This window comes from Megasphaera vaginalis (ex Srinivasan et al. 2021) (genome assembly GCF_000478965.1).
Taxonomy (GTDB): Bacteria; Bacillota; Negativicutes; order Veillonellales; family Megasphaeraceae; genus Megasphaera; species Megasphaera vaginalis.
This window is the reverse complement of sequence record NZ_AWXA01000034.1, coordinates 1-51,461: the sequence shown is the minus strand read 5'-3', so window position 1 is coordinate 51,461 and position 51,461 is coordinate 1. Positions and strand designations below refer to the sequence as shown.

56 protein-coding genes, 1 tRNA gene and 1 other annotated feature are annotated in these 51,461 nt (G+C 48.6%); of the genes, 18 read left to right on the top strand and 39 right to left on the bottom strand.

Annotated features, from left to right (window positions below; translation table 11 throughout):
• Positions 1-354: 354 nt before the first annotated feature.
• From HMPREF1250_RS05830 to HMPREF1250_RS11630, 3 genes are all read right to left on the bottom strand, one after another.
• A complete protein-coding gene (locus HMPREF1250_RS05830; RefSeq protein WP_023053706.1) occupies positions 355-537 on the bottom strand; it encodes a hypothetical protein in 183 nt (60 codons plus the stop codon).
• Positions 538-639: 102 nt separating this feature from the next.
• Entirely contained in the window at positions 640-840 is a 201-nt protein-coding gene (locus HMPREF1250_RS05825) for a hypothetical protein (RefSeq protein ID WP_036242834.1), read from the bottom strand.
• Positions 841-866: 26 nt separating this feature from the next.
• Positions 867-1,037, bottom strand: a complete 171-nt coding sequence (locus tag HMPREF1250_RS11630) for a toxin-antitoxin system HicB family antitoxin (protein WP_268802366.1) — start codon at positions 1,035-1,037, stop codon at positions 867-869.
• A 132-nt stretch (positions 1,038-1,169) separates the two neighbouring features.
• Between HMPREF1250_RS11630 and HMPREF1250_RS12295 the strand changes: the two genes are divergently transcribed.
• The gene (locus HMPREF1250_RS12295) at positions 1,170-1,334 is read left to right on the top strand and encodes an Arc family DNA-binding protein (protein WP_023053695.1); all 165 of its coding nucleotides are present in this window, start codon (positions 1,170-1,172) and stop codon (positions 1,332-1,334) included.
• Here HMPREF1250_RS12295 and HMPREF1250_RS05820 read toward each other — a convergent pair.
• On the bottom strand, positions 1,294-1,488 hold the full coding sequence (locus tag HMPREF1250_RS05820) for a ribbon-helix-helix protein, CopG family (RefSeq protein ID WP_023053714.1): 195 nt from the start codon (positions 1,486-1,488) through the stop codon (positions 1,294-1,296). The genes HMPREF1250_RS12295 and HMPREF1250_RS05820 overlap by 41 nt on opposite strands.
• A 119-nt stretch (positions 1,489-1,607) precedes the next feature.
• Positions 1,608-1,805: a helix-turn-helix transcriptional regulator gene (locus tag HMPREF1250_RS05815; protein WP_036242832.1), complete on the bottom strand. Its 198-nt coding sequence runs from the start codon at positions 1,803-1,805 to the stop codon at positions 1,608-1,610.
• A 136-nt stretch (positions 1,806-1,941) separates the two neighbouring features.
• Between HMPREF1250_RS05815 and HMPREF1250_RS05810 the strand changes: the two genes are divergently transcribed.
• From HMPREF1250_RS05810 to HMPREF1250_RS05795, 4 genes are all read left to right on the top strand, one after another.
• Complete coding sequence (locus HMPREF1250_RS05810; protein ID WP_023053666.1) at positions 1,942-2,589, top strand: LexA family protein; 648 nt, start codon at positions 1,942-1,944, stop codon at positions 2,587-2,589.
• A gap of 21 nt (positions 2,590-2,610) precedes the next feature.
• Complete coding sequence (locus HMPREF1250_RS05805) at positions 2,611-3,465, top strand: type II toxin-antitoxin system PemK/MazF family toxin (RefSeq protein ID WP_036242830.1); 855 nt, start codon at positions 2,611-2,613, stop codon at positions 3,463-3,465.
• A 220-nt stretch (positions 3,466-3,685) separates the two neighbouring features.
• A complete protein-coding gene (locus HMPREF1250_RS05800; protein ID WP_036242829.1) occupies positions 3,686-4,753 on the top strand; it encodes a hypothetical protein in 1,068 nt (355 codons plus the stop codon).
• A gap of 155 nt (positions 4,754-4,908) precedes the next feature.
• Complete coding sequence (locus HMPREF1250_RS05795; RefSeq protein ID WP_023053712.1) at positions 4,909-5,931, top strand: tyrosine-type recombinase/integrase; 1,023 nt, start codon at positions 4,909-4,911, stop codon at positions 5,929-5,931.
• Positions 5,932-6,060: 129 nt separating this feature from the next.
• Here HMPREF1250_RS05795 and rpsI read toward each other — a convergent pair whose 3' ends face one another.
• Both rpsI and rplM read right to left on the bottom strand, forming a co-directional pair.
• Positions 6,061-6,453, bottom strand: coding sequence for a 30S ribosomal protein S9 (gene rpsI, locus HMPREF1250_RS05790; RefSeq protein ID WP_023053665.1), 393 nt, complete (start codon positions 6,451-6,453; stop codon positions 6,061-6,063).
• Positions 6,454-6,471: 18 nt separating this feature from the next.
• On the bottom strand, positions 6,472-6,912 hold the full coding sequence (gene rplM, locus HMPREF1250_RS05785) for a 50S ribosomal protein L13 (RefSeq protein ID WP_023053698.1): 441 nt from the start codon (positions 6,910-6,912) through the stop codon (positions 6,472-6,474).
• 317 nt (positions 6,913-7,229) lie between these two features.
• Positions 7,230-7,472, top strand: a binding site (T-box leader).
• Positions 7,473-7,549: 77 nt separating this feature from the next.
• Between rplM and HMPREF1250_RS05780 the strand changes: the two genes are divergently transcribed.
• Both HMPREF1250_RS05780 and HMPREF1250_RS05775 read left to right on the top strand, forming a co-directional pair.
• Entirely contained in the window at positions 7,550-8,830 is a 1,281-nt protein-coding gene (locus tag HMPREF1250_RS05780; protein WP_023053683.1) for an O-acetylhomoserine aminocarboxypropyltransferase/cysteine synthase family protein, read from the top strand.
• Between the two features lie 26 nt (positions 8,831-8,856).
• The gene (locus HMPREF1250_RS05775) at positions 8,857-9,777 is read left to right on the top strand and encodes a homoserine O-succinyltransferase (RefSeq protein WP_023053678.1); all 921 of its coding nucleotides are present in this window, start codon (positions 8,857-8,859) and stop codon (positions 9,775-9,777) included.
• A gap of 112 nt (positions 9,778-9,889) precedes the next feature.
• On the opposite strand, the gene HMPREF1250_RS05770 is transcribed toward HMPREF1250_RS05775, so the two are convergent.
• From HMPREF1250_RS05770 to HMPREF1250_RS05730, 9 genes are all read right to left on the bottom strand, one after another.
• The gene (locus tag HMPREF1250_RS05770) at positions 9,890-10,411 is read right to left on the bottom strand and encodes a carboxypeptidase-like regulatory domain-containing protein (protein ID WP_023053704.1); all 522 of its coding nucleotides are present in this window, start codon (positions 10,409-10,411) and stop codon (positions 9,890-9,892) included.
• 323 nt (positions 10,412-10,734) lie between these two features.
• Positions 10,735-11,358 carry a uracil phosphoribosyltransferase gene (gene upp / locus HMPREF1250_RS05765; protein ID WP_023053687.1) on the bottom strand — a complete coding sequence of 208 codons (624 nt, stop codon included), beginning with the start codon at positions 11,356-11,358 and terminating at the stop codon, positions 10,735-10,737.
• 27 nt (positions 11,359-11,385) lie between these two features.
• Positions 11,386-11,823, bottom strand: coding sequence for a ribose 5-phosphate isomerase B (gene rpiB / locus HMPREF1250_RS05760; RefSeq protein WP_023053664.1), 438 nt, complete (start codon positions 11,821-11,823; stop codon positions 11,386-11,388).
• A gap of 46 nt (positions 11,824-11,869) precedes the next feature.
• A complete protein-coding gene (locus tag HMPREF1250_RS05755; protein ID WP_036242827.1) occupies positions 11,870-12,913 on the bottom strand; it encodes an L-threonylcarbamoyladenylate synthase in 1,044 nt (347 codons plus the stop codon).
• Entirely contained in the window at positions 12,913-13,776 is an 864-nt protein-coding gene (prmC, locus tag HMPREF1250_RS05750) for a peptide chain release factor N(5)-glutamine methyltransferase (RefSeq protein WP_023053675.1), read from the bottom strand. Before prmC ends, HMPREF1250_RS05755 begins: the two co-directional genes overlap by 1 nt.
• Positions 13,769-14,854 (bottom strand): peptide chain release factor 1, encoded by a 1,086-nt coding sequence (gene prfA, locus HMPREF1250_RS05745; protein WP_023053667.1) that lies wholly within the window; start codon positions 14,852-14,854, stop codon positions 13,769-13,771. The genes prmC and prfA overlap by 8 nt, the downstream gene beginning before the upstream one ends.
• 23 nt (positions 14,855-14,877) lie before the next feature.
• Complete coding sequence (locus HMPREF1250_RS05740; protein ID WP_023053679.1) at positions 14,878-15,789, bottom strand: DUF1385 domain-containing protein; 912 nt, start codon at positions 15,787-15,789, stop codon at positions 14,878-14,880.
• A gap of 78 nt (positions 15,790-15,867) precedes the next feature.
• Complete coding sequence (gene rpmE / locus HMPREF1250_RS05735) at positions 15,868-16,071, bottom strand: 50S ribosomal protein L31 (protein ID WP_023053693.1); 204 nt, start codon at positions 16,069-16,071, stop codon at positions 15,868-15,870.
• A 135-nt stretch (positions 16,072-16,206) separates the two neighbouring features.
• On the bottom strand, positions 16,207-19,680 hold the full coding sequence (locus HMPREF1250_RS05730; protein WP_023053702.1) for a DNA polymerase III subunit alpha: 3,474 nt from the start codon (positions 19,678-19,680) through the stop codon (positions 16,207-16,209).
• 328 nt (positions 19,681-20,008) lie between these two features.
• On the opposite strand from HMPREF1250_RS05730, the gene HMPREF1250_RS05720 reads away from it, so the two are divergent.
• Positions 20,009-20,085: transfer RNA gene (locus HMPREF1250_RS05720), tRNA-Pro, on the top strand.
• A 148-nt stretch (positions 20,086-20,233) separates the two neighbouring features.
• On the opposite strand, the gene HMPREF1250_RS05715 is transcribed toward HMPREF1250_RS05720, so the two are convergent.
• The 8 genes from HMPREF1250_RS05715 to HMPREF1250_RS05680 form a co-directional block, all read right to left on the bottom strand.
• On the bottom strand, positions 20,234-20,626 hold the full coding sequence (locus HMPREF1250_RS05715) for a C-GCAxxG-C-C family protein (protein WP_023053703.1): 393 nt from the start codon (positions 20,624-20,626) through the stop codon (positions 20,234-20,236).
• A 148-nt stretch (positions 20,627-20,774) separates the two neighbouring features.
• Positions 20,775-22,142 (bottom strand): pyruvate carboxylase subunit B, encoded by a 1,368-nt coding sequence (locus HMPREF1250_RS05710; protein WP_023053689.1) that lies wholly within the window; start codon positions 22,140-22,142, stop codon positions 20,775-20,777.
• A 203-nt stretch (positions 22,143-22,345) separates the two neighbouring features.
• A complete protein-coding gene (locus HMPREF1250_RS05705) occupies positions 22,346-22,690 on the bottom strand; it encodes a hypothetical protein (protein ID WP_023053684.1) in 345 nt (114 codons plus the stop codon).
• A gap of 86 nt (positions 22,691-22,776) precedes the next feature.
• Entirely contained in the window at positions 22,777-23,865 is a 1,089-nt protein-coding gene (locus tag HMPREF1250_RS05700) for a glycerol dehydrogenase (RefSeq protein ID WP_023053671.1), read from the bottom strand.
• A 49-nt stretch (positions 23,866-23,914) separates the two neighbouring features.
• On the bottom strand, positions 23,915-24,460 hold the full coding sequence (locus HMPREF1250_RS05695) for a hypothetical protein (protein WP_231391293.1): 546 nt from the start codon (positions 24,458-24,460) through the stop codon (positions 23,915-23,917).
• Positions 24,461-24,553: 93 nt separating this feature from the next.
• The gene (locus HMPREF1250_RS05690; RefSeq protein WP_231391292.1) at positions 24,554-26,014 is read right to left on the bottom strand and encodes a hypothetical protein; all 1,461 of its coding nucleotides are present in this window, start codon (positions 26,012-26,014) and stop codon (positions 24,554-24,556) included.
• Between the two features lie 129 nt (positions 26,015-26,143).
• Positions 26,144-27,448 carry an acetyl-CoA hydrolase/transferase family protein gene (locus tag HMPREF1250_RS05685; protein ID WP_023053670.1) on the bottom strand — a complete coding sequence of 435 codons (1,305 nt, stop codon included), beginning with the start codon at positions 27,446-27,448 and terminating at the stop codon, positions 26,144-26,146.
• A gap of 94 nt (positions 27,449-27,542) precedes the next feature.
• On the bottom strand, positions 27,543-28,991 hold the full coding sequence (locus tag HMPREF1250_RS05680; protein ID WP_023053685.1) for a 4-hydroxyphenylacetate 3-hydroxylase family protein: 1,449 nt from the start codon (positions 28,989-28,991) through the stop codon (positions 27,543-27,545).
• A gap of 504 nt (positions 28,992-29,495) precedes the next feature.
• On the opposite strand from HMPREF1250_RS05680, the gene HMPREF1250_RS05675 reads away from it, so the two are divergent.
• The 10 genes from HMPREF1250_RS05675 to HMPREF1250_RS05630 all read left to right on the top strand — a co-directional run bounded on the left by HMPREF1250_RS05675 (position 29,496) and on the right by HMPREF1250_RS05630 (position 37,856).
• Complete coding sequence (locus HMPREF1250_RS05675; protein WP_023053677.1) at positions 29,496-29,789, top strand: NifU family protein; 294 nt, start codon at positions 29,496-29,498, stop codon at positions 29,787-29,789.
• Position 29,790: 1 nt separating this feature from the next.
• Positions 29,791-30,516 carry a MaoC family dehydratase gene (locus HMPREF1250_RS05670; protein WP_023053668.1) on the top strand — a complete coding sequence of 242 codons (726 nt, stop codon included), beginning with the start codon at positions 29,791-29,793 and terminating at the stop codon, positions 30,514-30,516.
• Between the two features lie 16 nt (positions 30,517-30,532).
• A complete protein-coding gene (locus tag HMPREF1250_RS05665) occupies positions 30,533-30,769 on the top strand; it encodes a hypothetical protein (protein ID WP_023053696.1) in 237 nt (78 codons plus the stop codon).
• Positions 30,769-31,443: an MBL fold metallo-hydrolase gene (locus tag HMPREF1250_RS05660; protein WP_023053700.1), complete on the top strand. Its 675-nt coding sequence runs from the start codon at positions 30,769-30,771 to the stop codon at positions 31,441-31,443. Before HMPREF1250_RS05665 ends, HMPREF1250_RS05660 begins: the two co-directional genes overlap by 1 nt.
• 68 nt (positions 31,444-31,511) lie before the next feature.
• Positions 31,512-32,492: an acyl-protein synthetase gene (locus HMPREF1250_RS05655; protein ID WP_196806857.1), complete on the top strand. Its 981-nt coding sequence runs from the start codon at positions 31,512-31,514 to the stop codon at positions 32,490-32,492.
• Positions 32,482-33,666 (top strand): acyl-CoA reductase, encoded by a 1,185-nt coding sequence (locus HMPREF1250_RS05650; protein ID WP_023053682.1) that lies wholly within the window; start codon positions 32,482-32,484, stop codon positions 33,664-33,666. The genes HMPREF1250_RS05655 and HMPREF1250_RS05650 overlap by 11 nt, the downstream gene beginning before the upstream one ends.
• 13 nt (positions 33,667-33,679) lie before the next feature.
• On the top strand, positions 33,680-35,083 hold the full coding sequence (locus HMPREF1250_RS05645; protein WP_023053688.1) for an AMP-binding protein: 1,404 nt from the start codon (positions 33,680-33,682) through the stop codon (positions 35,081-35,083).
• 8 nt (positions 35,084-35,091) lie between these two features.
• Positions 35,092-35,577: a sigma-54 factor activator interacting domain protein gene (locus HMPREF1250_RS05640; protein WP_023053701.1), complete on the top strand. Its 486-nt coding sequence runs from the start codon at positions 35,092-35,094 to the stop codon at positions 35,575-35,577.
• Positions 35,574-36,365, top strand: coding sequence for a hypothetical protein (locus HMPREF1250_RS12165; protein ID WP_036242818.1), 792 nt, complete (start codon positions 35,574-35,576; stop codon positions 36,363-36,365). The genes HMPREF1250_RS05640 and HMPREF1250_RS12165 overlap by 4 nt, the downstream gene beginning before the upstream one ends.
• Before the next feature lie 27 nt (positions 36,366-36,392).
• Positions 36,393-37,856 carry a sigma-54 interaction domain-containing protein gene (locus HMPREF1250_RS05630; RefSeq protein ID WP_023053661.1) on the top strand — a complete coding sequence of 488 codons (1,464 nt, stop codon included), beginning with the start codon at positions 36,393-36,395 and terminating at the stop codon, positions 37,854-37,856.
• A gap of 251 nt (positions 37,857-38,107) precedes the next feature.
• Here HMPREF1250_RS05630 and HMPREF1250_RS05625 read toward each other — a convergent pair whose 3' ends face one another.
• From HMPREF1250_RS05625 to HMPREF1250_RS05555, 15 genes are all read right to left on the bottom strand, one after another.
• Positions 38,108-39,220, bottom strand: a complete 1,113-nt coding sequence (locus HMPREF1250_RS05625) for a 4-hydroxybutyrate dehydrogenase (protein ID WP_023053697.1) — start codon at positions 39,218-39,220, stop codon at positions 38,108-38,110.
• A 90-nt stretch (positions 39,221-39,310) separates the two neighbouring features.
• Positions 39,311-40,366 (bottom strand): elongator complex protein 3, encoded by a 1,056-nt coding sequence (locus HMPREF1250_RS05620; protein WP_023053708.1) that lies wholly within the window; start codon positions 40,364-40,366, stop codon positions 39,311-39,313.
• 77 nt (positions 40,367-40,443) lie between these two features.
• Positions 40,444-41,157: a ribonuclease III gene (rnc, locus tag HMPREF1250_RS05615; protein ID WP_036242816.1), complete on the bottom strand. Its 714-nt coding sequence runs from the start codon at positions 41,155-41,157 to the stop codon at positions 40,444-40,446.
• Between the two features lie 14 nt (positions 41,158-41,171).
• Entirely contained in the window at positions 41,172-42,428 is a 1,257-nt protein-coding gene (fabF, locus tag HMPREF1250_RS05610; RefSeq protein ID WP_023053710.1) for a beta-ketoacyl-ACP synthase II, read from the bottom strand.
• Between the two features lie 35 nt (positions 42,429-42,463).
• Positions 42,464-43,420 (bottom strand): NAD(P)H-dependent flavin oxidoreductase, encoded by a 957-nt coding sequence (locus HMPREF1250_RS05605; RefSeq protein ID WP_023053673.1) that lies wholly within the window; start codon positions 43,418-43,420, stop codon positions 42,464-42,466.
• Positions 43,421-43,489: 69 nt separating this feature from the next.
• Positions 43,490-43,735, bottom strand: coding sequence for an acyl carrier protein (locus HMPREF1250_RS05600; protein WP_023053709.1), 246 nt, complete (start codon positions 43,733-43,735; stop codon positions 43,490-43,492).
• Between the two features lie 35 nt (positions 43,736-43,770).
• On the bottom strand, positions 43,771-44,514 hold the full coding sequence (gene fabG, locus HMPREF1250_RS05595) for a 3-oxoacyl-[acyl-carrier-protein] reductase (protein ID WP_023053681.1): 744 nt from the start codon (positions 44,512-44,514) through the stop codon (positions 43,771-43,773).
• A gap of 1 nt (position 44,515) precedes the next feature.
• On the bottom strand, positions 44,516-45,457 hold the full coding sequence (gene fabD, locus HMPREF1250_RS05590; protein ID WP_023053713.1) for an ACP S-malonyltransferase: 942 nt from the start codon (positions 45,455-45,457) through the stop codon (positions 44,516-44,518).
• A gap of 15 nt (positions 45,458-45,472) precedes the next feature.
• On the bottom strand, positions 45,473-46,468 hold the full coding sequence (locus HMPREF1250_RS05585; protein ID WP_023053705.1) for a beta-ketoacyl-ACP synthase III: 996 nt from the start codon (positions 46,466-46,468) through the stop codon (positions 45,473-45,475).
• Complete coding sequence (plsX, locus tag HMPREF1250_RS05580; protein ID WP_023053662.1) at positions 46,452-47,471, bottom strand: phosphate acyltransferase PlsX; 1,020 nt, start codon at positions 47,469-47,471, stop codon at positions 46,452-46,454. The genes HMPREF1250_RS05585 and plsX overlap by 17 nt, the downstream gene beginning before the upstream one ends.
• 16 nt (positions 47,472-47,487) lie before the next feature.
• Positions 47,488-48,030, bottom strand: coding sequence for a transcription factor FapR (gene fapR / locus HMPREF1250_RS05575; protein ID WP_023053669.1), 543 nt, complete (start codon positions 48,028-48,030; stop codon positions 47,488-47,490).
• 151 nt (positions 48,031-48,181) lie between these two features.
• Positions 48,182-48,412 (bottom strand): YdbC family protein, encoded by a 231-nt coding sequence (locus tag HMPREF1250_RS05570; protein WP_023053707.1) that lies wholly within the window; start codon positions 48,410-48,412, stop codon positions 48,182-48,184.
• 106 nt (positions 48,413-48,518) lie between these two features.
• Positions 48,519-49,355, bottom strand: coding sequence for a YitT family protein (locus tag HMPREF1250_RS05565; RefSeq protein WP_023053711.1), 837 nt, complete (start codon positions 49,353-49,355; stop codon positions 48,519-48,521).
• Positions 49,352-49,768 (bottom strand): hypothetical protein, encoded by a 417-nt coding sequence (locus tag HMPREF1250_RS05560; protein ID WP_023053686.1) that lies wholly within the window; start codon positions 49,766-49,768, stop codon positions 49,352-49,354. The genes HMPREF1250_RS05565 and HMPREF1250_RS05560 overlap by 4 nt, the downstream gene beginning before the upstream one ends.
• 13 nt (positions 49,769-49,781) lie before the next feature.
• Entirely contained in the window at positions 49,782-51,023 is a 1,242-nt protein-coding gene (locus HMPREF1250_RS05555) for a DUF3084 domain-containing protein (RefSeq protein WP_023053663.1), read from the bottom strand.
• Between the last annotated feature and the right edge of the window lie 438 nt (positions 51,024-51,461).

The window sequence follows — 51,461 nt, the reverse complement described above, 5'->3', positions numbered from 1 at the left end:
TTCACTAATTGCAATACAATGGCCAGCTTTTCCTTGCTCGTCATGTGCTCGCCTCCTAGTGCCCCGCTTCCTGCTCTGCCGGCAGTTGATTAACCCAGTCCGGAATACTCGGATACGATGCTTCGTGATTGACCCACGCCGGAATCTTTTGATATTTCATGTTGTAGTCTCCTTTCTTAATTTACTATTACGAGGCTGCCTTTTTAGCCTAGGCTTCTCACCATGCCCCTGAATACTTTTCGGACAGCAAGTCCGATCATCTTTACAAACCGGAGCAAGTCGGCCCGTCGCAGTTACAACAAAGCACCACTGATACGGCTCTAGCTCCTTGCCGCAATACCAACAGTGCATGACTTATAACTCTCCTCTCATATACTTTTCAAATTTTGCAGCGTTGATATGATAGTTATACCGGGTATTCTTTTCGTCCGTTTTAAATGCTTCCCCAAAGGGTAATAGCCCTCTTTGCAGCCCGATACGGACAAACGGCATACTCTTGCCCATGCGTTTTGCTGCTTCAGCAATAGATATTTTCATAGGTACCTTCCTTTCCTGATATAATCACTGAAATCGGTACGAAGGTTATCGCAAACCAGATAGGTATGTCGCCATCACGATGCGGTGCAGTAAGCATCCTCGCTAGTATCTTGATACCCAAATACCTATGAGAATTGACACCTGGACAATCCCAATAAAAACGCTCCATCCTATGACAAAATACAAACGGTATAGGGTAGCTTGCTGCATATCAGTCATTGACACCTTAGCACAATCGGCAAAAATCATACGGATAATTTTCAGAGCCCTGTTCCCGCAGGGTTCTTTTTCTTTGTCTTCCATTCTCCTTGTCTCCTTCCCTCTTTGGTTCATGTACCAGTATCCTTTTCTTGTCTCTGTCTGCAATACTCACTTAAAATAGCCATAATTAACCCATTCAGTGATAATCCTCGGCGGACTGCTTCATCAGTAAGCCATCGCTTTATCTCTTCAGGCATTCGCAACAAAAAAGATTCTTTCATTTTCCTCTCCTTTTTGATATCTTTTTACTATCTGTTAGATATTATACGTCGTATTCCGCCCATTGTAAATATCTATTCGATATCTTTTAGAATCTTGTTAGTGATGTCGTGTAATGATATAATTTTGATATCTAAAAGGAGTGTGATATTATGGCACAAGCAAACCCTTATCCTCTAAGGATTGACGAGGAAATAATGGCGAAGATGAAACAGCTGGCCAAAGAAAATGGTCGGTCGGTAAACAAAGAAATTGAATACGCTCTCAGGCAATACATTATGGCTCGTGATCCAAAAAATTCGCTTCCAAAGGATTAATTTTTATTAAGATCAATTCATTCACACTTATACCTGTTTTTTTCGCTTCCGCTCTCAACGCTTCGTACAGCTCATCCGGCAGACGAAGCGTTATTTGCTTCTTCCCGGTCATCCGGACCCTGTTCCCGCAGGGTTCTTTTTCTTTATCTTCCATTCCTCTCACCTCCCTGTCTCCTTTCGATTGCTCGATGGCCATATTATTTTTACCGGCATCTTCTCCTTTTCGTTAGTTTTATTACATTTAAACTGTAATTTATGCGAATAAAATTAAATTTAAAAATTAATCTGATGATACGGAACGCCATAAACAGCTTCTATCTTTTTTATTATTGGTACTGTAGGAAAAGTCCTACCAGCTTCAAAATTAATTAGAGTAAATTCACTAACTCCTATCATTTTCGCTGCTTCACACTGACTTAATCCTCTGTTAACTCTGGCAGCTTTTAAAGTAATAGAATTAATTCCACTCATTACAATCACCTCCCTTTTGCAATTACAGTCTATTACAGTTTAAATGTAATGTCAATAGTTAAACTGTAATTTATTATTGTTGTTCTTGATTTAATTACAGTTATAATGTATTATGAAGAAAAAAGGAGAGCAGCCGATGAATAGCGATTTAGGAAATAAAAAAATTTTTGCAAAAAATTTATCTTATTATATGGAATTCTACAGCAAAACAAGAAACGAGATTTGTAAGGATTTAGGATTGTCTTATACGACCTTCACAAGTTGGCTTACTGGTACTAATTATCCACGAATCGATAAAATTGAATCCTTGGCCAAATATTTTAATATTAATAAGGCAGATTTAATTGAAGAGAAATATAAGACTAATCCGTCAAAAGAAAAACTTCAATCTGTCCGCATTCCTGTACTAGGATATGTCATAGCCGGTATACCCATTGATGCTATCGAAGATATCCTTGACTATGAGGAGATTTCTGCAGAACTAGCTGCTACCGGCGACTTCTTTTGTTTAAAAGTCAAAGGAAACTCTATGGAACCAACTTTTACAGAAGGTGACGTCTTAGTTATTCGTCAGCAACCTGATGTTGAATCAAATGAAATTGCTGTCGTATTAGTTAATGGCGCAGAAGGAACTGTAAAAAGAATTAAAAAATCCTCTGCAGGTATCACACTTATTGGTGATAATGTCTCTTCCTTCTTGCCGGTCTTCTATACAAACGAAGAAATTCAGCAGCTCCCCGTAAAGATTATTGGCAAAGTTATTGAATTAAGACGATCATTTTAGAAAGGAATGAAGCTGTTCTTTATGGGAGATAATAATAAAACAAGAAAAAAGACTGACCTAAAAAATATACAAAATAAGCCAATTCTCCTTGCAAACATAGCCACACTATCATGTAATCAACGCCAGTATTTAGCGGTCTTATATTATGGGCTATCTGAACAACTATCAAAACTAAAAAATGAAAAGAAATTCCATCAGATGAATAACCAGCGTTTTATTTCTCTAAAAAGGGGTTCTATTATAAAAATAGATTTTGGCTTACCGTTAGGTTCTGAATTTGGTGGACTTCATTATGCAATAGTGCTTCACTCTTCTAACACATTCAATCCTCTTGTATCTGTATTACCCATAAAAAGCTATAAAGATAATAATTACTATAAAACGGACATTCTATTTGACGATGAAATATATCAAGCAATTCGTAGTCATTTACTGGTAGCCAAAAGCATTCGTCGTCACAGAATAAAAACCTTTAAAACCCTTTTGCGAGACCACAACAAGCGTATAGAAAGCCTTTTTACCCAAGCCGCAAAGGAAGGATTTTCATTAAAAAAAGATTCTTTTGATTTATTAGGTGCAATTTTTCACGGTAGTGCGACACTGAAAACTGCCCTACAAGAATCACGTAATATCCCAGACGATGAGTTAAAGAAAATGCAAGATCGCATACTTCGCAACATGAACAACGTGAAAGTCATTGCAGGAGAATCAAAAAAATTTAAAAAACAAAGTATTGGCATCACATCTCAAATAAGAACACTAAGCAAAATCCGAATTAAGTTTCCGTTAAATCGATTCGATCCACTATACAACATTCGAGTCGATTCAAAAACACTCGATAAAATAAGTCAAGCATTACATAATTACTACTTATAACCTTGACATGCTAAGCTAACCACTATATAATATGGCCATAAGCGGTTTACCCGCACATACTAATGATGCGAAGAGAACTACTATGGCCAATGCCTAGTAGTTCTCTTCTTTTTTATTAACCCTCATTGAAGAAATGATTCGTCGCAGTGAATTTATAGACGATACGAAAGATATGGATTTTTTCTATCATGTTGTTTAAACCATAGGGGGAATACCCAAGATGTTTAATATATTCAAAAAGATCTTTAGCAAAACAGGGGCGCATTCTACTCCAACCATAGAGAAAACTGTTCATGCTGACATAAAACAACAAGCAATACGATCACATGAAAACCCTGTAAATGTATACTGGTCGTTTTGGATGAACAAAAATAACCATAACTTCCAAAATAGAATAGACCGGGCCAAATGGATTCCCCCTAAAAATGTAATAGTCGAAGGCGATAGCTGTATAGTACAAGGGAGTGAAAAAAGACCATATAGAACGACTTTATTTACCTGTTCTTGTCTTGATTTTCAAAACAGAAAAGATAGCGACTATGACTATCCCTGTAAGCACATGTGTAGGTTTGCCATGGAAAAACATCTTCTTTCAGATGTCCCGCACACACAGGAAGAGATAGATGAAGCTAATAGAAACCGTGAAGAAGAAATACGTCAGCGCCAAGAGGAATTAGCCCCTTTTATACTATCTCAAGCCCAAATAGACGATGTTCTTAGCCATATCTCAGAGCCCCAGTTAACGCCATATGAGATATATACTAACACTAATTACTTTAGTACTGATGGCTTTGTCAATAAAGAAGAAAAGTACGATAAAAAAGTTGGTGATTTAATGGATGAAATTCGAGAACAATATCAACTTAATAAAATTATCCCTTTAGTAGACAAAGTCCAAGAAATATTATCTAATTTTAAAAAGTTCTGTTATGACTATGGGCAATATGGTGCTGATGAATACGATTCATTGCATGATCGTGATTTTGAAAACGCTAAAGAGGAACTCGAAGATTTCCTGCGTAATGATTATGCTGAAAATAACTTAGAAAAGTTTGAAGAAAAAAAAGAAAAGGCTGAGGCTAGAGCCATTGAAAAAGCAAAAGCCAAAGATAAAAAAGCTATTATGTCAGCGATTGGATTCAAAGCAATTCCGCAAGCCAATATAGTTAATAGTCTCTTCCCCAATAATAAATCGTATGGCAAAAAACTATGTAAAGAGCTTGTCGATGAAGGTAAGCTATCAAAGGATAAAGAAGGCCGTAAAATCATATTAAGCTTAAAGAAATAAAAAAACTCCCCCACTCTGCTACCAACAGAATGAGGGAGAGCGCCGGAGATACTACCAATATCACCGGCAATATAATCCACCTAACCAAGGGCTGATTACGCTATAAGTATATCACAAATCAGCCCCTCATTTACAATAAAGGAGCTGATTTTTTTATGCGATTACCAAACGGTTATGGCTCTGTCGTAAAACTAGCCGGCAAACGACGAAAACCATACGGCGCCCGAATAACGGTGTACTGGACAGACGACGGCAAGCAAGTATTCAAATACCTTGGGTACTACAAAACACGGCAGGAAGCGCTGGAAGCATTGCAGATCTATAATAAATCACCGTATGACCTGGAAACACATAAACTTACTTTTGCTGATATTTATCAAAAATGGGCGCAGGAACGATATAAAGATGATCCGGTACCTAATACGTATACGTCCGCATTTAAGCACGCATCAGCATTAAATGATATGCAATTTACCAATATCCGCGCGTATCATATCCAGGACGTAATTGATACTTGTAAATTAGGATATTCAACCAAGAAAAATATCCGGATATTAATCAGTCAGCTATACAAGTTTTGTATTATACACGAGATATGCAATACCGATTATGCCAAGCTTACAAAACTGCCGCCAGCCGTTGAAAGCCGTGTACATAAACCATTTACTCGCAATGAAATTGATCTACTATGGCAGCATATCGATGACATCGGCGCTCGCTTTGCACTCGTTTATATCTATACCGGCATGAGACCGACAGAGCTGCTCAAGATAAAAATAAAAGACGTACATCTTAACGAGAGCTATATGATGGGAGGAATGAAAACAGCCGCAGGTATTAACCGTGCCATCCCCATACATAATCGGATTAGTCCTTTTATCAAAGACTGGTATAACGACAGCAACGAATATCTTGTCATGAACAGCTCGGATGGTAAACCGATGTTAAACTATGACCGACTGCGGATGTATGTATGGCAACGATCGCCAATCTTGAGGGCTATGGATCACAAGCCGCATGACGGACGTCATACTTGTGCGACACTACTTGATGATGCCGGGGTTAATAAAAAAGTAATACAATTAATTCTTGGTCACAAGAGCAGAGATATTACGCACCGTGTATATACGCACAAGACACTGACGCAGCTTATCGACGGAATCAATTGTATACTGTAAGTATATTGTTCGTGTATTACAGTTAAATTTTTACTTATTTTTACTCAAATTTATAAGTACTATAAAACAAAGAAACCGCATAGACATAGTGTCAATGCGGTTTTGTACTTGCATAAAGTTGTAATGTTCTTAACGTTTCGAGAACTGAGATGCCTTACGTGCTTTTTTCAAACCGTATTTACGACGTTCTTTTTCGCGTGGGTCACGAGTCAGAAAACCGGCTTTCTTCAAAGCCTGACGAAAATCTCCGTCGACTTCCAAGAGAGCACGGCTGATGCCGTGACGGATCGCACCGGCCTGACCGGAAGGGCCGCCGCCCTTGACATCGGCAATAATATCATACTGTTCGCTTACGCCTGTCAATACGAGAGGCTGCTTAATAACCAATTCCAGCGTCTTCCGACCGAAATATTCATTCAATTCCTTCTTATTGACTGTAATGTTTCCTTGACCCGGAACCAGACGAACTCTGGCAACGGATGTCTTTCTACGGCCAGTGCCGTAGTATTGTGCTACTGCCATGAAATCTTCCTCCCGGTATTATCGAATATCCAACGTCAAAACTTCAGGTTTCTGAGCCTGATGCGGGTGTTCTGCACCAGCGTACACATTCAGTTTGCGATACATCTGTTCACCCAATTTATTTTTCGGCAACATGCCGCGAATTGCCATTTCAACAACTCGTTCCGGATGTTTTTCCAACATCTGGCCGGCTTGCGTAAACGTGGATCCGCCGGGATAACCGGAATGATGGAAATAAGTCTTCTGAATCAATTTCTTGCTAGACAAAACAACTTTATCTGCATTGACGACGATGACGAAATCACCGGTATCAACATGCGGGGTAAATGTTGGTTTATGTTTTCCCCGAAGAACTTTAGCCACTTCGGCAGCAAGACGGCCTAATGTCTGGCCTTCTGCATCAACAACAAACCACTTGCGTTCGATGTTGCCTGCATTAGCCATAAATGTAGTTTTCATGCTTGCAATTCCTCCCTAATACAACGCTACCTTAAGCTTTAGGTCCTCTTTCTCCGGGGCTGTGGAGTCCAAGTGAAAAGCTTACTAATTTATTTTATAGATTTGCCTTGTCATTGTCAAGGATTTTTTACCTTTCAGCGATTTCAATGCTGCGGCCAAAGGTATTTCAAAAATAATTTGCGACTACTCTTTTATTTACTATATCATAAAATGCACACGCCGATCCGGCCTACTTTCCGCATGTCGCCGTCTGTTTGCCGACAGTTTTTTGTTGACAAGGAAAATATATCGTGCTAGACTTACGTCAACAACTTGATAGCCCGGCAATGAAGAGAAGAGTACATGAACGGAATCGGCACAGAGAGCTCCCATATCGGTGCAAGGGAGAGCGGGGAAGTTCGTGGAAGATGGCCTCTGAGCGGATAACCGAATCGTTAAGTTATCTGGGTGCGCCCATTACAGCGCTATGGTATTAAAGGCTTTCGCCTGCGTACCTGAAGAGGCTTGCCTTGTAAAGGGCGAGCGAAATTGGGTGGTAACACGGTACTTCCGTCCCTACAGGGGATGGAAGTTTTTTTATTGCCTCTATTAAGCTGGTTATTCTGTTGGTTAAAACGATATCTAGGGGGAATTCATCATGAGCAAAACGTACCGATTTGAAACATTACAGCAACATGCAGGTCAATCTGCCGATCCGACGACAGGCGCCCGCGCCGTACCCATTTACCAGACGACGTCGTATGTGTTCAAAAACACACAAGACGGCGAAGATCAATTCGCCTTAACGCAGCCGGGCTATATTTACACGCGTCTCGCCAATCCGACGCAGGAAGTGTTCGAAAAACGCATTGCCGCCTTGGAAGGAGGCACAGCCGCCTTGGCTACGGCAACCGGTGCCGCCGCCATTTCGCTTGCCGTCCTGAACCTTGCCGGCGCCGGTGACGAACTCATCGCCGCCCCGACGTTATACGGCGGTACGATTGAACTGTTTACGGAAACCTTCAAGCATCTTGGCATTACGACGCATTTCGCCGATCCTGATCAGCCAACATCCTTTGAAGGCGCCATCACGGCTAAAACCAAGCTGATATATCTCGAAAGCCTCGGTAATCCCGCCGTCAACATTCCCGATTTCGAAGCCATCGCCGCTATTGCGCACCGACACGGCCTGCCCGTTTTTGTCGACAATACCTTCGCCACGCCATATCTTTTCCGCCCGTTGGAACACGGCGCTGACGTTGTTCTCCATTCGGCAACGAAGTTTATCGGCGGTCACGGCACGAGTTTAGGCGGCGTTATCGTGGAAAACGGGGCCTTCGACTGGGCCGGCTCGGGACGTTTTCCGGAACTCGCTTCTCCTGACGCGTCTTATGGCGGAGTCAACTTTGCCAAGGATATTCCGGATGCCGGCTTCGTGACCCGCATCCGTGCCAAAGGGCTGCGCGATCTCGGTCCCAGCATCAGTCCTTTTAACGCCTGGATCCTTCTCCAGGGAACGGAAACCTTATCGCTTCGTGTAGAACGTCACGTCGAAAACGCCCGGAAAATCGCCGCCTTCCTGGATCAGCATCCGAAAGTGGCCAAGGTAAATTACCCCTCGCTCCCGTCTTCTCCGTATAAAGCGCTGGCAGACAAGTATTTTCCGAAAGGAACGGGCTCAATTTTTTCCTTTGAACTGAAGGACGGCTTCCATGCCGCTCGTACCTTTATCGACAAGGCCGAGATATTTTCCGATCTCGCCAACGTAGGCGACTCCAAATCACTGCTCGTCCATCCGGCGTCGACGACGCATCAGCAGCTGTCGTCAGAGGCGCAGAAGGCCTGCGGCATTACGCCGGGAACGGTTCGTATCTCCGTCGGCATCGAAAATATCGATGACCTGTTGGACGATGTAAAACAAGCGTTAGATGCGATTTAGAAAATACCGGAGAGGGGAATAAAGCCATGCCGATTACGATCAAAGACGGACTAAGCGCCAGGGAAAAACTGCATCACGAAGGGATCGGCACAATTTGCCGCAGACGAGCCGTCCACCAGGATATTCGCCCGCTCCGCATCCTCGTCCTCAATCTGATGCCGCTGAAGGAGGTAACGGAGGTTCAGCTGCTGCGACTCTTAGGCGATTCACCGCTACAGGTGGAAGTCGATTTCTGTTATACGGCAACACACGCCGCCTCTCACGTCGACAATACGTATCTGGAAGAAAATTACCTGGTCTTCGCCGACATCAAAAATGATTACTACGACGGTTTTATCATTACCGGCGCGCCTGTCGAAACCCTTGACTTCACCGCCGTTGATTATTGGCCGGAAATCACCCGGTATCTGGACTGGGCAAAAACGCATGTCTTCTCTACCCTCTCTTTCTGCTGGGGCGCTCAGTCAGCGCTGTATCATTACTATCATATCGACAAACAACGCCTGCCGGAAAAGTTGTTCGGGATTTATGAATATGAGCTGACCGCCGAAAACCACCCTCTCCTGCGCGGCTTTGACGATCGCTACTTCATTCCCCAATCACGGCATACGGCAATTGACGATACTGCCGTTTACAATCGGCCGGAGCTGGAAGTACTCTCTCGCAATTCAAAAAATGGCATCAACATTATCGGTACGAAAAACTATCGCCGTTTTTTTGTCCTCGGTCATTTCGAATACGACAGGCGAACATTGGAAAGCGAATATATTCGTGATAAGCAGAAAGGACTGCCGATTGCCATACCGGAAAATTATTATCCAAATGATAACACGGAAGAAACGCCATCCTTCATCTGGTGCAGCTACGCCCACCTTTTCTATCATAACTGGTTGAACCTGGTTTACCAGGAAACGCCGTATATCGTAACCGACATGAGGGCAATATGAACGGCACGTCAAAAGCCCCCTGTCCGAAGAGAATAATCTCTTCGGACAGGGGCTTTCCAACCATACAAAATTCACCCAGTCAACTGAACCGTTGCCGGCTGCAATGCCGGTCTTACTTACTGAACATAACCTGCATGCCCTGATCTTTCATTTTTACCGAAAGCGGCTCTTTCTGCGCGCCCGTATGGGCAATACCGATCAGGCTGCCGTCCCAGGCAACAACAGTATAACTGTATCCGGGCTTAACGGGAATGGAAAAATAACCGTCGTCGTTCGTTACGGCGACATAAAACCCCGTCGAATGAACAACGCCGTCTTTCACAAAATAGCTGGATCCTTTCCCCTCCATGAGGACAACGCGGCAACGGGGCATTTCCCGGCCCGACGTATCATAGACAGTTCCCGTCACGCATTCCGAACTCGTAGGATCGTACCGGCCGCCGTCGGAACCGCTGTTGTCAATTCGCGGAACGGCACGCACATCACCGGCAGGAACCGCCTTCCCGGAAATATGGCCGTTTGTACTGCCTGTGCCGCCTATACTGCCGAGTCCGAAGGCGCCTGCACTGAGAGGCGCAAGTAAAAAGGCCGCTATACCGACTGCCGCTATAAGTTGTTTCTGTCTTTTCAACATAACCATCCTCCCTTCACGTCATTACTCATTAATATTCGCACGTCCCCGAAAGAACACAACTCTTGTCTCCATTATATCAAATAGCGTCACAGCTCTACAACGGGCAAGTTATACATTGTATGCATACATTATTTCTATACCAGTAGACACAAGGGGTCGCGCGCTATCTGCGAAAAGGAGAAGGGACGCCCCCCTTTCCGTTTTCAGATCGAACAGGCAGTCTCTGCCTGCACACCAAGATCCAACGTATATAGTATAAAATATAGTATAAAAGCAGCACTGAAATCTACAGATTCCAGTGCTGCTTGGGCGATTACACCAACTTACTTCGTACCGAAAATACGATCACCGGCGTCACCTAAGCCGGGAACGATATAGCCGTGTTCATTAAGCTTTTCATCCAAGGCCGCCACAAAGATTTTGACGTCAGGATGATCGTTATTGATCCGCTGCACGCCCTTCGGAGCGGCAACAAGACACATCAGCTTAATATGCTGAATCCCCCTGTTTTTCAACAGCGTAATGGCGGCCGAAGCGCTGCCGCCCGTTGCCAACATGGGATCGACGATAATAAAATCACGATTATCGACATCGGGAAGCTTGCAGTAATACTCGACAGGTTCCAACGTTTCCGGATCGCGGTAGAGACCGATATGTCCTACCTTTGCCGTCGGAATCAGATTGAGCATGCCCTGCACCATACCGAGACCGGCGCGAAGAACGGGAACGATCCCCAGTTTTTTGCCGCTGATCTGTTTGCCGATCATTTTCGTAATCGGCGTTTGAATTTCAACATCCTCAAGGGGCAGATCCCGGGTAATTTCATACCCCATGAGCATCGTGATCTCTTCAAGCAAATCACGAAAATCCTTCGATCCCGTTTCCACCTTGCGCATCAACGTTACTTTATGCTGAATCAGCGGATGATTCATTACTTGTACTTCCATGTATAAACTCCTTTTTCACCTGTCCGTTTATTTGTCCATCTCTTTAATCATATTGACGCGCATTTCATGCCGGCCGCCGTCAAAGCCGGTTTTCAGAAAAATACGAACGATTTCTTTCGCCAGTCCCGGCCCGATAACCCGTTCTCCCATCGTGAGAATATTGGCATCGTTATGGCGGCGACAGTATTCCGCCGAAAAGGTGTCATGGCACAAAGCCGCACGAATCCCGGACACTTTATTGGCGGCAATACCGATACCGATACCGGTACCGCAAAGCAAAATTCCCCGGTCAAATGTTCCGCAGGCTACGGCTTCGCCGACTTTTTTGGCAATTTCCGGATAATCACATCTGTCCGGCGTCAACGTACCATAGTCAGTAAAGGCAATCCCTTCTTCCGTCAGAAATGTCTTGATCTCTTCCTTCAACTTGAAACCGCCGTGATCGCTTCCGATGACTAATTTCATAGGATGAGCCTCCTTTATGATGATTGATTTTATTATACCATCTTGTTTACAGCACGACAACATGACCGCCGGCAGCCTTACCCATGCGGTTCATAATAGCCGCACCCAGTCCGTCCTCATCGACGCCTTCGGCCAGGATCAGGTCGACGGGGTGGGAGTCAAAGAAAAGAAGCCCGCCGTACAGTTGATTGGCTAACGCCGCTTTATCGCCCCGATTGCCCCAGATATAACAGTTCTCCTGCGGCAGGACTGCCGCCGTCTCACTGCTGACGAGGTAACCGATACGCTTTCCCGCCGTTTCCCGGCGCTGCGCCGCAATCGCCGCCGCCACCGCTTCACCGCTGCCGACATAAACGATCATCGCTGCTGCCGGCGCATAATGACGGTATTTCATCCCCGGCGCCTTCGGTACGCCGGCAGTACCGCTCAACGCCGTATCGACCAAAACCCGTTCCGCCACTTCACCGAGCATGGCCGCCGTGACACCGCCGGGCCGCAAAATCGTCACAGTCCGTTCATCGGTACATTCCACGATCGTCGACTCCACGCCGATATGACAGGGACCGCCGTCAATAATCATATCTACACGGCCTTCCATGTCATGCGCCGCTTCCGCCGCCGTCGTCGGGCTCGGCCGGCCTGACAGATTGGCACTGGGACCGGCCACGGGAACACCGGCACTCCGCAGAAATGCCCGGGCAACAGCGTGATCAGGACAGCGCAGCGCTACCGTATCTAAGCCGCCGGTAGCTGCATCCGGCACATTGGGACGACGCGGAAAAATAACGGTCAACGGCCCCGGCCAAAATCGATCCAGCAAGGCTTCGGCGAGAGGCGGCAGCTCTCTGGCCACTTGCATGACCCCTTTTTTATCCGGCACCGTCAAGATCAGCGGATTGTCGCTGGGACGTCCCTTGGCCGTGTAAATGCTGCGGCAGGCATCACCGTCAAGACCGTTTGCGCCGATACCGTAAACGGTTTCCGTCGGAAAAACGACAAGGCCGCCGGCGCGAATAATTCGCCCTGCTTCGTTTAGGCTTTCCCGATCCCGTTCAACATCTGTAATGCGTACTATCTTCGTCTTTTTCATCATATTCGCTCTTTTCGCTGCCAAATAAGAACCCGTTCGATACCGCCGTAATCGGGAATCACCGTCACTTCGGAATAGTTCCCGACAGCGGCAAAAATAGCGGCAACAGCCTGGCGCTGACCGCTGCCGATTTCAACGGCGCAATGGCCGCCGGGTTTCAAGTGCTCCGCCATGACGGCCGCCAGGCGCCGATAAACGGCGAGCCCGTCAGGGCCGCCGAAAAGCGCCAATTGCGGATCGTGTCTCACTTCCGGCTCCAACGCCGCCATATCGCCGGCCGTCAGATACGGCGGATTGGAAAGTATCCAATCGAAAGTCTGCGTGCCGACTGCCGCCGTTAAATCGCTTTCCTGCCATCGTACTTGCGGCAGATCAAGGGCGGCGCCGTTTTTTGCGGCAACGGCCAGCGCTGCCGCCGAAATATCGACACCGAGCCCCGTTGCCTGCGGCAAATAGTGACAAATGCTGAGAACAATGGCGCCGCTGCCCGTGCCGATGTCCAAAACGGCCGCCGTAGAGTCACGCGGTTCCCGTTCCAAAACCGCTTCAACGAGAAGCTCCGTCTCCGGCCGCGGGACAAGAACATTTTCCGTTACGGAAAATTTGAGCCCCATAAACGACTTGGTTCCGAGAAGATGAGCAACGGAAAACCGCTGTCCCCGCTTCCTGACCAGTTCGCGGTAAGCCGCTAACTCTCCCGTCGACAAAGGTTCATCATAATGGGCGTATAAGTAAATGCGTTCTTTTTGAAGGACATGGGCAAGAAGAAGCTCCGCATCAAGACGGGCCGTATCAATTCCTTTGGCGGCAAAAAAACGCTGTGTCCACTGCAAAAGAGCGCCGATCGTCCAAAGCTCAGTCATTGGCTTCGGCTTCTTTCATCAATTCGGCACGACGCGCTTCCGCCAAAGCTTGGACGAATTCATCGATTTCACCGTTCAACACGCTTTCCAATTTATAGAGAGTCACGTTAACGCGGTGATCCGTTACCCTTCCCTGCGGATAGTTATACGTACGGATCCGTTCGCTGCGGTCGCCGGTACCGACCTGACTGCGCCGCGTTTCCGTTACTTCGGCAGTCGCTTCCTGTTGCGCTTTGTCCAGCAGGCGCGCCTTCAAGACTCGCACCGCTTTCGCCCGGTTTTCGAGCTGTGACCGTTCATCCTGACATTCGACGACAATCCCCGTCGGAATATGCGTCATACGCACGGCGGAAGACGTCTTGTTGACATGCTGGCCGCCGGCGCCGCTGGAACGGAAATAATCCGTTCTCACGTCATCCATATTCAGTTCGACCTCGACATCTTCCGCTTCCGGTAAAACGGCAACCGTCGCCGTCGACGTGTGAATCCGGCCGCCCGCTTCCGTAACGGGGACGCGCTGCACGCGGTGAACGCCGGATTCGTATTTCAGCTTACCGTACACACCGTTCCCTTCAACGGAAAAGATGACTTCCTTAACCCCCCCCAGCTCCGGCGCATTGGAACTGATAATGCTCGCCTTCCAGCCCTTTTGCTTTTCAATATATTTCGAATACATGCGGAAAAGATCGCCGGCAAACAACGCCGCTTCATCACCGCCGGCGCCGCCGCGAATTTCCATAATAATATTTTTATCGTCATGCGGATCTTTCGGCAGCATGAGCATGTGCAGTTCATCTTCCAGCGCATCCCGTTCTTTTTCAAGGGCGATCAGTTCTTCCTTGGCCATTGCCGCCAGTTCTTCATCACTGCCATTGTCGGCAAGAATATCCTTATCGCCGTCAATCGCCGCCGTTACCTCCTTATACTTGCGAAAAGCCGCGACGAGAGGCGTCAATGCGGCATGTTCACGTGTCAGGCGCTGCCATTCATCTTGCCTGGCAATAACGGACGGATCACTGATACGCTGCTCCAAATCGATGAATTTATTTTCTACTGCCCGTACCTTATCAATAAACACCAACGGTTCCTCACTTTCAAATATCAGATCGATTGCTCCCGCACTGTTGCGGCAAAAGCCGTTTCTGTCACTTCTTTTTCCGCCGGCTTCGCCGCTTCTAACGCGCTGATCGCCACTTCTATCTGGTCGGCATGGGGTTCGCGCGTTGTCAGGTACTGAAGCCACAAACCCGGTTTGAACAAAGCCGCGACAAGCGGATTTTCCGTACGACTTGCCAAGCGGATCATTTCATAGCTGATACCGGCGACAACCGGCATCAGTACGACGCGCGACAGAATCCGTACCGGCAAAGACGGCCAGCCTAAGAATGCGAAGACAAAGATGGAAACGACCATGACAATCAGCAGAAAATTCGTACCGCACCGCGGATGCAAACGACTCTGTTTACGTACATTCTCTACTGTCAACGCCAAGCCGGACTCGTATGCCCATATCGTCTTATGCTCGGCGCCGTGATATTCGAAAACACGGCGAATATCGCCGGTCAGGGATATCCCCCAAATATAGAGCAGGAAAACGACCAACCGCAGAACGCCTTCAACGATGTTCAGACGAAAAGGATCCGACGCAACGCCGGGAATAAATTTTGCACCGAACGTCGGAACGACGACAAAAAAGACGATGGCCAGTGCAGCGGAAAAGAGCATGGTAAGCGCTATCTGCCGATCGCTCATCTGCTCATCTTCTTCTCCAGACGCCTGGGCCGAGTATGATAAACTGCGCATGCCGTACACCAACGATTCACCCAACGCTACGGAGCCGCGCAGAAAAGGCTTCTTCAAGATTGGAAAGCGATCACCGACGGAACGGATCGGATCCTTTTTCACCGTAATTTCTCCAGACGGCGTCCGCACGGCAGTCGCTATATATTCAGGGCCACGCATCATTACGCCTTCAATAACGGCTTGGCCGCCTACATATATCGGTTTCTTCATACAAAAATCCCTTCTGCATACAAATAGAGCAGAGCATTGCTGCTCTGCCGTCCACTTGTATTGCCGCTATTCAGCTGTTTAGCCTTTTTTACCATAACGTTTATTAAACTGTTCGATACGGCCGCGGGCCGCCTGGGCACGCTGCTGACCCGTAAAGAACGGATGGCATTTCGAGCAAATTTCCACGCGCAGTTCAGATGCTGTTGAACCGGTTTCAAACGTATTGCCGCATGCGCATGTTACAACGGCTTTACCGTACTTCGGATGGATTCCTTCCTTCACCACTCACACCTCTTCTCATCACTCATTCAAAACCTATGCTGATATAGTATAGCATAAGCGTCGCCGCTTTGCAAGAATCAGGCGACGTTTTTCGCAAGGCATGCTGCGCCAATGGCTGCCGGCAAATCGCTACCGTCACTGCAAGATGACATCGCCCTTCCCCAGCATACCCGACAGGCGTTCCTGCAAATCCCGTCCCGGCGTGATCCAATACTGTTTATCGGCAAGGATCGTCCGCCGGCTGCCGGCAAAGTGAAAATACACCTTCACACTGCCGGGGTATTCACGCAAAACGCCGGCAACCTCTTCGGCAAAATTCGTCCGTTCCAAATGCGCCGGAATCTTGATGAACAATTTGCTTCCGTCACCTGCTTTCCATTCCGTTCCGGGCAAAGGCGCCTGCCGGTGCGGCAGTTGCCGCGCCGCGTCTTTCGCTGCCGCCAGCGGCCGGATCTCATCGGCAACGATCTGCACGGCATCATCGGTAATATCCGCTTTGCCGCGAACAGCAACCGCCATGTCGACAGTCGTCATGTTCAGACAGCGTTCATAAACACGCGGAAAGACGACGACCGTAACGGCGTGCGTAAAATCTTCGACAGTAAGGATAGCCATCTGCTCATTGCGCTTCGTCAGCACCTGGCGCCGCGCCGTAACCAGGCCGCCGATACTGATCGACTTGCCGTCATAAGTCTCTCCGTCTTCCGCATATAATGCGGCCAACGGCGTAACCGCCTTCATTTCCTTTTCATACGCATTCAACGGGTGACCGCTGAAATAAAAGCCGTCATATTCTTTTTCCATGGCCAGGCGCATGTCCATCGGATACTCATCGATATCAGGATATTCCAGTTCCGTTACGGCCGCCACCTCATCGGTATCAAAGAGTCCCATTTGTCCCGAAGCCGTATCCTTCTGGCAAATGGCGCCGAGCGACATGGCCTGATCGATGACGGCCATCAGCTGCGACCGCTTTTTGCCGAACGAATCCATGGCGCCGCACTTGATCAAACTCTCAATGGCCCGGTGATTGACGACACGGGCGTCGACACGGCTGCAAAAATCGCTGAGCGACGTGAAGGCGCCTCCTTTCGTCCGCGTCTCAATAATCGTTTGGATCGCATGTTCGCCGACGCTCTTGACACCGGCCAAGCCGAAACGGATATTTCCGTCCTGGACGGAAAACATGGCCATACTGGCATTAACGTCCGGTGACAGGACCGCCACGCCGTGACGGCGACATTCGGCAACGTAATAGCTGATCTTGCTGACGTCATTGATCATGCTCGTCATCGTAGCCGCCATGAACTCCGGCCGATAGTGCGCCTTTAAATACGCTGTCTGCCAGGCTACGTAGGCATAGGCGGCGGAATGCGATTTATTGAAACCGTAACCGGCGAAATAAATCATCAGATCGAACACCTTGTTGGCAATCTCCTGATCAATCCCCTTGGTTTCAGTCCCCGCCAGAAAGGCTTCGCGCTGAGCCTTCAGAATATACTCTTTCTTCTTGCCCATGGCCCGCCGCAGCAGGTCGGCCTGCCCCAGACTGAAACCGCCCATAACCGAAGCGATTTGCATGACCTGTTCCTGATAAAGGATGACGCCGTACGTATCACGCAGAATCGGTTCCAGAAGGGGGTGCAGGTAAGTAACCGTTTTTTCTCCATGACTGCCTTTGATAAAATCGTCGACCATGCCGCTGCCCAACGGCCCCGGGCGATAGAGCGCCACCAGCGGGATCATATCTTCAAAATGCTGCGGCGCCAAGTCTTTTACCAAATTGGTAATTCCCGTCGATTCCATTTGAAAGACGCCGGCCGTATCGCCTTCCGTCAATAAGGCGCACGTTGCCTGATCATCAAGGGGAAGGGCGTCGATATCCAAGTCCACATGACGGCTCTGCTTGATGAGCTTGACCGTATCACCGATAACGGTCAACGTCCGCAAACCGAGAAAGTCCATCTTCAACAGGCCCAGTTCCTCGACGATATCTTTATCGTACTGCGTCGTCAAATAGCCTTCTTTCGAATACTGCATCGGCACATAATCATCGACAGGCGCCGCCGAAATCACGACACCGGCGGCATGAGTCGAAGAATGTCGCACAAGTCCTTCCAGCGCTTTGCCGAAATTGACGAGGCGCTGTACTTCCGGCTTCGTTTCGTATTCATTCCGAAATTCCCTGCTGATTTTCAACGCCTTGTCCAATGTGATTCCCAGCTCGTTCGGTACCATTTTCATAATACGGTTGACCTCACTGAGGGGAATATTCAGGACTCTGCCGACATCCCGCAGAACCGCCCGGGCCGCCAGCGTACCGAAGGTGATGATCTGCGCCACATGATCTTTGCCGTATTTTCGCGTCACATAATCAATAATCCGACTGCGGTTTTCATAACAGAAATCCATATCGATATCAGGCATGGTCACCCGTTCCGGATTGAGAAAGCGTTCGAAGAGAAGATCATATTGCAGCGGATCGAGTCCTGTGATCCCCAGCAAATAGGCGACGACGGAACCGGCTGCCGAACCGCGACCGGGTCCGACGGGAATAGCGTGATCCCGGGCATATTTGACATAATCCCAGACAATGAGAAAATATGACGGAAATCCCATATCACTGATAACGCCCAACTCATAATCAAGACGTTGACGCACTGCAGCCGTAACCGGCTTGTACCTGACCGGCAGCGCCGCTTCGCAAAGCTTGCGCAAATACGTCTCATCCGTCTCGCCTTGAGGTACGGGAAACTGCGGCAGGTGACGTTCGTCAAAATTAATTTCGACATTGCATTTTTCGGCAATCTCCAAAGTCGTATCCAACGCTTCCGGCAAATCCGGAAAAAGCCGTTCCATTTCATCGCCGCTTTTCATGTAAAACTCCTGATTGGCAAAGCGGAAATGATTCGGATCATCCAACGTGCTGGCCGTAGAAATACAAAGTTTTACTTCCTGCGCCGCTGCATCTTCCTTGTTCAGGTAGTGAAAATCATTGGTCGCCACCAGTTTCACACCGTATTCCTCCGACCAATTTCGGAAAACGCTGCGAACCGTCGCCTCTTCAGGCAGGCCATGATTCTGGACTTCCAAGTAAAAATCATCTTTGCCGAAGATGGCGATCATCCGTTCCAACACCCGTCTGGCACCGGCTTCGTTATGATTGAGGATCTCCTGCTGTATCTGCCCTTCAATGCAGGCGCTCAGCGCCAAAAGCCCCGTATGGTGCTGCTCCAGCAAATCATAGTCCACACGAGGACGATGATAGCTGTTTTCCCCGTCAACAAAGCCCTTCGATACGATCTTGACAAGATTTTGGTAGCCTTCTTTCGTCTTGGCCAGCAAGATCAGGTGGCAGAGCCGTTCCTTTCCCTTCTGCTCAAAGCGACTGCCGCGCGTCATATACACTTCACAGCCTAAAAGCGGCTTGATGCCCTGCGCCTTCGCTTCCTTGTACAACGAAATGACGCCGTACATGTTGCCATGATCCGTAATCGCTACGGCCGGCATCTCCAGTTCCTTGGCCTTGGCTACCATTTCCGGAATGCGCGTCAAGCCGTCAAAAAGACTGTATTGTGTATGGTTATGTAAATGTACAAACCGTCTCATCTGCTTGCTCCTTCAACAAAAAATACTGCCTGCAGCCTTTCTTTTCCCGTCCTGTAAAACACGGTAACGCATACGCCACTGCCGCGGCTTTTTCTCCGCCGGCTGTGCGCATGATACCGGCGCAGCGGCATCACAAACGATATGTAAAGGAACGTATGCTGACAGGAAAATTCTCCATCGACAACGTTCCGGCACACGCCCCAAGTCGGTCCGATCCTCGAGCGTATCGTCACCTTACGGTCTTCCCCGGTTATCGCGGAAAATACGGCGGGAACGAAGGGCTTCTACTTGACAAGACCTAGTAAATCAAGTAAAATAATAACGTTAACGGGACGTGGCGCAGCTTGGTAGCGCGCTTCCTTGGGGTGGAAGAGGTCGCGAGTTCAAATCTCGCCGTTCCGACCAGTAATTACGCCATCGGCAGCAATGCCGGAGGCGTAATTTTTTTGTTTGGAATAGATGCTGAAACAGCGTCGGACGCAAGCGGAACGGGGAGAACGACCTGTCCGTACGCGACCTCATGTCCTTCCTTCGTCGAAACAGGAACTCCACCTTATTGCGGCGTATCATCCAATTCTTCAACGATACGCACGCCGTACCGTACACATTCCTCGCAGGAGCAAAGCGGTTGGCCGCTGTCAATACCTTTTAAGACACGGCAAACCGTCGCACCGGACAAGGCCTTAAACCGTCGCTGCAATTGCTGTGCCCGTTTCCTCGCCGTACGTTTATCCGTCACCGCCAATCCCGCCACCATCACGGCGCCGCAAAGAGCGCCGCACGTTTCTTCCGTCGTCGCCATACCGCCGCCGAAGCCGGACCCAAGTCGCTGTAAAATCGTCTCGGACAATCCCGTTTTCTCTTTAAAAGCCAACAATACGGACTGGCAGCAATTATTCCCCTGATGTTTATACGCCAAAGCCAATTCTTCCTTTGTCATTGCCATCACGCCTCCTGCAATACAGTATATCGTTATCGTATCAAATATGCGTTGTCAATACAAACATTCCGTGACTTTTCCGCCGGCTCCGCCGCTTCATCAAAAAAAGAGACTGCATTTTCTTGCCAAAATACAGTCTCTCTCAGCCATCCCGCTATCCGTTATCTGCCGCCAGCTTCTGCCGGCGCTCCTTGAAAAACGGCAGCGCGACTTCTGGGAATAAAGCGAAACTTAAAACGTCTTCCGGCGAAGCGTCGGAAAATCCCTCTGCCGCCAAAGCCTGCCTTGCTTTATCTAATTCCGGTTCCAAATCATCGGCAGGCCGGTAGTCGATTACCGGCTCGTCACCGATGCAGAGTTTGCGGAACTCGTCGGTAATCGTCCCGGGTACACGGCCGTATTTACCGCGCACAATATCACGAACTTCGTTCGTGATCATTTTATAACGGCCGAACAGGACATTCAACGCCGCCGCCGAACCGGTAATCTGGCTGGTCGGCGTAACCAGCGGCGGATACCCGAGATCGCGGCGCACATTTGGCATTTCTGCCAGCACCTCATCAAAACGATCTTCCTGCCCCTGATCCTTTAATTGATTGTATAAATTCGTCAACATGCCTCCCGGGATCTGGTATTTGCGGACAGCCGGATTAATCTGGCTCGGCATGGTCAGCTTAAATTCATCAGCCAATTCCTTGCGCACCGTTTTGAAATGGTCCGCCAAAGGCCAGAGCCGTTCCGTATCAATACCGGTATCATAAATGCTGTTCTGCAACGCCATGACCATCGATTCCGTTGCAGGCTGACTGGTCACCTCGCCAAAGGGCGACAACGCCGTATCGATAATATCCACGCCGGCTTCAATAGCCTTCATGTACGTCATTTCACCAAAACCGCAGGTACAATGCGTATGCAATTCAATCGGAACGTGAAGATTTTTTTTCAACATGCGCACGAGGTTATACGCATCATACGGCGACAGGAGTCCGGACATGTCCTTGATGCAAAGAGAATCGACGCCCATTTCCTGCAATTCGATCGCCACATTCGTAAACATCTCCATCGTGTGGATCGGACTGATCGTATAGACCATGGCACCCTGTACGTGTACCGCCTTGGTATCGTTAGCCGCACGAATCGCCGCTTCCATATTGCGCGGATCGTTAAGGGCATCAAAAACACGGATAATGTCGATCCCGTTATCAACGGCGCGATTGACGAACTCGTACACCAGATCATCGGCATAATGACGATATCCGAGCACGTTCTGTCCCCGAAAAAGCATTTGCAGCGGCGTCTTTTTTACATACTTTTTCAACGTCCGCAATCGTTCCCAGGGATCTTCGCCAAGAAAACGCATGCACGTATCAAAAGTCGCGCCGCCCCAGCATTCCAACGCATTGTAACCGACTTCATCCATGGCCTCCAGAACGGGCAGCATCTGTTGTATCCGCATGCGTGTTGCGGCGATTGATTGGTGACCGTCGCGCAGGACCGTCTCCGTGATCTTAACTCTTGCCATTCAAAATCCTCCAATATGCCTAGCATACAACCAACTATTAGTATATGGTCTTAAATCATAATTATGATTATTATACCACATTTTACGCAAAAGAGAAGGCATAGATAACTGCGACTCAATACCATAAACGCATGTAAAAGCGCTGTCCCCATGTAAGGGAACAGCGCCAACCACTACCTTAGACTCAATTTGTGGGCAAACCGCTAATCCAACGTACCCTTATCGGGTGTAACGGAAATTCCCTGTGCTCCTTCCAATTCCAACCAGGAGTTGACGATGACGGAACGCAGAATAATTCGAATGGAATCATACCCTTGTTTGACAGTCAGCTTGTCCGTATACCAGATACGGACGCCGTCAACAATTTCACACTGATAGTTTGCCTCATTTTTCACTTCACCCAATGTAATTTGAGGGATATAGCTACCCCAAATACGATCGCCGACACAGGAACATCCGCCGCCGGCAGGCTCAAAGGAATGCGTTATGATAATATCCGCATGCCGTTTTGTTACATACGCTCTTGCCTTATCTGTTAACGTGAACATACACGTTCCCCCCTATGTTGAAAAGGATCCTGTCGGAACACGGGCCCTGCTGCAATCAATAGCCTATAGCAAGTGCTGTGTTCATCTTATCCCTTTCCGGCTGCGTCGGCATTGACCAGTGCTTCATACACCTCTTCAGCCGTAATGTTCGGGCGGACATTTTTAGTAAATTGAGCAGGCGCACAAGCTGCTTCAGCCACCTGTCTAAGTTCCGTCTCGCTGACGGAAGACACGCCCAAATCGGCGAAAGACGCCGGAAGTCCTACTTTACGGATGTATTGCAATACAGTATCCCACTCCTCTTGCGGAGCTTTTTCCAATTGCAGTTGCACCAACAAACCGAAGGCTACTTTTTCGCCATGCGAACTGGCATGCGTTTGGGGCATGAAAACCAAGCTGTCATTAATGGCATGGGCAGCCGCTAAACCGCCGCATTCAAAGCCGACGCCGCTCAAATACACGCAAGCTTCAACGACCGCTTCCAACGCGTTTGTAACCTGATGACGTTCCACTGCCGCCAAAGCTTCTTCTGAATATTTCAATAACGTCTGATAACACAGTTCCGCCAATGTCAGCGCCGTCATGGAACAGGTACCGCGAGCCATCGTTTTCGCGCCGCTGCGGTAACAGGCACGGGCTTCAAAGTAAGTGGATAACGCATCCCCCATTCCTGAAACCAGATACTTTTTCGGCGCTGCAGCAATGACGCCGGTATCGACTAAAACCATATCCGGATTGCGTTTCATCATCAGCGCCTTGATCACTGCGCCTTCTTCATTATAAATAACAGCGACGCCGGCGCAAGGAGAATCATTGGAAGCGATCGTCGGAACGATGACGACCGGTATGCCGCCCAAGTTCGTGCCCACCGCTTTTGCCGTATCAATCGCCTTGCCGCCGCCGGCGCCGATAACGGCATCACAGCCTTCGCTTTCGGCTGTGTTCATCGCCGCTTCGATAGCCGCTTTTGAACACTCGCCGCCAAACTCGTAGTAGGAGAGCTCTTTTCCCGCCTCCTGCAGCGACCGGGCAATACGAGAACCGACTCTTTTCTTATTGTTGGGCGAACAAATGAGCAAGAACTTCGTTCCCATTTTCTTGACATATTTGCCCAGCTTGTCCAATTCCCCTTCGCCCTGGACATACAATCCGGGGCCCTTCAATCCTATTGTCATCTGAACCTCTTTTCTGAATCCGTAGTCGTTCCGCCTTACCCCTCCGCAGTCAAGACTGCAAGCCAGGCCATTCCCGAAGACGCAAGGTCAGCCGATAAGCATCTTCCCCGACCCGGTATAAAAGGAAATCCCGATTTTCCTCAGTACACGGGATATTTTCCTCCATACCGCCGTTTAATTGTCTATGACAAATCTCATTTAACTCGGAAAAAATACTTTTCACACCGGCCTCACCGAATCCCGCTTTTTTTACTATCTTGTCAAAATGAGCTTTATCTTCGTCAGTATACTTGAAAATCGTACACCACCAGTGGAGTAACTCCGCTTCGCTCAATCCGGTTTTCTCCCGGATCAATTCCTTCTGGGCCGCCAATACCAACAGCAAGCAGGATAGGTAAGATTTGACGACAACCGGCACCGCATCTTTCACCTTGGCGAAATATCGCCGATGCGCCCAATAGCCGCTGAAGGTCAAGTCATTCTTGACCAGCAATTCTTTGATCCCATCATTGGCCGATACGGCACAAACCATAAAGAAGCGTTTCATGCCTTCATTAGCAGCGTGATTTCGCGCATTCATCATACATTTTTTCACAAAAAACTCACAAATCTCTGTCGTATTTGAATTCGTTAATTTTCTTAATAAATCACCATAATACTGCATACCTATGACCTCCGGGAAAAAACCTTATCGATTACCTGCTGCTTCTTCCTGTTCCAATTCCTTCTTGGCCGATATATTGAACAACGGATCGCTCTTTAAATTGTATTTGCTCAACTGGCGCTTAAACAGGTTTTTGCCGTATACCAGAATGCATAAGATGATCCCTACGCACAAAGCATAGGCCGCGCCGCGCGAAACCAGCACGCCGCCGATAACGCCGGCTACGCCCAAATCATTGAACGTCTTGGCTCTCAAGACGCCGACACGGACAGCAACATATCCCTGAATCAACATAGTCAGTGCCAAGGCAATCGGCAAGACCGGTTTAACGAAGCTTACGATCGGAGATAACCAATAACCGGTAAACGTTCCCAAACGGAATGAAGCGACACCGCCAATCAGACTGTCCATCGCATCACGTCCGTGTTTATACCGTTCGCAAATAACGACTTGCATTGCCGCCCACAGCGGTCCGCACATGGAAATATCGGGGCCAAAAAGGGACATCAGCGTATTGCGGACGCCGACGATGACATTGTTCCTGTTGGCGTCGAAATGGACATTTTCGTCACCGTCGCGATACTCACGCGCTTCATCAATCAGTGCGTCGGCCTGGATCAACTCGCCGAACAAAACGACATAAACGGCAACGACCAACGGAATAGCTGCGACATAGTAGCTCATGGCCGGGAACCCTATGCGATCGGCAAAGGGACTCCATTGCGTAAAGACTTCATAAAATTGCGGATGCGTAACCCCCCATTCGATCGTCGGCCAAGGCAATTCTCCTACGATCGGCGCAATGAGGACAGCCAACAACATAGCCGGTAATAACCCCAAATCCGAAATGATCTGGAATGCCTTGTTGGACTTCATGATTTTCTTAAAATGATTACTGAAGGACAGATAGAAAGCAAAGCCGACGGCAATAGCAATGGTCCATGGATACTTATCAAAACTGCCTCCCGTATTGAATACCAAACGGACAGCAGCAATACTGGCACCGATCAGGATACCTGCCTTCAGCGCATCTGGAACCATATCGACGACACGTTTCGCCAGCCCTGTAGCTCCCAAGAGGAAGGTAACAATCCCCAATTCCATTTCAAACGCGATCAGTGCATGCATCCGTTCCACACCTTCTGCCGGAAACGATTGCAGCCACAAGAGCAATAATGGGATAGCCGGAGTAATCCAGCCGGGAACGACAGGGTCACCTAAGTGAGCATGCCAACAATACAGAAAACCGTTCATGATAACAATCGTAATCGCCACTTCAAAGGGCATGCCCAAATATTCCTGCAGCACGGGGATGATGCCGAGACATACGGCACACAGTAATAGCCCCTGTACATAGTCGGGCCATTCAAAACGATAATGGATGAAAGGCAACCGGAACGTCAACTTAAAAAGATGTAAATTAATTCCCGGTTGAATTTCCCCTTCTTTCCTTTTATAAACGGGACCAAATATGATGAACTCCACCTCCATAACAGTGAGTGATAAAGCCTGTCAAATAAAACACAAAGAGACACTGCAGCAATCAATCAATAATTCCGATTACGTACAAAAGATTAATTGCCGTAGCATCTCTTTACGAAAAACGCAATCAAATTATTCAAATGTACAATGGAACCTGTTTTCAAATTCTGTAATCAAATCTGCGCGAAAATCGGGATGAGCAATATTAATCAAGGCTCTGGCGCGCTGTTTTAAGGTCTTTCCCTTGAGCGCTGCAATACCGAATTCCGTAACGACATAATCAATATCATTCCGTGAAGTGGTCACCGCTGCGCCATGATCCAAAAAGGCGCAAATTTTCGAGACCTTTCCATGACCTGCCGTAGACGGCATGGCAATGACGGCCCGGCCGTTTCTGGCACGTGAAGCGCCGCGCACAAAATCAACTTGGCCGCCGACGCCGCTGAACTGGCGGCTGCCGATCATTTCCGCATTGGCTTGTCCCATGAGATCCACTTGCAATGCAGAGTTAATGCAGACAACGTTATCCAATTGAGAAACGACAAAGGGATCGTTCGTATAATCGACAGGTTTGATAATGACATCACAATTGTGGTCGACAAAATCGTACAGCTTCTTCGTTCCCATCAGGAAATTAGCAACGAATTTTCCTTTGTCGATTTCCTTTTCGCTGTTGGTGATCACACCTTTAGCCGCCAAATCGACAACGCCGTCCGAAAACATTTCGGAATGGATACCGAGATTTTTCTTTTCTCCCAAAAAAGACAGCACGGCATCCGGAATCGCGCCGATCCCCAACTGCAACGTATCGCCGTCTTGAATCAAGGACGCCACGTATTCACCGATCTTCTTTTCCGTTTCCCCGATCTTGGGCGGCTGCAATTCAATCAGCTCTTCGTCACAAGGAATGAGAAAATCGATGTCCTTAACGTTGATGCTGTTTCCGTACGTATACGGCATATGGGAATTGATCTGCGCGATTTTCAACGTCGCCGCTTCTGCGGCGGCCTGGGTATAGTCAACGGAAATACCGTAGCTGCAATTACCTTCTTCATCAGGTGGAGACAACTGCAAAAAAGCTACGTCAACGGGAATGGTTCTGTTTCTGAACATTTTAGGCACTTCATGGAAAAACACGGGCGTATAATCTGCTCTTCCTTCTTCGACAGCCTTACGGGTCGAACCGCCTACAAACAAGGCGTTATGGCGAAAATGCGCTTCCATCCCCGGCTGGCAGTATGGCGCCGTTCCCATGGCCACCATATGCAGGATTTCAACGTTTTCCAATCGATCAGCCTGCGCAACCAGGGCGTTCGTAAGACATTGGGATTCTCCGCAAGCATGGGTAAACGCGATCTTATCACCTGACTTAACATGACTTATCGCCTCGTCAGCCGTGACGATCTTACTGGCATAAACTTCTTTCCAATCTTTCACTCGAACAACCTTCTTTCTGATTTCCTGCGAGCCTGTAGCTGCAGCGGAGGAGGAACGAACTGCAGCTGCGACTTATGATATACAGGAGACAATGTTATTCCTTGATTTGTGCAATCGACTTGGCCAATTCTTTCTTCATCTTCAAATTGCCTTGACGGGAAATCATGATCCGCTGAGCCTGCGGCGATCCGGCTCCGTGCATGGATTCCGTACGATAACCGACGGCAGCCGTTCCTAAGCAGAGATTTTCAATAAGGCGCAAAATTTTGAGACGATTTTCGGTCGTCACGCTGTTGACACCACGAAGATACTTATCGACATACGGTCCGATCTTCGGATCCTTTAAATCTTTTTCCGACGGAGCCGTGACCATTAAACCGCCGGCAATATCTTCCGCCAAACGGACGATTTCATAGGGGAATCTCGTTACATTCTGTTTGCAAACGTTTGCCAGGAGTAAATCGATCAGGTAGTTTCCTGATTCCGTTTTCGTCCCAAGGGCGGAACAAGCAATACCGCAAGCAAAGAGCGTTTCATTCAGATGCTGCATTTCGATGATCTTATCTTTCACGTGAGAAGCTTTCGGGCAACCGTTATAATCGGCGGCAACGGCAGCGGCACCGATCAAAACGTCACCTACGCCAACTTTGCAACCGCCATACGATTGGCGATGGTATCCGGCAAACCGTTCAACCAGAACGCCGGCATATTCAAATTCGCCGTTCAGGAAAATCCGATCATTCGGAATGAATACGTTATCAAAAATAACCAGAGCTTCTGTACCGCCGAATTCGGGGTTCCCCGTATCCATAACGGCGCCTTCCAATTTTCTCGTGTCGCACGACTGACGGCCAACAATCATGAAAATACCTTTTTCATCGGTCGGGCAAGCAAATGACACGGCATATTCTTTATCATCTTCGCCCATGGAAATGGTCGGCATGACAATGACTTCATGGGAATTGATGAAACCGGTCTGATGCGCTTTGGCACCGCGTACGACAATACCGTCATCGCGGCGTTCCACAACATGAAGGAACATGTCCGGATCGGCTTGTGCATGAGGGGCCAGGCCGCGATCACCTTTCGGATCCGTCATGGCGCCGTCAACGGTAAGGTCATTTTCCTGGACATATTTCAGGAAATTCATAAAATTTTCATGGTATTTCGTGCCATATTTCTTATCAATATCAAAAGTAGTTGAATAAACGGCATTAAAAGCGTCCATACCGACGCAGCGCTGGAAACATGCAGCCGTTTTTTGTCCCAGAAGTCTCTGCATCTTTACTTTATTCATCAAATCCTCCGTACTTTGATGAATATGTGTAAACCGGTTTACCCGTTCTCCCGTGTAAGGTGACACGGCCGTCATCAAATCCTGGTATTCAGGTAATTGGGCCAGATCATACGTCATTTTCACGGAATTCAAAGACGGACGTAAAATCGGATCATCTACCGGACACTCTACCTTTTTGCCGAACATGTACACTTGCAAATTCAATTTTCTCATACTTTCAACATATTGTTCTCCGGTCATTAACATAATAAATCATCCTCTCTAATAAAAACGTAAAAGTATACCAAATTTCACACCAGAAGTGCGCTCACTTTTTATACTAGCAAAAACTGTGCCAACCGTTCGGGATTCCAGGAACTTCCTTGAATATTTACATAATACATATCATTAATACGCGTATCGTTATCTGCGAAATACATCATGGCCGAATTTTATAATTTCAAATTTTGAATTCAAATTGGTTAAGATGAAGTCCATTTTTTCCATATTTTTTTCAACCAACATTCGTCTGTTGCATTTTTAGAACATAAAACGTTTATCTTTTGTTCCATTTTTGAAACAATGATATTCCGTTTTTTTTACCCTCTCTTTATTTTGATTGTTCTTCTCGTTTTATTACCAATTTTGACGCAAAACAGTCCATCTTATCGTAATGATCCGAGTTGTCTCCTATTTGTTTTTGGCATGATTTTTACACATAATATTGGTAGACATAATATTGGTAGTATCTATTTGAAAGGAGTGACTACTATGACCCCTACGCTCAATGATATTGAAACCGTTTTAGAACGGCAGATCCGACCGATTCTGGCCAACCACCACGGAGATGTTGCCGTCGTCGATTATACGGACCACGTTTTGCGCATCCGCTTAACGGGCAGGTGCAGCGCCTGTCCGTCAGCGCTCTTGACAACGGAAGAAATCATCGCTGCAAAAGTTAAAGAGTATTTGCCGCAGATCCGTGATGTCATCTTAGTATCCGGTGTCAGCGATGATCTGATTTCTCAAGCCAAGTCTTTATTGGCACATCATTCGAGGCCTTAATATGAAAGTCGGCATAAAATACTGCGGCGGCTGCAATTGCCGGTATGATCGGGCGAAGGAAGTAAAAAAGCTGATAACTGCTTTTCCCGATCACGAATTCACGTATGAAGCGACCCCTGAAAACATCTGTGATATCTGGCTTATCGTTTGTGGCTGCATCACCGCCTGCGCTGCATATAGCGACTTAGTGTACATAAAGAGAATATTTATCATTCACAGACCTCAGGATTTTATTCCCGTTGTTTCATTTTTGCAACAAGAAACGGCCGTTTCTTCCCAGCGTACGCAAAAAGAACTTGTTATCGGTACACAGGCATCTATGACGAAACAATTCACTGCCGGAGATCTGGCCGCCTTTGCACGCCTGACAGAAGATTTCGGAAAACTGCATACCGATCCTGTCTTTGCCGCGCAATACGGTTTCGGGACTCCTGTTCTGCACGGCGTACTGACAGCCAGTCTGCTTTCTTCCGTGATGGGAATGCAGCTGCCAGGTGACGGAACAATTCTGATGGAAGAAAACATCACCTTTTTGCAGCCTGCATATGTGAACGATACCATTACCGCCACAATTACATTGGAAAAAGTAGAGGAACAGAAAAGATATTATATCGTCTCTTTATCCGGCGAATGCCGCAATCAGCATGGCGATATCATCATCACAGGGACCTTCCGCCAACTGGCAATGAAAAATTTATTTACACACATATACCATTTAAACAAATAAAGGACAGGTGTTACTCATGACCAACAAAGAAAAATACGATAAATTATTTATGGATGCCTTTAAACTGACTGCCGAACAATTGCCGGGCCTGAAATATCGCAGCATCAAAACCTGGGATTCAATGGGCCATATGCAGCTGATGGAAGACATGGAAGACACGTTCGATATTTCCATGGATACCCCTGATGTTCTCGCTTTCAGTTCCTACGAAAAGGGCATGGTAATCTTAAGAAACTACGGAGTCGATATTTGATGCGCTTCTTCCCTGATGCCGTACTGCATTGCCTTGTCGATCCTCTAACCGGCAGCAACGGCTATGTTATTGCCAAGGACGGCGAAGCTTTGATCATCGATCCGAATAATTTTCCGCTTCTGCAAGCCTTGCTGATCTCACAAGCGCTGTGCCCGAAATATGTCATCATAACGCACGAACACTGTGACCACATTGCCGGTTTAAACCAATTGAGGGCGCAGTATTCCCTTATCGTCATCAGCAGTAAGGCATGCAGTGACGGTCTCCAAAGTACGACGGCAAACATGACGTGCATGATGGAATCATATCTTTATTTCAAAAGCAACGGCAAGGTGCTGACCAAATATCCCCGTTTTACCTGTGCTCCCGCAGATATAACATTTACCGATTCCTACCGATTTACTTGGGCTGCTCATCAGTTTTCATTGTTGCGTATTCCCGGCCACACGCCAGGCAGCATTTGCATTATGGCCGACAAAACTTATCTGTTCACCGGCGATTACTTTATTCCGGGAGAAGAAGTCATCACCCGGCTACCCGGCGGTGATTCAGCGGCCTACGAACGGAAAGGAAAACCTCTCCTGCGTCAGCTTCCTGAAAACACGTGGGTCTATCCCGGTCACGGAAGCTCTTTCCTACTGACAAGTAAGGTGAAAACAGACTATGGATTATAATCCCCTTTTTGCAGATTCGCCCTATTCCTGGCCGCAGCAAAAAAAAGAATGCGCTTTATCTGACCTATATGACCTGGCTGACGGCTTTTCACCAAAACCGGTGCCAACCGTACAGACGGGCAACAACGTTGCTGCCAAAAAAACCGACTCCTGCAGAAACGCTTTCTGCCATTCCTATGATCCCGATTCGCATGTTTAAATCGCTGCCGTTAAAAAGCATAGACGATGAAAAAATCTTCAAAACGGTAGTTTCTTCCGGAACATCCGGACAGGTGTCGCAAATTTATTTGGATGAAACCAACGCACGGAATCAACAGCTTGCCTTATACGCGATTGTCGGCGATCTCCTCGGACCTAACCGACTGCCGATGCTGATCATCGATACGCCGGCCATACTCAGTAACCGTGACCGCTTTACAGCCCGCGGCGCAGCAGTCCTCGGCTTTTCCATTTTTGCCAAAAAGAAATGCTTTGCCTTGACTGAATCGTTACAAATGAACACCGACGCCATCCAAACCTTTCTCTGCCATTACGGCCAAGAGCCATTTCTGATTTTTGGCTTTACATTTATGATCTGGCAGTACCTGTACAAGGCCGCCAGCCATGTGTCCTTTGATCTTTCCAACGCTGTCGTCGTTCACGGCGGCGGTTGGAAAAAGATGCAGGATCTGGCCGTCTCGCCGCAGGTATTTAAAGAAAGTCTGCGGAGCCGCTACGGTATTGAACGCGTTCATAATTACTACGGCATGGCCGAACAGACCGGCTCTATTTACGTAGAGTGCAGTCACGGCCATTTGCATGCCAGTAATTTCTCCGACGTCATCATGCGGGACCCCGTCGACTTTTCTCCTCTTCCAGTCGAAAAGCAAGGGATCATTCAAGTTCTCTCCCCGTTGGCTACGGCTTATCCCGGCCATTCCATCCTGACGGAAGACATGGGCACATTATTAGGGTACGATGACTGTCCCTGCGGCCGCAAGGGCAAATATTTTTCAGTTGACGGCCGTATTCCGTCCGCTGAGATCAGGGGGTGCAGTGATGCTCACTAATACAACGCCGAATATATTACTTGGTACTTTTCCGGCCCGACTGCGTCCGACAATTCCGTTCGACCCCAAAATATTGTACTTCCTTGACCGTTTCAAGGACGCCTTGGAAGAAACCCTGCCAAACAACAGGGAAGCCAAAGCGCTCGCCTTTTGGCTCCGCCGCAAGCACCTGCAGTCCTTCAAAAACCGGACGGGGAACGTTTCTTCTCGCTTAGGACGGGGTATGATTTTTCACATCGCTCCGGCAAATGTCCCTTTAATGGCAATTTACAGCTTTATCGTTTCCTTATTAAGCGGCAACAATAACATTGTACGCATCTCCGACAGGGCACGCGCCGAACTGACGCCGATCCTCGCCATGATGGCAACGCTCTGGGAAACGGAACCGTTTTCCGAACTGGCAAAGCATAACGCCTTCATTGCCTATGACAAAGAAAAGACGATAACAGATGCCATTTCCTTACATTGCGACGGCCGGATCATTTGGGGCGGTGATGCTGCCATTCAGGAAATCCGTACATCGCCGCTTCCGCCGCAGGCTATTGATTTAGCTTTTGCCGACCGTTATTCAATGGCCGTCTTGGATCTTCCGACACTTCAGTCGTTGTCAGCCGATGAATTGCAACAACAGGCCCATCTTTTCTATAACGATACCTATGAAATGGATCAAAATGCCTGTTCCAGCCCGCGCCTCATCGTCTGGACAGGAGACGTATCCGCACAGCGCGACGATATCCTCAACCGCTGGTGGCAAGCAGTCGCCAAAGAGGCCGTACAATATGATCTGGCGCCAATCAAGGTTAGCCGCAAATATACCCGTCTCTGGGAGCTGGCAACAACGTGTCCTGAACTAAGTGACATCCAGTGGTATACAAATAGGCTGTACGTGTATTCTTTAACGGCGATACCTGACAACATCGCGCTACTGGCACTTGCATACGGACAATTTTTCCAGATTTCCCTTTCTTCATTTACCGACATCGTGCCTTTCTTAGATAAAAAAGTGCAAACCGTTACAACGTTGGGTATTGATAAAGATACACTGCGCGCCGAAATACGCCGCCAAGGGGCCGCAGGCGGCGATCGCATCGTCAGTCTGGGAGAAGCGGCAGAATTCGACATTTTTTGGGACGGCATCCAAATGATAGAATATTTATCGCGCAATATTTCATAAGGAGGTCTGCGTTATGAATTTTTTTGACATGAACCCCGAATTTGCAGCTCATACTCTTTTTGTCGATAATGCCGGAAATAACTACACCTATCAAGACTGGTACCGTCATGCCCAAAATCTAAAAACCGTCTTACGGCCGCGCTCCTTGGCCTTTGTCATCTGTCACAACCGGCCGGCGGCGGCGTTATCCTATCTTTGCTGTCTCCAAAACGGAATTGTTCCTTTGTTGCTGGACGCCGCCTTGGAAAAGAACTTATACGCGCAATTGCTGCACCGATATGAGCCGCACTATATTTTTCGCCCCATCTGTCCGACCGACACACAGCCCCTCTATTCCCTTGAGGATTACGGCGTTTTTTCCTATGCATCGACACCACTTGTTCTTCATCCCGATTTGGCTCTGCTGCTCACTACGTCCGGGAGTACGGGAAGCCCGAAGCTCGTGCGGCAAAGCTACGCGAACATACAAGCCAATGCCGCCTCTATTGCCGCCTATCTGTACTTGACCGAAGCGGATCGTCCCGTGTCCACCTTACCGCTGCACTATACCTTCGGCCTATCCGTATTGAACAGCCATCTCCTCGTAGGCGCTGCGGAATACTTGACGGAAGACACCGTATTTGACCCTTCGTTTTGGGATTTCTGCAAAGACTTTCACGTCACCTCCCTGGCCGGTGTTCCCTTTACCTATGAATGCCTGAATCGCCTTCACTTCTGCAACATGCATTTGCCGGATTTGACCTTGATGATTCAAGCTGGCGGAAAATTATCCGCCAGGCTACACAAAGAATTCGCCAGCTTCGCCTATAAGACCAACAAGCGTTTCATCGTCATGTACGGGCAAACGGAAGCTACGGCGCGCATGTCCTACTTGCCGCACCCGTACAGTTTATCCAAAATCGGCAGCATCGGCATCCCGATTCCCGGCGGAACGTTTCGGATTATGGAAGACGAAAAAACGGAAATCACGCAGCCCCATGTACGTGGTGAACTCTGTTACGAAGGCCCCAATGTCACCTTGGGCTATGCCCAGTGCCGTTCCGACCTTGCTCTGGGCGACCAACGTCACGGAAGATTGTTAACCGGAGATATTGCCTACAAAGATGAAGACGGATTTTACTATATTGCAGGAAGAAAAAAACGATTTCTGAAAATACAAGGAAAACGGGTAAATCTTGACGAAATCGAAAGTATCATAAAAAACGCTTATCCTCGCCTTGAATGTGCCTGTACCGGATTCGATGACAACCTCTGCCTGTTTGTCGCCGAATCAGCCGTTTCCGCCGATACGCTGGAAGACTTTTTGGTCTCCAAAACCGGTTTACATCCGGCAACAATTACAATACGTAAGCTGGCCGACATTCCTAAAACTACGACAGGAAAAATCGCCTATACCGTATTGAAAGACTTACTTTAACCAAGCCGATGACAACCAAAACAGCCCTTTCTCAGGCGCAGCAGCAAGAACAGCAACTCCGCGTCTATCAGCTGCAATCGCTCCATTTACTCAGCTTGTCAAATGAAGAATTGCAAGATTTCCTGCAACAAGCGTACCGGGAAAATCCGTTGATGGACTACAGGGCTCCCGTCAAAAATCATGACAACACTGCAGATATCTGGGACTTTCTCGCGGCTCCTGAAGAGAAAAAAATAAAAAACTACATCTTGGAACAATTGAATCCCCAGCTATATTCGTCCCAACAATGGACGCTATTGTCTTACTTAGCGGAATTAGTGGACGAAGACGGTTTTCTTGTTTTGGAAAAAAAGGCTTTCCTTGCACGCTGTCCGCTTCCGGAAGGACTGTTTGATTCTTGCCTCGCCATTTTACAAAGCCTGAATCCGCCGGGAATCTGTACAGCTTCCGTTACCGAATGCCTGCTGGAGCAATTACGCAGAAAAAAAAATTGACACCGGAACTCTCCCTGTTAATCAGCGCCCATTGGCAGGACATTCTGAAAGGCAATACAACACATCTCGCGCGGACCTTATCCTGGTCAAAACAGAAACTTCAACAACTTGTCGCCGTCATAAAAGAATTGCACCCCTATCCCCTTTCAGGCCTGACCAACGGGGAAACGAACTATATCATACCTGACATTATCGTACAGAAAGATACTGGCTCCGTCCAAATCACGTTAAATGATAGCTGGATCGGCGCTTATTCACTGGACAAGCATTATTTGGAAATGATGCGGACGACGACGGACAAGGAGTTAAAAAGCTATTTTAAAGACAGCTATTATCGCTGTGCCTTTCTCCTCGCAAACGTGGAACGCAGAAAAAAAACGTTGCTTTCCGTAGCGACGGCTATTTTCAACTGGCAATATGACTATATCCTCAAGCATGAACCGTTAAAGGCAATGACCCTCGCCGATATTGCCGAAAAAACGTCGCTTCACTGTTCTACCGTCAGCAGAGCCATAAAACATAAATACATTCAACTGCCGACAAAAACGGTACCTTTACGTCACTTATTTCAACATAGCATAAAAGGAGAACTCTCTTCCTACACCATAAAAAAGCGCTTGCTCTCACTGGTCGAAGGAGAAAATAAATTACAGCCTTTGGGCGACAATACGCTGGCATCGTTGCTGTCAAAGGAATTCAACGCCAATGTTTCCAGACGGGTCATCGCAAAATACAGGACAGAACTGCATATTCCCAATTCTTATCACAGGAAGTATACTAATACATAATAAGAACAACGAATATACGAGGTTGCTATGAAAAAAATTTCTATTTTCTCCACTGTAAACGAGGCTGCTGAACGTTTAAATGACATTATAGAGCATTCCTTTGACGGTATTTTTATCACAGACGGAGAAGCAAACGTATTGAAAATGAATCAGGCCTATACGGACATTACGGGCTTAAAAAAAGAAGATCTCCTTGGGAAAAACATGCTTGATCTCGTAAAAGACAAGGTCATTTCTCAATCGGGATCGTTGATTGTCATGAAAACAAGAAAGCCTGTTACGCTGCAGCAATACTTTAAAACGAAAAAACAGGCACTGATTACGAGTTCCCCTATTCTCGACAAATCGGGCCAGCTCATCATGATCGTCACGAATGTCCGTGATCTGACGGAAATTTATAATTTAAAGCAGGAAGTAATGGAAAAAACGGCAAAAATGGAACGTCTGCGCTTGGAATTGAGCCACCTGCAGGAAATCTCCAACACCGAACAGTTAATTGTCTACGACGATGCGTCCCTGTCCGTCCTTCTGCTTTCCCGGCGCGTAGCGCCTATGGATACGACGGTCATGCTGCTAGGTGAAACGGGCGTCGGCAAAGAAGTAATGGCTAAATATATCTACCAACACAGTATCCGTTCAAAAAACAGCTTCATCAAAATCAATTGCGGTGCAATTCCGCCTGCCCTGATTGAGAGTGAACTGTTCGGCTATGAAAAAGGGGCCTTTACCGGCGCTAATAAAAATGGCAAAATGGGACTTTTCGAACTCGCCAATAACGGCACCTTATTTCTCGACGAAGTCGGAGAATTACCAAAAGACATGCAAGTAAAATTATTACGCGCATTACAAGAACAGGAAATCGTCCGAGTCGGCGGAACAACGCCGATAAAAATCAATACCCGCATCATTGCCGCGACGAACAGAAACTTGGAAGAAATGGTGCAAATGAATAAATTCCGGGAAGATTTATATTACAGATTGACCGTTTTTCCTATTTATATTCCGCCCTTGCGCGTCCGAAAAAAGGATATTACGCCGCTAGCCAATTTTTTCTTGGAAAACTTGAACAAAAAATACAGCTTCAAAAAGACACTGACACCTACCTCTATTCAATTACTTCACGAATATAACTGGCCGGGAAATATCCGTGAATTGAAAAACATCATCGAACGCGCCGTCATCATCAGTTCAAAAGACGAAATAGCCCCCCATGATTTACATCTTCACTCCCATTCAGGATTGAATGTCTATAATGAAGAAGAAACTTCCGCCCTCGGAAATACGTTACACCTCCCGGAAACGTCAAATTTAAAAGACACGCTGGATAAAATAGAATGTCACTATTTAGATCACGCGTATAATTACTACGGAAATGTTCGGGATGCAGCAAAAAGCCTGAATATGACAGCCTCCACATTCGTCAGAAAACGGCAACGTTTTGAAAGAAAGGAGAAAAAAACAGACGCCGTCACGGAAGATACGACTGAATGACATATCCGTACAGCTTATCTTTCTCATCTCTGTAAAGGCACTGCAGTATTCTTCATATGCCGGTCTGCAGGCCCTCTTACGGAAATCGCCGGTTCTTGTGTTCGTCGATCCCAACATCCCCCATCGGTAATCCGATGGGGGATGTTGCCTAAAAAAAAGAACAGCCAGTCCTTTCGGACTCACTGTTCTGAAAAAATCTCCTTCGGCGGCGCCTTTGCGCTTTTGCCAGTAATTTTTATCTGCTGAAACGTTTAAAACAGTTCCTTGTAAATCGTGTAATATTCGTCTCTTGTAAACGGAACAAAGTTATTGTCCGTCAAGCGTTTCTGGTCATTGACGACGGCATCCGTAAAAATCTGCAAATCCGCTTCCGTCACGCCGTATTCCCGAAGGGGCTTTCTCGGCAGCACCCGATCGAGCAAATCCGCCAATGCCTCATATACATTGCCGGGAGATACAGTAAGCAAAGCGGCGATAAAAGCATTTAAAACGGCAATTTCTCCATCCGACTTAATGTTCATATAATGCTTCATCACGCCTGTAAACATGGCGTAATTTGATTCGCCGTGAGGCACATGATACGTAGCGCCTAACGGATAACTCATGGCATGAACGGCGGCGCAGCCGGCATTTCCGAAGGCGATGCCCGCATAGGTGCTGGCCAACAGAAAATCTGCCAGCAACGGGATCCTCGCATCCCTTCCGTGGTCCCTAATCTGCAGATAGCCTTGAATGATCATTTCAATCGCTCGATAGCTGAAAAATTTCGTCGTCGTAGAGGCCTTCGGTGACAAGGCGGATTCCACGGCATGAACCAACGCGTCAATGGAGCTTGTTGCAAACACACGATACGGCAGCGTTCGCAGCAATTCCGGCACGAGGACAGCGCAGTCCGCATAAAACGCATCCGTCGCCAGCCCTTTTTTGGTCTGTCTGCTCTGCAGCGCCAGAACGGCCACATTGGTCACTTCACTGCCGGTACCGCAAGTCGTCGGCACGATGATCAGTTCCCGTCCTTTTTCGGGCACAATCTTTCCGTCGTAAAGATCGAGGATCGGCACAGCGGTCCGTAATGAAAAGAATTTCGCCAAATCAATAATCGTACCGCCGCCAACGGCAATAATGCGTTTTGCAGCGTGCGGCAAATCGGCATAAATCGCCTCCGCCATCTCATCAGACGGCTCGCCGGCGCCGTATTCTTCTTGATACACGACATGGCACGGCAAATGTAACTTGGAAAAAAACGGTTCATACAAATAGCGGTTCGTCAACATGACGTCATTATCGTCGATCTGCAACGCGTCTGCCATTTCCTTGCACGTTTCAAACCGAAGCAGCGTCGGTTTGACCATTAATTCCTGCATGACAAGCCTCCTTTTGGATACAATAAACGCCCCTTATCCGTATTATAGCACGTTCTGTCACCAAAGGGAGGATCCGGCCATGATCGTCATTTAATAGCGTTGTAGCGCCTTCCCTTGTCCGACGATGATCTGCCAGCAGTGTTCCCGCGTCGTAACGAGGAGCGTGCCTTCCGGCAGTCCGTTGTCTTCCTGCCAGCGGACAGTTCCATAGTGCGCCGCCGCTCTTTTCGTGCTGTTCTTATATCCTCTTGCCCGGGAAGTATCGCGTCGGCCATAGGAAACGGTAATTTCTCCGCCTTTTGTCAAGGTGTCAAGGACAGCGAAAAGCTGCTGCCGGTAACGCAGCGTGTCCACCATTTCCCCCATTGCCGGCGCATAAGCGCCGCCCAAAACCTGTACGCCGTCATCCAGTTCCTCCGTCGCCTGCAGTCCCGTACGGATACAGGGAATCCCGGTCTCAGCAAAGGCCTGCTTCATGTAAGCCGCCCGCTCGACGCCTGCCGCAACGGTCAGCGGCACATAAGTTCCTTGTCGGTATGCCGCCGCCAGCTCCGTATCCGCAATGACAACGACAGGATAAATACGGGTAAAATCCGGTTTCAGACGACAGATTGCCGTCGTCGTCAACACCAGACTCCGCCAACTTTCTCCCGGCAGTCCCGGCATCAACTGATGACCGACGGCAAACCGACGCCGGCGCAGCAGAGCCGTAGCCTGCCCGACATCTGCGGCCGTATGTCCCCGTTTGGCCCGCTGCAATACGGTGTCATCCATCGATTGAACGCCCAATTCGACCGTCTTCAGCCCATATTGCGCCAGACGATCGAGCACAGCTTCCGTAATACAGTCCGGACGCGTCGAACAGCGGATTCCCTCAATAATCCCCTTCTGCAGTGCCGCATACGCCGGACGAAGGAGTTCTTCCTGCAGCGCCGCCGGCATCGCCGTAAAGCTGCCGCCGTAAAAAGCAACTTCCCAACGCCGCCTGCCGGCATCGTGTTCGACGTAACGCCGAATGAGCCGTTCTACTGCCGCACCGTCAGGAACCGTATGCCTGCCGGTGATTTTCCACTGATTACAGAAGACACAGCGGTAAGGACAACCGATATGGGGAATAAAAATCGGAATGATTGATGGCTTCATCATTTCCCGCCCTTCTTGAAAATACTTACGTAAATAAAAAGGACACAGCACGATGTACTGCGTCCTTGTATACGCTTAATTTACGCCAATGCGTTCAACGTTTTCAACGCTTCATGCGCAGCATGTTGTTCCGCATCTTTTTTCGTCTTGCCGGCGCCTTTGCCAAGAACACGGCCGTTGACGGCAACGGCCATATAAAACGTCTTGTTATGATCCGGCCCCTCTTCATGATCCAAAAAATACGCGATGGACTGCTCTCCTTTGCGCTGCACAAATTCCTGAAAGAGCGTCTTATAATCTTTGCCGTAATTACCGGAATCGACGAGCTGCAAATAAGGCCGCAGCCGGCAGAGAATAAAGGTCTGCGCCGCCTGGTAGGAAGAATCAAGATAGATCGCTCCGACGACGGCTTCAAAGGAGTCTGCCAATATGCTCGGACGCGTTTTTCCGCCCGTTGCCGCCTCTCCCTTGCCGAGAAGCAGGTAATCGCCCATATGGAAATCACAGCAGACGGAAGCCAGCGGCGTTTCACTGACAACGCTGGCTCTGGCTTTGGACAACTCTCCCTCCGGCATATTCGGATAATGACGGTATAAATACTCGCCAACGACCAGATCAAGAATGGCATCGCCTAAGAATTCCAGCCGTTCGTTATGAAAAATATGGTGAAACTTGTTTTCATTGGCATATGACGAATGCGTCAATGCCCGATCAAGGAGATTCAAATCGTGAAAACGGGGCAGTCCCAGCGTAAGGACAAACCGTTCCAATTGTCGCTTTCTCTCACCCTTCATGAACCGGCACGTTTCTACGCATCAGCGAACTTTTTAAATAAGAGTGTCGCATTATGACCGCCAAAACCGAAAGAATTGGAAATGGCAACCTGAACATCGGCGGCAACAGCCTGGCCAGGAACATAGTTGAGACCCATCGCTTTGATTTCATCGTCCCCTTCGATAAAATTAGCAGTCGGATGAACGCGACCGTTATCGATCGTCAACGCACAGACAATCGCTTCAATGGCACCGGCGGCGCCCAACAAATGACCGGTCATGGACTTCGTCGAGCTGACGAGCATCTCCTTGGCATGGTCGCCGAAAACGGTACAAATCGCTTTGGATTCATTCAAATCATTAAGGTGTGTCGAGGTGCCGTGCGCATTGACATAATCAACGGCCTCAGCAGAAACATCAGCATCGGCGAGAGCCAACGCCATGCATTTGGCTTGCTGCACACCTTCCGGAGCGGGCGCCGTAATGTGATAGGCGTCGGCATTGCTACCATAACCGCCAAGTTCACAGTAAATATGTGCGCCGCGTTTTCTGGCATGTTCCAACTCTTCCAGCAGAATAACGCCGGCCCCTTCGCCCATGACGAACCCATCACGATCCTTATCAAAAGGCCGGGATGCATGCGTCGGATCATCGTTGCGCGTACTGAGCGCCTTCATCGCTGCAAAGCCCGCTACGGCGCCGGGGGAAACGGCGGCTTCCGTACCGCCGGCAAGGGCGGCGTCCAATTCACCGCGCTGAATCATGCGATAAGCGTCGCCGATCGAATTCGTGCCGGTAGCGCAAGCCGTAACGACACCGGCACAATGGCCGTTCAGGCCAAAGGTAATGGATACCTGGCCGGCTGCCATATTCCCGATCATTTTCGGTACGACGAAAGGATTGACTCGGGACGGTCCTTTGTCGAAAAGTCCCTGATAAAGATTATGAAGCGTTTCCATACCGCCAATGCCTGAACCGATGATCGTACCGATGCGATCCCGGTCTTCCTGAGCCAAATCGATGGCGCCATCCTTCAAGGCCAAGGCGGCGGCAGCTACGGCATACTGCGTATAGGAATCCATGTGACGCGCTTCCTTCCGGTCAATGCCGTAATCGGTAATGGTAAAATCTTTCACTTCACCGGCTATACGCACCGTATATTCGGCTGCATCAAAATGGGTAATCGGCCCGATGCCGCTTTGTCCTGCCAAAACGGACTGCCAAAACGCATCTTTGCCGTTGCCGACGGGAGAAATAACGCCTAACCCCGTAATTACTACTCGTTTTTCCAATCTGTTCACCTCATCACTTCATCATCACACTGTACTCAGTCAGGAATTTCTTCCATTTCACGTTTCAAATAGGCAAATATTTCCTTCACAGACAGAATCTCATGAATTTCACGCATCCGTTTACCGGAAAAGACGAGTCCCGTTTCGACATCGCCCTGCTGCGCCCGTGTCAACGCCCGAATAATGCAGTATTTGTGACTGCATTTTTTCAGACAGGAATCACAGACGACGGGCTTCGGCGCCTTGTCCATGAGTATTTTTTCCGAAAAAGGAGTGCGGATAGCCTGTCCGGGAAGACCGACAGGACTGTGAACCAGGATAAAATCTTCCGGGTTATTCGCACGTAAATAGACCTTTTTCAATTCGTCCGAACCATTCGCTTCCACACTCGCCGCAAAGCGACTGCCCATCTGCACGCCGTTTGCTCCCAAACGGAGCATGGCCGCAATGTCTTCACCGTGCAGTACACCGCCGGCGCCGATTACGGGAAGGTCGACGACAGCCCGTACTTCCGGTACAATATCACGGCTCGAACGATTGGTTCCCAAATGCCCGCCTGCTTCCGCGCCTTCAACAATAATCGCAGCCGCACCCAGGGATTGGGATATTTTCGCCAGTTTCGCTGATGACACAATCGGGACAATAGGCGTGCCCGATTCTTTTCCCCATGCGAACATATCGCGGGAAAAGCCTGCGCCTGCGACAACCAGATCGATTCCTTCATCAATTGCAGTGGCAACCAGGCCCTTAAACTCACGAGCCGCTACCATTACATTAATACCTATGATTCCGTCAGGAGCCATTTTTTGGGCCAATTGAATTTCATACCGCAACTCATCGAAAGGCATACCGGATGCGGCGATGAGTCCTATACCGCCTTCATTTGCAACAGCTGCCGCCAAAGGCGCCGTTGACAGGCGAATGGCCATCCCGCCTTGGATGATCGGTACTTTTGCGATAAGCTTACCTATTTTTAACTCCGGCAGCTTCACTATATTTTCCTCCAATCAAGATTGCCGTCAGGGGGAAATGAACTCTCCCCCGCCGGCATTCAGTCTTGCTTATGCTTTTTTTTCTTTTTCGATGTAATCCACCGTATCTTTTACAGTTTTGATCTTTTCCGCCACATCATCGGGAATTTCGATATTGAATTCTTCTTCGAAAGCCATGATTAATTCAACGATATCCAAGGAATCAGCGCCTAAATCATCGATAAAAGCAGCTTCCATCTTGACTTCTTTTTCGTCAACACCGAGCTGTTCAACAACGATACCTTTAACTTTTTCAAAAGTAACTTCTTCGCTCATTTCCGTTCACCCCCTTTCAATTGGTTTAGTTATATTTACATCACCATGCCGCCGTCTACATTAAGAACTTGGCCGGTAATATAACTGGCTTTTTCGGAAACCAGGAACAGAACGGCTTCCGCCACCTCTTCAGGCCGAGCGGCCCGCCCCAGCGGAATGGATCGTTTCAGATCGTCTTTTGCGGCATCGCTCAGAACCGCCGTCATGTCCGTATCGATAAATCCGGGGGCAATAACATTGGCCCGGATATTCCGGCTTGCCAATTCTTTGGCAAGGGATTTTGTAAAACCGATAACGCCGGCTTTGGCAGCCGCATAATTCGCCTGTCCCGCGTTGCCCGTAAGACCGACGACGGACGAAAGGTTGACGATAGCGCCGCTGCGCTTCTTCATCATGATTTTCGTCACTTCTTTTGCACAATAGAACATGCCGTTCAAATTCGTGTTGATCACAGCCTGCCAATCAGCCTGCTTCATGCGCATCAACAGTCCGTCCCGCGTAATGCCGGCGTTATTGACCAAAATATCGATAGTACCGAAAGCTTCCATGACTGCCTTGACCATTGCGGCAACGGCCTCTTCTTGCGCCACATCGCATTGCAGCGCCACCGCTCTCGTCCCGGCCGCTTCAATGAGCCGGACCGTTTCTTCCGCCGCCGCCGTATTTCCTGCATAGATGACGGCGACATTGGCGCCTTCCCTGGCGAGAGCAACGGCAATAGCTCTGCCAATGCCGCGCGAACCACCGGTAATAACGGCAGTTTTACCTGTTAAAAGCATTTTATCTGACCCCCTGGAAAAATTCAAGCGTTTTCTGTAAGGACGGTATATCTTCTACGTTTTCACTGTGAATCGATTTGTCAATTTTCTTGTTAAAGCCGCACAGCGTCTTGCCCGGACCGGCCTCAACAAAGACGTCGGCGCCGCACTGCCGCATAGTCCGCGTACAGTCGATCCAAAGCACGGGGCTGGCCGCTTGAGCCACAAGATTCTGCTTGATTTCGGCAGCCGCCGTTTCAACCCTGCCGTTAACGTTGGCAACAACAGGAATCTCGGCGTCATTAATCGTAATTTCTTCAAGTACTTCTGCCAGTCTCTTCGCAGCCGGCTCCATGAGCGTACTGTGGAAAGGAGCACTGACAGAAAGCATGACGGCGCGCTTCGCACCGGCCTTTTTCAATTCGGCGGCCGCTGTTTCCACGGCCTTCGCCGCACCGGCGATAACGGTCTGACCGGGGCAATTGAAGTTAACGGCTTGTACGGCTCCGCCTTGCAGCGAAACGGTATGACAAATTTCCTTGATCGTATCATCGTCAAGGCCAAGAATGGCAGCCATGGCCCCTTCACCAAGGGGAACGGCGTCCTGCATGAACTGACCGCGCAGCCGAACGGTCTTGACGGCGTCGGCAAAAGACAAGGCCCCGGCGGCAACTAAAGCGGAATATTCGCCCAAACTGTGGCCGGCAACGATGTCGGGACGGATCCCTTCCTGCATCAAAACGCGGCAACAAGCTGTGCTGGCCGTCAAAATAGCAGGCTGCGTATTAAAGGTCTTCATCAATTCTTCGTCAGGACCTTCAAAGCAAAGTTGCGTCAAAGAAAACCCCAGCGTATCATCGGCTTCTTCAAAGACTTCCCTGACCAACGGATAGGCTTCATACAGATCCTTCAGCATGCCTGTCTTCTGCGCGCCTTGTCCGGGAAACACGAATGCAGTTTTCATAGTCATGTCACCTCATCAATACCATTTCATGATGATGCTGGCCCAGGTAAGGCCGGCACCGAATCCGTCTAAACAAACGATATCGCCCCGCTTCATCATGCCCTTGCGATTGGCTTCGTCCAAGGCGATGGGAATGGAGGCTCCCGACGTGTTGGCATAACGTTCAATATTGACATATACCTTATCCATCGGTACATGCAGCCGCTTAGCCGCCGATTCGATAATTCGGATATTGGCCTGGTGAGGAACCAGAACATCAATATCTTCCTTTTTCAGTTCCGCCCTTTGCAGCGCCAATTCAGCGGCATGAGGCATGGCCTTGACGGCAAACTTATACACTTCCTGGCCGTTCATGACGGCATAAGCCGAACCGTCTTCGCGCATGGCGTCCGTAATGGGCGTTTCAATCCCGCCTGTCGGCACCGTCAAAAAGTCCCCGCCGGTTCCGTCGGCGCCCATAGCGCTGCTGAGGATACCGTAACCTTCAGGCACTCTGCCGATAACGGCGGCGCCGGCGCCGTCTCCGAAAAGAACGCACGTCGAACGGTCTTTCCAGTTGATGACGCGGGAAAGGACTTCCGCTCCGATGACGAGGATCGTATCATAATACCCGTTTTCAATGAATTGAGACGCAATTGTCGATCCGTATGCAAATCCCGAACAGGCAGCTTCCAAATCAAATGCCGCCGCATTGACAGCGTGAAGCTCCGCCTGAACCAGGCAAGCCGTAGACGGCGTAGAACGGTTCGGCGTCAACGTGCAGACGATGATCAGATCGATCTCTTCCGGCGCGATTCCGGCCATCGTCAAAGCTTCCCTGGCCGCGCCTACGGCCAAATCCGACGTATTGACGCCGTACGGAGCAACATGCCGTGCACCGATGCCCGTTCGCGACCGAATCCATTCATCAGATGTATCCATCATTTTTTCCAGATCTTTATTGGTCCAAACTTGATCGGGCACACAGTGACCTGTCCCGAGAATACCCGCTGGTCTAGCTTTCACTATCATATTGTTCTCCTTCTTCTATGCTGCTGCGTATATGACCGACGACATCCTGATCGACAAGTTCACCGGCTACACGTACAGCACGTTTTATCGTTTTCGCCTTCGATGAACCGTGGCAGATAATAAAACTGCCGTCGACTCCCAACAAAGGCGCGCCGCCGTATTCTGTAAAGTCCAAGCGTTTGCCAAGCTTTTTCAGGGCCGGATAAACAGCCAAGGCGCCGAGCTTGGCAATAAAACCGCCGTGTTTTATTGCCTCCTTGACCAACTGGATGATAAACATGGCGATGCCTTCGGCAAACTTAAGTATTACGTTGCCGACAAAGCCGTCACAAACGACGACATCGACCTTTCCCTCGGTAATATCCCGTCCCTCCACATTGCCGTAAAAAGAAATCGTCTTTACTTTCTCGAGCATGGGATAGGTGGCCTGAGCAAGCTCGTTGCCCTTTGAAGCCTCTTCACCGATATTGAGAAGCCCGACGCGCGGTTCGCCAATTCCCAGAATATACTTGGCATAATGCGTCCCCATAATAGCGCCCTGCACCAGGTGCTTCGGCTTGCTGTCCGAATTGGCTCCTGAGTCCAGCAAAACCGTAATACCCTTCTTCGACGGAATCGGCGTCGCGATACAGGGCCGTTCAATCCCCCTGATCCGCCCCAATCCCAAAAGGGCCGCCGTAACGGCGGCGCCGGTACTGCCGGGTGCTACGACGGCAGCACATACGCCCTCTTTTACCAAGCGAGTCGCTACAACAATGGAAGCATCTTTCTTTTTGCGAATTGCCTGCGCCGGATGTTCTCCCATTTCGATGACTTCACCGGCATGAACGACAGCGAGACGCTCACTTTCTTTCGCGCCGTACTTCTTCAAGACTTGTCTTATCTTCGTTTCATCACCGACAAGAACAACATCATAGTCATACGATTCGACGGCGTCGATCGCACCGAGAACAACCTGCTCCGGCGCGTAATCGCCCCCCATAGCATCTACAGCTATTTTCATACCCTTCCAACTCCCATTAATCTAAAGACTCTATGATAAACTTAGCGCGAAAAACTTCTTTGGCGCTCTTGCGAATTTTCACCCACACATAATGCTTTTGATCCCGCCGGCGGATGACTTCCGCTTTCGCCACCAGCTTATCGCCGACGGTTACAGGCTGTTTATATTTGATATTGCCTACGGCAACAATGCAAAGCGGTAAGTTCAGTACTGCCCGCGTCAGTGAACTGGCCTGCGTATATAAATACTGCGAACGCACAATACGCGCCTCATCAACCATATCCTCCGTCGCCGTGAGAATGGAAATGGCATTTTTACCGACAGTGCAGTCGACAAGCTCGCCCATGACCGCTGACGCGTCCTTTCGCGGCTGCGCCGCTTCAGCCCGTTGTTTGATGCGGATGCGGAGCTCCGGAATCCCCAGGGCCATGCGATCGAGACGTACAGTCGCAATGCTGACGGAGAATTCATCAGCCAATTCTTCATCGTTGATGAAAGGATTCTCTTCTATTCGTTTTTTCAACAGCATGTGCCGCTTGTCCCGAGCTATGCGAACCATCATACCACCTGTGTTTATGACCAAGTATTAATAGTACATGTTATTATTGAATTATATAATGTTTCTGTCCCTTTGGCAAGGAATACTAAAAAAAGTATGCTGTCCGAATATTCTGATTTAGAATCTTCCCAACAGCATACCCATCCCTTCCTTAATAGGCGTCGAAATCAATTTCATTCAATACGTCCCGAAGCTTCATCAATTCTTCTTTCGTCAACGTAATCCCCTTTGTCATAGCCTGATAGTCAGGATCCCAGGAGCGCAGGTCAAACTTGGGCGCCCGGTTATTCCAACTGATATACGTAAGCTCTTTACGCCAGCCGTCTTTATTCTCCGACAAGGTTCCGCATACATCTTCAATATTAAAATTCAACTGTGCCATCTTATTCCTCCTAAATCCCACCAGGTATACTGCTAATCTATATATAGTATGATAACTTGTAATTCTTTTCTATAATAGCAAATATATGAATTCTGTCAACTGAGAATCACGGATGACTGCGCCGTCGAAAAAGCCCGCCTTGCGCTTCCTGAATCGGAAACACGGAAATGAACGCATTCTCATCAATCCGATTGACCGCATTGCGGAGCTGCATGATCTCCAATCGGGACACGACACAGTATAAAATCAACGTTTTCTGCCGGTTGTAAGCGCCTTCACCATACAACAAGGTGACGGCACGATGCAGGTCCCGGGTGATACAACGGGAAACTTCATCATTCTTGGACGTCACGATGAAGAGCCCCTTCATTTCATCAAGCCCGTTCGTCACGACGTCTATCATCTTGTACGCAATAAAATAGGCGACCAGCGAATACATTGCGCTGTCCCAGGAAAAAACGAATCCCGAACTGCCTAGGATAAAGAGGTTGAAAAACATAATAATTTCACCGACGGAAAAGGGAATGTGTTTATCGGCAATGATCGCCATAATCTCCGTACCGTCCAGTGATCCGCCCCAACGGATAATCAGGCCGACGCCGAGACCGATGATAATGCCGCCGAAAATCGTGGACAAGAAGGGATCCGCCGTAAGCGGATCGTAATGAAAAAAATTGTTCCACAACGACAGACACAGGACGGCAAAGAGCGACGCCAACGTGAAATGCACGCCGATCTTATGGTAGCCGATGACGAAGAACGGTATATTCAGCAAAACGATGAAAACGCTGAAGCTGATGCCCGTCAGGTGCGCAGCCATCAGCGCAATGCCGACGACGCCGCCGTCAATGACGTGATTCGGTACCAAAAACACATCGAGACCGATCGTATAGATCAATGCGCCGAAAGCCAAGCCGACGGCTCTGAGCAAATATGCAATCATAGTTTCTCTCCCCTCTGCCGCAGATAACGGAGTCCGATAATCCAGGCCACGAAATCGTCGACAGGTTCCGGAGGGTATTGCAACGACAGCGGCCAGAAGCGGCGCCAACCGCGGCGCGGCGTGTATTTCCAATAAAGAGCGCGCCCTTCAACAGTTGTAAATTTCTCGTCCACCAGGGCAAAAGCGATCTCCCGTCCGCCGTCGTGAATCCACTGCTCCGCCACGGGCTGCAGCCGTCTGTGATTCGTTCCGTCGCCCATGACCATAGTTGTAAAACGATAACCTGTATATATCCTGTCAAAAACCTCTCGCAACTTTACAGTCGCTGCAATCTCTTTGTGCAGCAATGCGCCGTCGTCTTCCACGACGGCAATGCCTGTTTTCTCAGATCCCGGATCAATTGCCAATATCATTGCCAGCCCTCACTCAAAAACGTTCCGAATCGACGTCGATCGTAATATCTAGCGGCCCTGCCGTATAAACGTCGGCGGCGGCGATGGCACGAAGAATGACATGCCGTCCTTCAGCCCCCTTGATACGCGCTATCGTATCAAACATTTTCGCCGCCGTAAGAGCACCTACATTGCCTGTCAGCGGATCCGGCAACAACCCGGCTGCCTGCGCTTTCTGATTGACATTGTGAAGGAAATGAATGACCTGGTATTCCGCTTGTCCCTGTATCTCACTGCTGTCGATTCGTTCTTCAAAAACGACGTCGCCGCGATGGTAAATCAAATTGTTCGTATACACCGCCACATGAACCAATGCCGGTTCGCCGAGAATAATATTGCCGGCAGCCGTAACGCGGACGAGTTTCTGTCCCGTTTCCGCCTGACTCAACTGTTTGACGACAGCATCGAACTCTTCCTGAGAAATGTACAATAAAACGGCCTTATCGTCGGTTATCCCCAAATGGAGACGAATTCCCGTATTGATCTGATTCATAACGCTGCTCAGCTTTTCACGCGTCGCCGCTTCACTCTCGCCGGACGGCAAAACAGCGCTGGAAAGAACTTCGCCGACGCGGAAAAGAACCGTCCCCTCCCGGATCGTCGTCACCGATTGATTCAGCAGTTTATTCCGTTCATCCAGGGCCTGTACCGTTTTTGTCAAACGCGCTTTCGTCTCCTCCAACGCGGCGATCTCTTCACGGGAACTCGTCAGATTCCGCGTCGCTTCATCGTAAGCGACCTGCACCAAATCAAGCTGCCTGCCCATATCATCACGAGCCGTCTGTGCCTGATCCAGATCGAGCAGCGTCAAGCGAAGTTGTTCGTTGGCGCCGTCCAACTGGGTTTCCTGCAATTCCAACAGCGCCTCATTCTGTGCTAGCAGTTCATTCTTCTCCGTCATCTCCCTGCCGAGCAACTGCGCCTGCGATAACAAGCGATCCCGTTGTTCTTCCAACGCCGCTTGCTGTTGCCGCAGCTGTTCCATACCGAAAAGAGCGATACGGACGTTTTCCGACAATACGGACATAACGCCCAGCGTCACGGCGGAAATACTGATGCCCGTCAAAATGGTGATCAGAATAGATGTATATTTAGGGCGAAGCCCGAATAATTTGATCTTGCGCTTACCGACTCGGGAACCGATTTTATCGCCCAAATAGGCAATAACGCCCCCCATAACGGCTAAGACAAAAAGCATGGTAATTCCGTATGCCATGATACACCCCCTGTACATGCAATCTGCGTAATGATTGTTTTCTATTATAATTTAATTATACATTAATAGTATGTGATGATAAAGGGCTCCCGACGACAATCAGACAAGATCACGCAAAAGTGACAAAAGCCAATTGCAGCCGCGCCTTTACGTTTACAGCAAAATCCATAACACCTCACAGTCAAACTTGTCAGGCACGCCTCCTACAGCCCAGGATACAAGCAAAAACACCTGGCTCCTATTGCCCTTATGCCTTATTTGCAATTGAAAAACATCCCTTACGGCAATAAGGAGTTGCCATAAGGGATGTAAAGAAAACAAGAGTGAGCTTCTGCCCGCTTGTACCGCCCACACATCAGAATCTGTATGTCGCCTGAATGCGCGTGTAATCGCCGAGCGTGAAGTTTTCACTGCCGTAGAGCGTATCCCGCTTGCCAA

Bases quoted from the DNA above. Each gene is read 5' to 3' on its own strand.
- HMPREF1250_RS05795 (WP_023053712.1), top strand. From the start codon at position 4,909: ATGCGATTACCAAACGGTTATGGCTCTGTCGTAAAACTAGCCGGCAAA.
- prmC (WP_023053675.1), bottom strand. From the start codon at position 13,776: ATGACTGAGCTTTGGACGATCGGCGCTCTTTTGCAGTGGACACAGCGT.
- HMPREF1250_RS12295 (WP_023053695.1), top strand. From the start codon at position 1,170: ATGGCACAAGCAAACCCTTATCCTCTAAGGATTGACGAGGAAATAATG.
- HMPREF1250_RS05680 (WP_023053685.1), bottom strand. From the start codon at position 28,991: ATGTTAATGACCGGAGAACAATATGTTGAAAGTATGAGAAAATTGAAT.
- HMPREF1250_RS05665 (WP_023053696.1), top strand. From the start codon at position 30,533: ATGACCAACAAAGAAAAATACGATAAATTATTTATGGATGCCTTTAAA.
- HMPREF1250_RS05710 (WP_023053689.1), bottom strand. From the start codon at position 22,142: ATGGCAAGAGTTAAGATCACGGAGACGGTCCTGCGCGACGGTCACCAA.
- fapR (WP_023053669.1), bottom strand. From the start codon at position 48,030: ATGGTTCGCATAGCTCGGGACAAGCGGCACATGCTGTTGAAAAAACGA.
- HMPREF1250_RS05740 (WP_023053679.1), bottom strand. From the start codon at position 15,789: ATGAAGAAACCGATATATGTAGGCGGCCAAGCCGTTATTGAAGGCGTA.
- HMPREF1250_RS05640 (WP_023053701.1), top strand. From the start codon at position 35,092: ATGACAACCAAAACAGCCCTTTCTCAGGCGCAGCAGCAAGAACAGCAA.
- HMPREF1250_RS05630 (WP_023053661.1), top strand. From the start codon at position 36,393: ATGAAAAAAATTTCTATTTTCTCCACTGTAAACGAGGCTGCTGAACGT.
- HMPREF1250_RS05560 (WP_023053686.1), bottom strand. From the start codon at position 49,768: ATGATATTGGCAATTGATCCGGGATCTGAGAAAACAGGCATTGCCGTC.
- HMPREF1250_RS05570 (WP_023053707.1), bottom strand. From the start codon at position 48,412: ATGGCACAGTTGAATTTTAATATTGAAGATGTATGCGGAACCTTGTCG.
- HMPREF1250_RS05645 (WP_023053688.1), top strand. From the start codon at position 33,680: ATGAATTTTTTTGACATGAACCCCGAATTTGCAGCTCATACTCTTTTT.
- rplM (WP_023053698.1), bottom strand. From the start codon at position 6,912: ATGAAAACTACATTTATGGCTAATGCAGGCAACATCGAACGCAAGTGG.
- HMPREF1250_RS05775 (WP_023053678.1), top strand. From the start codon at position 8,857: ATGCCGATTACGATCAAAGACGGACTAAGCGCCAGGGAAAAACTGCAT.
- upp (WP_023053687.1), bottom strand. From the start codon at position 11,358: ATGGAAGTACAAGTAATGAATCATCCGCTGATTCAGCATAAAGTAACG.
- HMPREF1250_RS05815 (WP_036242832.1), bottom strand. From the start codon at position 1,805: ATGAGTGGAATTAATTCTATTACTTTAAAAGCTGCCAGAGTTAACAGA.
- HMPREF1250_RS05655 (WP_196806857.1), top strand. From the start codon at position 31,512: ATGACCTGGCTGACGGCTTTTCACCAAAACCGGTGCCAACCGTACAGA.
- HMPREF1250_RS05705 (WP_023053684.1), bottom strand. From the start codon at position 22,690: ATGTTCACGTTAACAGATAAGGCAAGAGCGTATGTAACAAAACGGCAT.
- rpsI (WP_023053665.1), bottom strand. From the start codon at position 6,453: ATGGCAGTAGCACAATACTACGGCACTGGCCGTAGAAAGACATCCGTT.
- HMPREF1250_RS05555 (WP_023053663.1), bottom strand. From the start codon at position 51,023: ATGGCATACGGAATTACCATGCTTTTTGTCTTAGCCGTTATGGGGGGC.
- HMPREF1250_RS05810 (WP_023053666.1), top strand. From the start codon at position 1,942: ATGAATAGCGATTTAGGAAATAAAAAAATTTTTGCAAAAAATTTATCT.
- HMPREF1250_RS05825 (WP_036242834.1), bottom strand. From the start codon at position 840: ATGGAAGACAAAGAAAAAGAACCCTGCGGGAACAGGGCTCTGAAAATT.
- HMPREF1250_RS05805 (WP_036242830.1), top strand. From the start codon at position 2,611: ATGGGAGATAATAATAAAACAAGAAAAAAGACTGACCTAAAAAATATA.
- HMPREF1250_RS05780 (WP_023053683.1), top strand. From the start codon at position 7,550: ATGAGCAAAACGTACCGATTTGAAACATTACAGCAACATGCAGGTCAA.
- rnc (WP_036242816.1), bottom strand. From the start codon at position 41,157: ATGAAGGGTGAGAGAAAGCGACAATTGGAACGGTTTGTCCTTACGCTG.
- HMPREF1250_RS05620 (WP_023053708.1), bottom strand. From the start codon at position 40,366: ATGATGAAGCCATCAATCATTCCGATTTTTATTCCCCATATCGGTTGT.
- HMPREF1250_RS05625 (WP_023053697.1), bottom strand. From the start codon at position 39,220: ATGCAGGAATTAATGGTCAAACCGACGCTGCTTCGGTTTGAAACGTGC.
- HMPREF1250_RS05700 (WP_023053671.1), bottom strand. From the start codon at position 23,865: ATGACAATAGGATTGAAGGGCCCCGGATTGTATGTCCAGGGCGAAGGG.
- HMPREF1250_RS05770 (WP_023053704.1), bottom strand. From the start codon at position 10,411: ATGTTGAAAAGACAGAAACAACTTATAGCGGCAGTCGGTATAGCGGCC.
- HMPREF1250_RS05670 (WP_023053668.1), top strand. From the start codon at position 29,791: ATGAAAGTCGGCATAAAATACTGCGGCGGCTGCAATTGCCGGTATGAT.
- HMPREF1250_RS05585 (WP_023053705.1), bottom strand. From the start codon at position 46,468: ATGATAGTGAAAGCTAGACCAGCGGGTATTCTCGGGACAGGTCACTGT.
- HMPREF1250_RS05730 (WP_023053702.1), bottom strand. From the start codon at position 19,680: ATGAGACGGTTTGTACATTTACATAACCATACACAATACAGTCTTTTT.
- rpiB (WP_023053664.1), bottom strand. From the start codon at position 11,823: ATGAAATTAGTCATCGGAAGCGATCACGGCGGTTTCAAGTTGAAGGAA.
- HMPREF1250_RS05660 (WP_023053700.1), top strand. From the start codon at position 30,769: ATGCGCTTCTTCCCTGATGCCGTACTGCATTGCCTTGTCGATCCTCTA.
- HMPREF1250_RS05565 (WP_023053711.1), bottom strand. From the start codon at position 49,355: ATGATTGCATATTTGCTCAGAGCCGTCGGCTTGGCTTTCGGCGCATTG.
- HMPREF1250_RS05830 (WP_023053706.1), bottom strand. From the start codon at position 537: ATGAAAATATCTATTGCTGAAGCAGCAAAACGCATGGGCAAGAGTATG.
- fabG (WP_023053681.1), bottom strand. From the start codon at position 44,514: ATGCTTTTAACAGGTAAAACTGCCGTTATTACCGGTGGTTCGCGCGGC.
- HMPREF1250_RS05820 (WP_023053714.1), bottom strand. From the start codon at position 1,488: ATGGAAGATAAAGAAAAAGAACCCTGCGGGAACAGGGTCCGGATGACC.
- fabD (WP_023053713.1), bottom strand. From the start codon at position 45,457: ATGAAAACTGCATTCGTGTTTCCCGGACAAGGCGCGCAGAAGACAGGC.
- HMPREF1250_RS05600 (WP_023053709.1), bottom strand. From the start codon at position 43,735: ATGAGCGAAGAAGTTACTTTTGAAAAAGTTAAAGGTATCGTTGTTGAA.
- plsX (WP_023053662.1), bottom strand. From the start codon at position 47,471: ATGAAAATAGCTGTAGATGCTATGGGGGGCGATTACGCGCCGGAGCAG.
- HMPREF1250_RS05715 (WP_023053703.1), bottom strand. From the start codon at position 20,626: ATGGCAATGACAAAGGAAGAATTGGCTTTGGCGTATAAACATCAGGGG.
- HMPREF1250_RS05800 (WP_036242829.1), top strand. From the start codon at position 3,686: ATGTTTAATATATTCAAAAAGATCTTTAGCAAAACAGGGGCGCATTCT.
- HMPREF1250_RS05675 (WP_023053677.1), top strand. From the start codon at position 29,496: ATGACCCCTACGCTCAATGATATTGAAACCGTTTTAGAACGGCAGATC.
- HMPREF1250_RS05755 (WP_036242827.1), bottom strand. From the start codon at position 12,913: ATGAAAAAGACGAAGATAGTACGCATTACAGATGTTGAACGGGATCGG.
- HMPREF1250_RS05650 (WP_023053682.1), top strand. From the start codon at position 32,482: ATGCTCACTAATACAACGCCGAATATATTACTTGGTACTTTTCCGGCC.